This window comes from Candidatus Kapaibacterium sp. (assembly GCA_025059875.1).
Classification (GTDB): domain Bacteria; phylum Bacteroidota; class Ignavibacteria; order Kapaibacteriales; family HRBIN21; genus HRBIN21.
This window is the reverse complement of sequence record JANXCT010000004.1, coordinates 115,344-171,136: the sequence shown is the minus strand read 5'-3', so window position 1 is coordinate 171,136 and position 55,793 is coordinate 115,344. Positions and strand designations below refer to the sequence as shown.

55 protein-coding genes and 1 tRNA gene (2 of these 56 cut by a window edge) are annotated in these 55,793 nt (G+C 61.1%); 15 read left to right on the top strand and 41 right to left on the bottom strand.

Annotation, left to right across the window (positions count from 1 at the left end):
- Nucleotides 1-904, bottom strand: the 5' portion of a protein-coding gene (locus tag NZ960_06435; protein MCS7177238.1) for a phosphoribosylaminoimidazolesuccinocarboxamide synthase. 32 nt of this gene lie to the left of the window's left edge; only the first 904 of its 936 coding nucleotides appear in the window; the start codon lies at nt 902-904; the stop codon falls past the left edge of the window.
- A gap of 113 nt (nt 905-1,017) precedes the next feature.
- On the opposite strand from NZ960_06435, the gene NZ960_06430 reads away from it, so the two are divergent.
- Nucleotides 1,018-2,022 carry an ATP-binding cassette domain-containing protein gene (locus NZ960_06430; GenBank protein ID MCS7177237.1) on the top strand — a complete coding sequence of 335 codons (1,005 nt, stop codon included), beginning with the start codon at nt 1,018-1,020 and terminating at the stop codon, nt 2,020-2,022.
- A 54-nt stretch (nt 2,023-2,076) separates the two neighbouring features.
- Nucleotides 2,077-2,150 (top strand) — tRNA-Arg (locus NZ960_06425).
- Nucleotides 2,151-2,668: 518 nt separating this feature from the next.
- Here the strand turns inward: NZ960_06425 and NZ960_06420 are convergent.
- From NZ960_06420 to NZ960_06370, 11 genes are all read right to left on the bottom strand, one after another.
- The gene (locus NZ960_06420; GenBank protein ID MCS7177236.1) at nt 2,669-3,262 is read right to left on the bottom strand and encodes a hybrid sensor histidine kinase/response regulator; all 594 of its coding nucleotides are present in this window, start codon (nt 3,260-3,262) and stop codon (nt 2,669-2,671) included.
- Nucleotides 3,263-3,374: 112 nt separating this feature from the next.
- Nucleotides 3,375-4,430 (bottom strand): hypothetical protein, encoded by a 1,056-nt coding sequence (locus NZ960_06415; protein ID MCS7177235.1) that lies wholly within the window; start codon nt 4,428-4,430, stop codon nt 3,375-3,377.
- The gene (locus NZ960_06410) at nt 4,381-7,107 is read right to left on the bottom strand and encodes a PAS domain S-box protein (protein MCS7177234.1); all 2,727 of its coding nucleotides are present in this window, start codon (nt 7,105-7,107) and stop codon (nt 4,381-4,383) included. The genes NZ960_06415 and NZ960_06410 overlap by 50 nt, the downstream gene beginning before the upstream one ends.
- Before the next feature lie 101 nt (nt 7,108-7,208).
- Entirely contained in the window at nt 7,209-7,433 is a 225-nt protein-coding gene (locus NZ960_06405) for a hypothetical protein (protein MCS7177233.1), read from the bottom strand.
- A gap of 200 nt (nt 7,434-7,633) precedes the next feature.
- Nucleotides 7,634-8,293, bottom strand: a complete 660-nt coding sequence (pdxH, locus tag NZ960_06400; GenBank protein ID MCS7177232.1) for a pyridoxamine 5'-phosphate oxidase — start codon at nt 8,291-8,293, stop codon at nt 7,634-7,636.
- Nucleotides 8,290-8,856, bottom strand: a complete 567-nt coding sequence (gene def, locus NZ960_06395; GenBank protein ID MCS7177231.1) for a peptide deformylase — start codon at nt 8,854-8,856, stop codon at nt 8,290-8,292. The genes pdxH and def overlap by 4 nt, the downstream gene beginning before the upstream one ends.
- Nucleotides 8,853-9,560, bottom strand: a complete 708-nt coding sequence (locus NZ960_06390; GenBank protein MCS7177230.1) for a TIGR02253 family HAD-type hydrolase — start codon at nt 9,558-9,560, stop codon at nt 8,853-8,855. Before NZ960_06390 ends, def begins: the two co-directional genes overlap by 4 nt.
- Before the next feature lie 8 nt (nt 9,561-9,568).
- Entirely contained in the window at nt 9,569-11,875 is a 2,307-nt protein-coding gene (locus NZ960_06385; GenBank protein MCS7177229.1) for a YfhO family protein, read from the bottom strand.
- 51 nt (nt 11,876-11,926) lie between these two features.
- Nucleotides 11,927-12,871, bottom strand: a complete 945-nt coding sequence (gene nadA / locus NZ960_06380) for a quinolinate synthase (GenBank protein ID MCS7177228.1) — start codon at nt 12,869-12,871, stop codon at nt 11,927-11,929.
- A gap of 33 nt (nt 12,872-12,904) precedes the next feature.
- Complete coding sequence (locus NZ960_06375; GenBank protein MCS7177227.1) at nt 12,905-13,465, bottom strand: cob(I)yrinic acid a,c-diamide adenosyltransferase; 561 nt, start codon at nt 13,463-13,465, stop codon at nt 12,905-12,907.
- Nucleotides 13,466-13,471: 6 nt separating this feature from the next.
- Nucleotides 13,472-14,143 (bottom strand): metal-dependent hydrolase, encoded by a 672-nt coding sequence (locus NZ960_06370; protein ID MCS7177226.1) that lies wholly within the window; start codon nt 14,141-14,143, stop codon nt 13,472-13,474.
- Nucleotides 14,144-14,295: 152 nt separating this feature from the next.
- Here NZ960_06370 and NZ960_06365 point away from each other — a divergent pair, with 152 nt between their 5' ends.
- Genes NZ960_06365 through NZ960_06355 form a run of 3 tightly spaced genes read left to right on the top strand, consistent with a single transcriptional unit; the run spans nt 14,296 to nt 14,891 of the window.
- On the top strand, nt 14,296-14,469 hold the full coding sequence (locus NZ960_06365; protein ID MCS7177225.1) for a hypothetical protein: 174 nt from the start codon (nt 14,296-14,298) through the stop codon (nt 14,467-14,469).
- Nucleotides 14,466-14,651, top strand: a complete 186-nt coding sequence (locus NZ960_06360; protein MCS7177224.1) for a hypothetical protein — start codon at nt 14,466-14,468, stop codon at nt 14,649-14,651. The genes NZ960_06365 and NZ960_06360 overlap by 4 nt, the downstream gene beginning before the upstream one ends.
- A 30-nt stretch (nt 14,652-14,681) precedes the next feature.
- Complete coding sequence (locus tag NZ960_06355) at nt 14,682-14,891, top strand: hypothetical protein (GenBank protein ID MCS7177223.1); 210 nt, start codon at nt 14,682-14,684, stop codon at nt 14,889-14,891.
- Between the two features lie 18 nt (nt 14,892-14,909).
- Here NZ960_06355 and NZ960_06350 read toward each other — a convergent pair whose 3' ends face one another.
- The 5 genes from NZ960_06350 to NZ960_06330 form a co-directional block, all read right to left on the bottom strand.
- Complete coding sequence (locus NZ960_06350) at nt 14,910-15,542, bottom strand: glycerol-3-phosphate acyltransferase (GenBank protein ID MCS7177222.1); 633 nt, start codon at nt 15,540-15,542, stop codon at nt 14,910-14,912.
- Nucleotides 15,512-16,411, bottom strand: a complete 900-nt coding sequence (locus tag NZ960_06345; GenBank protein ID MCS7177221.1) for a sugar ABC transporter permease — start codon at nt 16,409-16,411, stop codon at nt 15,512-15,514. Before NZ960_06345 ends, NZ960_06350 begins: the two co-directional genes overlap by 31 nt.
- A complete protein-coding gene (locus NZ960_06340; protein ID MCS7177220.1) occupies nt 16,398-17,021 on the bottom strand; it encodes a Maf family protein in 624 nt (207 codons plus the stop codon). Before NZ960_06340 ends, NZ960_06345 begins: the two co-directional genes overlap by 14 nt.
- Nucleotides 17,006-17,746 (bottom strand): hypothetical protein, encoded by a 741-nt coding sequence (locus NZ960_06335; protein ID MCS7177219.1) that lies wholly within the window; start codon nt 17,744-17,746, stop codon nt 17,006-17,008. The genes NZ960_06340 and NZ960_06335 overlap by 16 nt, the downstream gene beginning before the upstream one ends.
- Before the next feature lie 167 nt (nt 17,747-17,913).
- Nucleotides 17,914-18,492, bottom strand: a complete 579-nt coding sequence (locus tag NZ960_06330; GenBank protein ID MCS7177218.1) for an XRE family transcriptional regulator — start codon at nt 18,490-18,492, stop codon at nt 17,914-17,916.
- A gap of 69 nt (nt 18,493-18,561) precedes the next feature.
- On the opposite strand from NZ960_06330, the gene NZ960_06325 reads away from it, so the two are divergent.
- Genes NZ960_06325 through NZ960_06315 form a run of 3 tightly spaced genes read left to right on the top strand, consistent with a single transcriptional unit; the run spans nt 18,562 to nt 20,130 of the window.
- A complete protein-coding gene (locus tag NZ960_06325; GenBank protein ID MCS7177217.1) occupies nt 18,562-19,272 on the top strand; it encodes an SDR family NAD(P)-dependent oxidoreductase in 711 nt (236 codons plus the stop codon).
- A gap of 7 nt (nt 19,273-19,279) precedes the next feature.
- Nucleotides 19,280-19,897: a DedA family protein gene (locus tag NZ960_06320; protein ID MCS7177216.1), complete on the top strand. Its 618-nt coding sequence runs from the start codon at nt 19,280-19,282 to the stop codon at nt 19,895-19,897.
- A gap of 26 nt (nt 19,898-19,923) precedes the next feature.
- Nucleotides 19,924-20,130 (top strand): hypothetical protein, encoded by a 207-nt coding sequence (locus NZ960_06315; GenBank protein ID MCS7177215.1) that lies wholly within the window; start codon nt 19,924-19,926, stop codon nt 20,128-20,130.
- Here NZ960_06315 and NZ960_06310 read toward each other — a convergent pair.
- Both NZ960_06310 and pth read right to left on the bottom strand, forming a co-directional pair.
- Nucleotides 20,127-21,170 carry a hypothetical protein gene (locus NZ960_06310; GenBank protein ID MCS7177214.1) on the bottom strand — a complete coding sequence of 348 codons (1,044 nt, stop codon included), beginning with the start codon at nt 21,168-21,170 and terminating at the stop codon, nt 20,127-20,129. The genes NZ960_06315 and NZ960_06310 overlap by 4 nt on opposite strands.
- Before the next feature lie 61 nt (nt 21,171-21,231).
- Entirely contained in the window at nt 21,232-21,849 is a 618-nt protein-coding gene (pth, locus tag NZ960_06305; protein ID MCS7177213.1) for an aminoacyl-tRNA hydrolase, read from the bottom strand.
- A gap of 124 nt (nt 21,850-21,973) precedes the next feature.
- Here pth and NZ960_06300 point away from each other — a divergent pair, with 124 nt between their 5' ends.
- Entirely contained in the window at nt 21,974-22,558 is a 585-nt protein-coding gene (locus tag NZ960_06300; GenBank protein ID MCS7177212.1) for a hypothetical protein, read from the top strand.
- Nucleotides 22,559-22,621: 63 nt separating this feature from the next.
- A complete protein-coding gene (gene alaS, locus NZ960_06295) occupies nt 22,622-25,198 on the top strand; it encodes an alanine--tRNA ligase (GenBank protein ID MCS7177211.1) in 2,577 nt (858 codons plus the stop codon).
- Here the strand turns inward: alaS and pta are convergent.
- The 10 genes from pta to NZ960_06245 all read right to left on the bottom strand — a co-directional run bounded on the left by pta (nt 25,195) and on the right by NZ960_06245 (nt 36,587).
- Entirely contained in the window at nt 25,195-26,181 is a 987-nt protein-coding gene (gene pta / locus NZ960_06290; GenBank protein ID MCS7177210.1) for a phosphate acetyltransferase, read from the bottom strand. The two genes, alaS and pta, sit on opposite strands and share 4 nt — an antisense overlap.
- On the bottom strand, nt 26,178-27,182 hold the full coding sequence (locus tag NZ960_06285) for a hypothetical protein (protein MCS7177209.1): 1,005 nt from the start codon (nt 27,180-27,182) through the stop codon (nt 26,178-26,180). Before NZ960_06285 ends, pta begins: the two co-directional genes overlap by 4 nt.
- Nucleotides 27,179-28,027 carry a purine-nucleoside phosphorylase gene (locus NZ960_06280; protein MCS7177208.1) on the bottom strand — a complete coding sequence of 283 codons (849 nt, stop codon included), beginning with the start codon at nt 28,025-28,027 and terminating at the stop codon, nt 27,179-27,181. The genes NZ960_06285 and NZ960_06280 overlap by 4 nt, the downstream gene beginning before the upstream one ends.
- Nucleotides 28,024-28,785: a YggS family pyridoxal phosphate-dependent enzyme gene (locus tag NZ960_06275; protein MCS7177207.1), complete on the bottom strand. Its 762-nt coding sequence runs from the start codon at nt 28,783-28,785 to the stop codon at nt 28,024-28,026. Before NZ960_06275 ends, NZ960_06280 begins: the two co-directional genes overlap by 4 nt.
- Before the next feature lie 19 nt (nt 28,786-28,804).
- Nucleotides 28,805-30,070: a dicarboxylate/amino acid:cation symporter gene (locus tag NZ960_06270; protein ID MCS7177206.1), complete on the bottom strand. Its 1,266-nt coding sequence runs from the start codon at nt 30,068-30,070 to the stop codon at nt 28,805-28,807.
- 1 nt (nt 30,071) lies between these two features.
- Complete coding sequence (locus NZ960_06265) at nt 30,072-31,670, bottom strand: DUF6029 family protein (protein MCS7177205.1); 1,599 nt, start codon at nt 31,668-31,670, stop codon at nt 30,072-30,074.
- On the bottom strand, nt 31,667-32,218 hold the full coding sequence (locus NZ960_06260) for a TlpA family protein disulfide reductase (GenBank protein MCS7177204.1): 552 nt from the start codon (nt 32,216-32,218) through the stop codon (nt 31,667-31,669). Before NZ960_06260 ends, NZ960_06265 begins: the two co-directional genes overlap by 4 nt.
- Nucleotides 32,219-32,667: 449 nt before the next feature.
- Complete coding sequence (locus NZ960_06255) at nt 32,668-33,171, bottom strand: hypothetical protein (protein ID MCS7177203.1); 504 nt, start codon at nt 33,169-33,171, stop codon at nt 32,668-32,670.
- A 341-nt stretch (nt 33,172-33,512) separates the two neighbouring features.
- Complete coding sequence (locus tag NZ960_06250; GenBank protein MCS7177202.1) at nt 33,513-34,499, bottom strand: hypothetical protein; 987 nt, start codon at nt 34,497-34,499, stop codon at nt 33,513-33,515.
- Nucleotides 34,500-35,087: 588 nt separating this feature from the next.
- A complete protein-coding gene (locus tag NZ960_06245) occupies nt 35,088-36,587 on the bottom strand; it encodes a tail fiber domain-containing protein (GenBank protein ID MCS7177201.1) in 1,500 nt (499 codons plus the stop codon).
- 373 nt (nt 36,588-36,960) lie between these two features.
- Between NZ960_06245 and NZ960_06240 the strand changes: the two genes are divergently transcribed.
- The 5 genes from NZ960_06240 to NZ960_06220 are packed head-to-tail and all read left to right on the top strand — an operon-like array spanning nt 36,961 to nt 41,326.
- Nucleotides 36,961-37,269 (top strand): hypothetical protein, encoded by a 309-nt coding sequence (locus tag NZ960_06240; protein MCS7177200.1) that lies wholly within the window; start codon nt 36,961-36,963, stop codon nt 37,267-37,269.
- Nucleotides 37,269-39,497, top strand: coding sequence for a phosphoribosylformylglycinamidine synthase subunit PurL (gene purL, locus NZ960_06235; GenBank protein MCS7177199.1), 2,229 nt, complete (start codon nt 37,269-37,271; stop codon nt 39,495-39,497). The genes NZ960_06240 and purL overlap by 1 nt, the downstream gene beginning before the upstream one ends.
- Nucleotides 39,494-40,186 carry a dephospho-CoA kinase gene (coaE, locus tag NZ960_06230; protein MCS7177198.1) on the top strand — a complete coding sequence of 231 codons (693 nt, stop codon included), beginning with the start codon at nt 39,494-39,496 and terminating at the stop codon, nt 40,184-40,186. Before purL ends, coaE begins: the two co-directional genes overlap by 4 nt.
- A complete protein-coding gene (locus NZ960_06225) occupies nt 40,176-40,637 on the top strand; it encodes a hypothetical protein (protein MCS7177197.1) in 462 nt (153 codons plus the stop codon). Before coaE ends, NZ960_06225 begins: the two co-directional genes overlap by 11 nt.
- Nucleotides 40,628-41,326 (top strand): ATP-binding cassette domain-containing protein, encoded by a 699-nt coding sequence (locus NZ960_06220; GenBank protein ID MCS7177196.1) that lies wholly within the window; start codon nt 40,628-40,630, stop codon nt 41,324-41,326. The genes NZ960_06225 and NZ960_06220 overlap by 10 nt, the downstream gene beginning before the upstream one ends.
- Here NZ960_06220 and NZ960_06215 read toward each other — a convergent pair.
- From NZ960_06215 to NZ960_06160, 12 genes are all read right to left on the bottom strand, one after another.
- Nucleotides 41,292-42,599 carry an OmpA family protein gene (locus tag NZ960_06215; GenBank protein ID MCS7177195.1) on the bottom strand — a complete coding sequence of 436 codons (1,308 nt, stop codon included), beginning with the start codon at nt 42,597-42,599 and terminating at the stop codon, nt 41,292-41,294. The genes NZ960_06220 and NZ960_06215 overlap by 35 nt on opposite strands.
- Nucleotides 42,589-43,236, bottom strand: a complete 648-nt coding sequence (locus NZ960_06210; GenBank protein ID MCS7177194.1) for a recombination regulator RecX — start codon at nt 43,234-43,236, stop codon at nt 42,589-42,591. Before NZ960_06210 ends, NZ960_06215 begins: the two co-directional genes overlap by 11 nt.
- 74 nt (nt 43,237-43,310) lie before the next feature.
- Nucleotides 43,311-45,497, bottom strand: coding sequence for a glutamine synthetase III (locus tag NZ960_06205; protein MCS7177193.1), 2,187 nt, complete (start codon nt 45,495-45,497; stop codon nt 43,311-43,313).
- A 27-nt stretch (nt 45,498-45,524) separates the two neighbouring features.
- Nucleotides 45,525-45,989 (bottom strand): Lrp/AsnC family transcriptional regulator, encoded by a 465-nt coding sequence (locus tag NZ960_06200; GenBank protein ID MCS7177192.1) that lies wholly within the window; start codon nt 45,987-45,989, stop codon nt 45,525-45,527.
- A gap of 764 nt (nt 45,990-46,753) precedes the next feature.
- Nucleotides 46,754-49,501, bottom strand: a complete 2,748-nt coding sequence (polA, locus tag NZ960_06195; GenBank protein MCS7177191.1) for a DNA polymerase I — start codon at nt 49,499-49,501, stop codon at nt 46,754-46,756.
- 54 nt (nt 49,502-49,555) lie between these two features.
- The gene (locus NZ960_06190; GenBank protein ID MCS7177190.1) at nt 49,556-50,476 is read right to left on the bottom strand and encodes a squalene/phytoene synthase family protein; all 921 of its coding nucleotides are present in this window, start codon (nt 50,474-50,476) and stop codon (nt 49,556-49,558) included.
- Nucleotides 50,430-51,257 (bottom strand): squalene/phytoene synthase family protein, encoded by an 828-nt coding sequence (locus NZ960_06185; protein MCS7177189.1) that lies wholly within the window; start codon nt 51,255-51,257, stop codon nt 50,430-50,432. The genes NZ960_06190 and NZ960_06185 overlap by 47 nt, the downstream gene beginning before the upstream one ends.
- Nucleotides 51,258-51,376: 119 nt before the next feature.
- Nucleotides 51,377-51,685, bottom strand: a complete 309-nt coding sequence (gene nuoK, locus NZ960_06180; GenBank protein MCS7177188.1) for an NADH-quinone oxidoreductase subunit NuoK — start codon at nt 51,683-51,685, stop codon at nt 51,377-51,379.
- Between the two features lie 12 nt (nt 51,686-51,697).
- Complete coding sequence (locus NZ960_06175) at nt 51,698-52,210, bottom strand: NADH-quinone oxidoreductase subunit J (protein ID MCS7177187.1); 513 nt, start codon at nt 52,208-52,210, stop codon at nt 51,698-51,700.
- Nucleotides 52,211-52,280: 70 nt separating this feature from the next.
- Nucleotides 52,281-54,413 carry an elongation factor G gene (locus NZ960_06170; protein MCS7177186.1) on the bottom strand — a complete coding sequence of 711 codons (2,133 nt, stop codon included), beginning with the start codon at nt 54,411-54,413 and terminating at the stop codon, nt 52,281-52,283.
- Nucleotides 54,414-54,497: 84 nt separating this feature from the next.
- On the bottom strand, nt 54,498-55,124 hold the full coding sequence (gene purN, locus NZ960_06165) for a phosphoribosylglycinamide formyltransferase (GenBank protein ID MCS7177185.1): 627 nt from the start codon (nt 55,122-55,124) through the stop codon (nt 54,498-54,500).
- A protein-coding gene (locus NZ960_06160; protein ID MCS7177184.1) for a short-chain dehydrogenase crosses the window boundary here: on the bottom strand, nt 55,102-55,793 show its 3' portion. Its footprint extends 982 nt past the window's final position; only the last 692 of its 1,674 coding nucleotides appear in the window; its start codon lies off the right edge, out of view — the gene reads right to left on this strand; its stop codon occupies nt 55,102-55,104. Before NZ960_06160 ends, purN begins: the two co-directional genes overlap by 23 nt.

Sequence of the window (55,793 nt, the reverse complement as noted above, 5' to 3'; positions counted from 1 at the left end):
CGGGATGTGGGACTAAGCGCCGAAAAGCTTCACAGTAACGCTGCTGTGTCTGCAGCAGAATCTCCTCCGGCAGCTCCGGAGGTGGGGGCTGCTTGTTCCAGCCGAGTCGTTCTAAGTAGTCGCGCACGAACTGCTTGTCCATATCTACCAGTGCTCCGCCACGCTCGTAGTCCTCTGCCAGCCAGAAGCGAGAGGAGTCTGGGGTAAGCAGCTCGTCGATGAGCAGTAGGCTTCCATCAGCGGCGATGCCGAACTCGAGCTTGGTGTCAGCCAAGATCAATCCTCGCTGGCGGCAGTAATGCGCTGCATAGGTGTACACTCGGATAGAGAGTGTGCGTAGGCGCTCCGCCAGCTCGTAGCCCAGCAGATCCGCCATCGCTGCAAACGAAATTGGCTCGTCGTGCCCATTGTGGGCTTTCGTTGTTGGGGTAAAGAGCGGTTCTGGCAATGGGCTGCCGTGCTGGAGTCCTTCTGGGAGAGGAGTATCACCGACGCGTTGGGATTGCTGGTACTGCCGCCATGCTGAACCGGCCAGGTATCCGCGAACAATACACTCTACAGGGATTGGCTCCGTGCGACGCACTAAGAGGACACGCCCCTGGAGGAGCTCGCAGAAGTCGGAGAGTTCTGCTCGCTCCGGGGGAAGCTCCGTAGAGAGCAGATGGTTGGGGACGAGAGCTGAGGTCTGTTCAAACCAGAAGGCAGAGAGCTGTGTCAGAAGGATACCTTTGCACGGCACAGGCTGAGGTAGGACAACATCAAAGGCGGAGATACGGTCTGTGGCAACAATCAGGAGCCGTTCGTTGTCTACCTCGTAGACATCTCGGACCTTACCCCGTCGCAGCAGCGGCAGGGGGAGCTGCGTTTCAGTAATGGCCGGTATCGGAAAGCTCTGGAGCTGCATGGGGGATGTTCGAACGCACAAAACTACGCAGCTTGTTATGTCAGACTCTCGGTTGTAGTTGAGTTCTGGAGGGGCTCTTTCGTCTTTAAAAGCTCGAGCTGGGAAGGAGTGACATGGGGGCTATAGTGACAGAGGGGTTGACGCGGGTTTTCCGTACCCCAGTGAAACAGGAAGGGCTTCGAGGAGCGATTCGTTCATTCTTCCGCCGGGAATACCGAGAGCACGTAGCGGTCCGGAACATCACCTTTGAGGTTGCAGAAGGAGAGATCGTCGGGCTACTGGGTGCGAATGGTGCAGGGAAGACGACATTGTTGAAGCTGTTGACAGGACTGCTCTATCCTACAGCAGGGATGGCCCGAGTGCTAGGCTACATCCCGTGGGAGCGTTCTGATGCCTTCCGGCGACAGATTGCTCTCGTCATGGGGCAACGGAGCCAGCTTTGGTGGGATCTACCGGCTGCGGACTCCTTCCTCCTTCACCGAGCAATGTATCGAATCCCGATGGCTGAGTTTCAGCAGCGTCGCGATAGGCTTGCCGACATGTTGGGTGTTGCCGATAAGCTTCACGTACAAGTCCGACGCCTCTCTTTGGGGGAGCGAGTGAAGTGTGAGATTTTGGCAGCTCTCCTCCATGCCCCGCGCGTGCTCTTCCTCGACGAGCCAACCTTGGGGTTGGACGTCGTTGCACAGCAGACTGTGCGTGAGTTCTTAACAGCCTATAACCGCGAGACGGCAACAACGATTATCCTAACGAGCCACTACATGGCCGACATTGAACATCTGTGCCAGCGGGTGCTGATTCTGGAACGCGGCCAACTCCTCTACGACGGGGACTTACGGGAATTGGTCCGACGATACGCTGACGAAAAGTTTGTGCGGGCAGAGCTGATGGCCCCTGTAAGCTTGGATGCACTCGGCCGTGTAGGACGAGTCCACGCAAGTTACGACCGGACTGTTATCCTGCGGGTCCCACGCGCAGAGGCATCCCAGCGAGTAGCGTTGCTATTGGAATCGTTCCCAGTGGCTGATGTTGCGATAGAGGAGCCTCCACTGGAAGAGGTCGTGCGCTCTTTGTTCCGCCAGAGCTACTCAAGCTGTTGTAGGGAAGGGGGGTGTTAGAGCGCCGTCCGTAGCCGGCGGATTTTTTAAGTTTGCTTGTCAACCGCTGTTGATGGACCCGTAGTTCAGCTGGATAGAACACAGGTTTCCTAAACCTGGTGTCAGAGGTTCGAGTCCTCTCGGGTCCACTGAGGGCGGTCCTCCGGCAGAGGGAGGGCGAAAGGTAACCCATGTTCCACCATTCGGTGGGCTTTCCAGTTCTAGGCTGCCTCCGTAGAGTTCGACGATGCGGCGGGAGAGTGCTAGACCTAGACCTATCCCTTGTTGCTCGTGGAAGAGCCGTCCAGGCTGGTGGTAAGCGCGGATTCGCTGAGGGAGGTCAGGAGGAATACCCTTACCCCAGTCGCGAATCTCTGCCCAGAAGTATCCGTCGGCCTCCCATGTGCGGATAGCTACGGGAGAGCCCTGAGGAGAGAACTTGAAAGCGTTGTCGATGAGCTCCTCGACGACCTTGGCGAAATGTTCCGTCGGCATTGCAAGGCGCAAACCAAAAGCTCTTAGGGAGAAGCGGAGATCTGCTGTGCGGCCATGTTCTTCCCCCTTCATCAGCACGATATCTTGAAGCACGACAGAAGGTTCTTCCGTCGAGAACTGCCGCAGCTGCTGTACAAGCTCCGGGGCGTTGGCTAAAGAAATCCCACGCGGGCTAGAGCAGGAAGTTTTCCGTCAGCCGTAAGAGGCGGCGTGCCGAAGAGAGGATATCCTCGCTGAGCTCTCGCAGCTCTTGGGGAGTGAGCCGATCTGCGAAGACCTGGAGATGGGTAGCAGCCCCCAAGATACCATTGAGCGCTGTCCGAAGTTCGTGTGGAAGAGCGTACGTCAAGCTCTGCTCTAGCTCTGAAAGGCGCTGCTTGTACTCGGCTTGAAAGGAAGCTGAGCGGGCTAGGTGATGGCGGATGGTCTTCAGCAGAGCCTGAGCTGTAACGGGCTTGGTCAAGAAGTCGTCGGCTCCAGCCTGCAGTCCTAACCGGACCTCGGTATGTCCGGAGCGAGCGGTCAAGAGGATGAAAGGAGTAGAGGCCAGCCCCTCGTTGTGCCGAATGGCTTTTAGGACCCCGATACCGTCGACTTCCGGTAGGGCTAGGTCACAGAGGATGAGATCGGGCTTCTGTTCTAGTGCTGCTTCTATCCCTTGACGCCCAGTAGTTGCTACGGTGACTTCGTAGCCCTCTAGCTCAAGGATTCGGGCAATCCCTTGGGCCAAGTATTTAGCATCCTCAATGACCAGGATCTTCGGCATCGCGGCTCACCCTCAGAGAGACTCTACAATTGGAAAGCGAAGGGTGACAAGCGTACCACTACCGAGACGGCTCCGAATGTGGATGCTCCCTCGGTGTAGCTCCGTAAACTCTTTAACGAGCGTCAGTCCCAAACCGACGCCGGGGATGCCGTGCGTGCTGGAACCCCGAAAGAAAGGCTGGAAGAGTTGGGGGAGCTCCTCCTCTGGAATCCCAATTCCATGATCTTCCACTTCGACGACGGCTGTGCCCAGCTCCACCTGTAGCTGCAGATGGATGTTCTGGTTCATCTCGGAGTACTTGGAAGCATTCGTTGGGAGGTTTGAGGTTTAGCAGGATGAACCGTAGGACCTTCGGATCTCCACGCACATAAACGGGCTCTTCTGGAAGTTCCATCAGCAATTGCTGGGCTTTAGCAGTCAACAGTGGCTGGATGCGCTCGTTGGCTTCTTGGCAGACTGTCTGCAGGGGGACGGGCTCAAAGATCAGCGAGCGGCGGAGGGCATCTAAAGAGCTCTGATTTAAGAAGTCGGCAACCAAGGTAGTAAGGTCGTAGACACGAGCAGCAATGTTACGGAGCTCTTGCTGGCGCTCTGCTGCAGAAAGGCGGTCGAAGTAGTTCTGGAGGAGCTCTACCGAGAACTGGATCCCGGCCAGGGGGGTCCGGAACTCATGGGCAATTGTGCTCATGAGCCGTGAGCGAGCCACAGCGAGCTCTTGCTCATGTTCTAATGCCTCTTGGAGCTGGCGCCGGAGGTGGTGCTGGAGGGTGATCTCTGGGGCGTAGATTCGGAGTCGCTGGTAGGTGGGTAGCCAGAAGATGTGCTGGAGCCAAGCGTGCTCCCCGAGAACGACTTCCCGAATCCAGGGCTTCTCTGGTGACTGCCGTATCGCTGGTAGTTGTTCCCAGATGCCTTCCAACCAGGGGTGGATAGGAGAGAGCTCATGAACGGGCAGCAGACGGTTGGCGGCCGGATTGGCGTAGGTGACAGTCCCATCCGGGGTCAGCTCCACAATCGGAATTGGTGAGAGTTCGGAGAAATTCGCCAGGTACTGAATACGCTCTTCGGCTTGCTTCCGTTCGGTAATATCTGTCCCGACTTCTATGATGCGCCATCCGTCATGCTGTCGGGCTTTGACAGCCAAAAGCTCCAGGCCAGTAAGGCTCACCGTTCTTCCGGAAACAGCGATATACCATGCGCAGAGGAGGAGCATCCGGCGTGTTGAGCCACTTTTCCCATGCTTCCTCTACCGCGGCTCTATCTTCTGGATGGACGGTGGCCGTGCCCGAGACTGTCGAAAGCTCTTCCAATGTATAGCCTGCAATGGCGGTGAAGGCAGGGTTGACGTAGACATCCTCTTGGCGACTGAGGTCAGAGCTCACAAAGATTTCCACGACTCCTACTGGGAGTGCTTCCACAAGTGAGCGATACCGATGTTCACTCTCCGCTAGGGAACGCTCCAAGAGACGGCGCTCGGTGATGTCGATACCAGTTCCTACAACCTCTGCTACGGTGCCACCATCTGAGTAGAGGGGTTCCAGCGTATAAAGCAGCCATCGGTCATCATGGGCAACCTCGATCGTTACTCGTTCACCGGCGAAGGCACGCTCTAAGAGCTCTGAGGGGAAGCGCAGTGATTCAGGGAGCTCGTCTATTGGACGCCCATAGATGGTCGCAGTGGTGTAGCTGCTGGCTAGCTTACCCTCACGGAGGGCATAGAAGACCGTGCCATCCGGGCGGTGCTGGAGGCGGAAGACGATTCCATGGAGGTTCTGCACCGTTCGTCGAAAGTCCTCCTGGAGAGCCTGCTGAAAAGCCTCCTCGGCCCGTTTCAGGGGAGTGATGTCAATACATACCTGGACGATGCTTTCCAATTGCCCATCGGAGCGGCGCTCAGCGTAGAGGTAGCTATCTAACCAGACGACCCCACCACTACGGTTGTAGATGCGGTAGTCTATGCACTGTACGTCTGGGAATCCAGCTCTCTGCCATTCTCGCCAGAAGCGGAAGACGCGCTCGCGATCTTCGGGGTGGATCATCTCAATGAGCTCACGATCGGAGAGGGCTTCAAACTCAGCCAGGGTGTAGCCGCTCTGGCGTTCGAACTCGCGGTTAGCAAACAGGTAGCGACCTTCATGGAGGCCATAGCGGGTGATGGCAATCGGGGCATGTTCTGCCAATGTTCGGAAGCGGTGTTCGCTGTCGCGGAGTTGCTGCTCTAAGCGGAGCCGTTCAATTGCTATGCCCAGCGAGGAGGCTAGGATAGTGAAGAATTCACGGGCGCCTTCTCCCAGCTCTAGGGAAATGTGATGTACAAGCTGGAATGTCCCCAAGAGCTGTCCTTGAAGACCGACAATAGGGTAGCTGACTGCGGCGCAGACGCCAAGTTCGCATAGGCGTCGACGGTGTGGCTCTGAGAGGGGGTAGAGCTCAATATCCGGTACGAAAATTGGTTGCCGAGTTCGAGCAACAAAGGCAGCAAGGGTGGTCTCGTCCGTCAGCGGTACCGTAGGAACAGCCTCGGGAGGAAGGCCGATAACCGCGATAGGTACAAGGCTGTTTCCTTCCAATAGCCGGATACTCCCACCCCGGAAGCCTAGCTCTCGGCATGCCTGAGCGAGGAAGTATTTGCAAAGTTCTGAGATGCTCTGGCTGTGGAGTGCTGCTGTTGCAACGATGCGTAGGGCAGCAAGCTCCCATTCTCGCTGGCGCTGGAGACGGCGTTGCTCTGTGATATCTACTCCAACGATCAATACAGCGGGAGCCTCTCCGTGGGTGACAATCCTTGCGGAGATAAGCACTTCCCGATGGAAGCCACCACGATGGAGGAGGCGAGTGTATCGAGGTGGTAGAGCAGGGTACTGAGCACACTGCAAGTCTTGTATCCATTCTCTGAAGGTACTGCGCTCTTCTGGGGCCACGAGCTCTAGTACTGGAAGCCCTACGAGGTCCTGCGGGGAGAGGAGTCCAAGGACATCAGCTGCTACCTGGTTGGCGTAGAGCACCTTCCCTTCACGGTGGAGTATGAGAGGAGCTGGGAGCCATTCCAAGAGCTCTCGGTAGTGTGCTTCGGAGCGCTGAAGGGACTGCCACAGTTCGGCGTTTACCAGCCCGATCTGAACGAAGCGACCGAAGAGTAGGGCAAGCTCTGCCTCCCTTGCTGAGAATGGAGGGTTCGTGAAACGAGCCAACCCTAAGGCTGCTTGTTGGTTGCCAACACGCAGGGGGATACTGATGAGGTGCTCGACGGCAGGAGGCGTCCAGCCTTCTGGATAGTAGCTATGCGGATGTTGGTGAGCATTATTGAAGACGGCTGGGGAACCACGGCATAGAGCGCTTCCAATCAAGCTGCGTTCTACTGGAAGAGTACTTCTCGCAATCGCTGTCAATTCAGGCGAGGAAGTAGTGTGCCATCTGGACAGCAGCAGATCCCCTTCGCGAGTATACGGGATGGCCGAGTCCAATGGGAGTAGGGAGAAGAGCGTTTGGACTGTCGTGGAGAGTAGCTCCTCCATAGGGCGGAGCTCTAGCAGAGACTCTAGGATGAGGAGGAGCTTCTGGTAGTGCAGACTCTGCTGGCTACCGGGCTCCTGTCCTTCCGCAGGCCGCAGGAACCAGAGGAAACCGTTAGGGGCATCGTCCAGGAACCTCAGAGGGATGATGGTTCCATGGATCGTGAGGGACTCCTGCTGTTGCGATCGGAGCTGGAGGTCCAACTCCACGCTGCCCTCTTGTATGACACGCTCCGCAAAGGACAGTGACCGATACTCTGCAGCTGGGGCGAAAAGGTCTTCGATGGAGGACTGATGAAGTTTCGCAGAGCCCCAGCCCGTTAGACGCTCCACTGCCCGGTTGCAGTACTAGATGTGGCCTCTCTGGTCCGTGACGATAACAGCCTCGGGTATGCTGTCGAGAAGGTTCCAAAGAGACCGTAATCCATCAGATGCTATCCGGTGCCGTCGGTTGCGGAGTATCCAGGCAAGAGGGATCGGAGGTGCTGTGCCGTGAACGGTTCTAACAGGAGGCCATCTGGGGAAAGCTTAGGGAAGCTCTGGAGAGCGAGATCAACGGTCTCTGGACTGCCGGCGAGGATCAAGGAAAGCCCGTCGCAGCGCTGCTGTATCGTTGGCAGGAGAGGGAAGTCATCTTCGTGAAGTCCAACTAGAGCCACCCGAGGCTTCGGTAGAGCCCCTCGGGCAGTTCTTGGATGAGGTAAGCGACATATTCGCGAGGCCTGCACGTTGGCAGACATGCCGTAGGCGCCGTAGAAGCCGTAAGCTACCAGCAGTGATTACGATGGAGTTAGGCTGGGCTACCATGGGTGAGAGGCCCAATCAGACACGGATTTTGTCGGTAAAATCTCACCAGGCTTTAAGGCGCCAAGCGTTCCCGAACCCATGCACCCTCATGCCAGCGATACTGGATGCGATCGTGGAGCCGATGTGGACGGCCCTGCCAGAATTCAATGCTGGAGGGCACAAGTCGGTATCCTCCCCAAAACGGCGGGCAAGGGATGTCCTGGGCTTCGTACCTCTGGGCTAGTTCGCGGAAGCGCTCTTCCAGGAATGCCCGGCTGGGAATGACGCGGCTCTGAGGCGAGATCCATGCGCCAATCTGGGCTTCTCGCGGTCGGGTACGAAAGTATGTTGCGGCTGCTTCAGCACTAAGGCGCTCTATGCGGCCCTCTACTCGCACTTGGCGCTCCAGTTCTGCCCAGAAAAGGACTGCAGCCGCTTGAGGGTTGGCCTCCAGTTCCTGTGCCTTTCGACTCTGGTAGTTGGTGAAGAAGACCAATGCTCCATCTTCTATGCCTTTCAGCAGCATCATTCGGACGGATGGGGAACCTTCGGGAGTTGCCGTAGCTAAGGCCATGGCTGTAGGTTCTGGCAACTGAGCGGCAATTGCTTCCTCCAGCCAGCGTTGGAGGAGTTGGAGTGGTTCGGAGGGCAGATCGGCTTCATCTAACACCATCATCCGATACTCGCGGCGTATGCGTTGCAACTGCTCATTGAGCTGGTCTGCGTTCATCATATCTCTGAGCGCTGGGCTACCGTAGCATGTCCTAAAACCACAGGGTACGGTGGCAGGACCTCCCCTCGGGCGATTCGATCTAACTTACGCCGAAGTAGGGTACGGCGAACGAGAGAGAGGCGGTCTACGAAGTAGACGCCGTTGAGGTGGTCCATCTCATGCTGCAGAACACGCGCTAAGAGGCCGTCAGCGGTAATCCGGTGCTCACGCCCCTGGAGGTCTATGTAGCGTACCTGGACGGCAGCTGGCCGAATGACGGCGTCCCGAAGCTCTGGCAAGCTAAGGCAGCCCTCTTCCATCTCTGATGTCTCCTCTGAAGTTGCCTCAATTGTGGGATTGAGGAGGACGAGCGGTTCCTTCATACCCTCATCTTTACCGATGTCCACGACGATCAGCTGCCGAGCGACCCCAACTTGGTTCGCTGCTAGACCAATACCGTGGGCATTGTACATCGTTTCCAACATGTCCTGGGCTAAGCGGCGGACTTCAGGGGTGATGTCAGCGATGGGCTCAGCTACTTGCCGAAGTACTGGGTGATCGTAGAGGTAGATGGGCAGGATCATCGGGTGTGTGGCCCCGGTTGTCCGACGGCGTTATGCTGGCGAATGATGTCTAACAAGTCCTTGATGTCACCTAAGACGTAGTCGGCTTCCACCTGTTGGGTTCCGAAGACGTCACCATATCGGGCGAATGCGGTAAGCATGCCAACTTGTTTTGCACCGACGATATCTCGCTCTGCCCAGTCACCAACCATGATGGCTTCCGAGGGCTGGACGCCGAGGCGCTGCAGTGCTAGTAGGAAGGGGCGTGGACTTGGCTTACGTTCACCGGTGTCGTCGTAAGTGACAACGACATCGAAGATGTGGTGGTAGCCGATGTAGCACAACCGAAGCCACGCTTCTCGAGCGGGGGCGTCGGAGACGATACCGAGTCGGATCCGCTGCTTGACCAGCTCCATGAGAGTTGCTGTCACGTGAGGGTAGGGTTTCAGCGCAGCTTCGCGTGCCCGCCGGTAGGCAATGATGCCGGCTGAGAGGATACGGTAGTCTACATACCCGAGCACTTCGCGAAGGAGCTGGTCGAAGACCTGCTGGTACTCGATTCCCATCTCACGGTAGATGCGGTCGATGTGGGAACGAACCGTCTCGGGGCTCAGCTGAAGTCCGGCGTCAATCATGGCGGTAACAGCGGCGTCTATCGCCTGCCGCTTCATTGCCATGAAGTCTACGAGCGTGTTGTCCAGATCGAAGATGACGGCGCGGATCATGTCGTTGGCTAGCGGCGGTCGCACAGAAAGAGGGCAGCGAGTGTCAAAGCTAACGTGAGGGCGCTGATCCAGGCGCCCGTTCGGAAACTGGAAGAGTCGTAGCGCAGCTCCACAGTGTGGGAGCCTGCAGGAATGGGTACAGCACGCAGGCTGTGGTAGGCCCGGAGCAATGGTACTTCAGTGCCATCCACGAAAGCTTTCCAGGCGGGGTACCAAATCTCGCTGAAGCAGAGGAGTCCGGGCTGTGCGGTCTCTACCTCCCAGCGCTGCCAGTTGTGCTCGTAGACACGACAGCGGATTGTATGGTGGACAGAGTCGGGAGCAGTTCCCGGGAGTGGAATGCCAGGGTCAGCTTCTATAAGGGCCTCCAACTGAGGTTGGAGCTCTCCGCGGCGTAGGATCGCTTCTGTGCTGTCGCTGGGGACTACTTTGGCGCGGTAAACCATCCAAGCTCGGGGGAAGGCGCTCGGGCGCTCTCGGAAGTACATCCGTTGGGTTGGGGTGTCCAAGGCTATCTGGTAGCGGATGTTGAGGAGGTCAAAGGTGGCATCCGCAGTCGGCAGTGGAGGATTGCGGCGCTGGAGTCGAAGCGGGTTGTATCCCTCATACAGCATGATGCTGTCCAGCAGCCCTTGGTTGCGGAGCATCGCCATGCCGAAGTCAGCTCGCATGGAGACGCGGAAGAGGGTGTCCGGAGGCTGGGGCTGTAACATTTGCTTCAGAGCCGGCGAGAGGCTGTACAGTTGTTCCGGCCGGGTTGAAGAGCGGGTGAAGGAGGCATTAGCGTGGAGAAGGTCGCTAAAGAGCACTACCCCTACGCTCACTCCTGCAACGAGGGGAGGGAGCCATCCTCGCCAGAGAGCTACGGCGACGAGCCCTGTCAACACGGTCACTACGAAGGCGACCGTGCCTTCACTCTGAAGCATTGGTACGAAACGCTCCGGTGCCCCAACCATTGTTGGGAGCACCCCGATGCTTGCAGCAAAGGCAATGGCAGCTACTGGTAGGCTTGCCCAAAGGAATTGCCGTAGCAGTTGCCGCTGGTGCTGGCGTTGCCACAGCTCATCAAAGCCCCAGGCAGCGAAGATGCAGAGCGCTAGTGTGGCGAAGAACAAGATCCGCGGTGGTACCCGGAAGAGCGAAAATCCTGGCAGTTGGTAGAGCAGCGGGAATAGGAAGCCATACTTGCCAAGGGCGAAGAGCACCGAGAAGAGTGCTGCGAGCAACCAGAAGAGCCCAAACGGGGTCCGCCATCGGCGCATTACTCCGAGCATCGCCAGAAGGAGTATGGGGATGCCAGCGTAGAACGCGGTCTCCCAGTAGTGGTAGTAGCGGGTATCGGGCAAGTAGTATGGCACGTGTTGAACCCCAGCCGGTTCTGTGCTCCCGAAGAGCTTGGGGACGACCAACGTGAGGAGCTGGCTTGGATGCAGAGAGACTTCTGCAGCCCACTCCATGCCCTGACCACTCGCCCGCTCAGAGTACGAAGCCAACTCTTGGCTCGGGAGGAGCTGGACAGCGAAGAGTCCTGCTGCCAAGAGGAGTGGAGTGACAGCCCAAGCTGCCTCAGCCAGCCGTGCGACTTCCCATCCATGTGTCCGAACTCGCATCCCAAGAAGCCATACAGCAAAGCCGCCGAGGAGGAGGTACTCGTAGAGGATAGTCTGCGGATGACCGCCGTGGAGGCTCATTCCTAGGACGAGCCCTGCCAGCAAAGCCCATTTCCACCGTGCCTCTTCTACGGCACGCTTGAGGAGCAGTAGGACCCACGGTAGCCAGGCTAGGTGGTAGACAATCATCGGATGGATCACGTGATGCGTAAGGATGCCAGAGAAGCCATAGCCGATCCCAGCCACGAGAGCTGCAGCAGCACTAGCTCCGAATCCCCGACTGAGCTGGAGCATTCCCCACTGTGCCACGATGAAGTGGAGGATCACCAATGTTTGGGCAGCCCAGAAGGGGAGCGTCCCAATGGTAAGCTGCACTAGGCCTAGCAAGCTGTGGGGCAGGTAGAAGAAGGCTACTTGTGGGTCCGCCAGGAAAGGCATTCCGCAGAAGGCGTACGGGTTCCAGAATGGGACTGTGCCGCGGGCCCAGTGCCGTGCAGCAAAGACCTGGTTGGGGTAGAACTGCTCCACGAAGTCTTCCCAAAAGAAACGCGAGCCCGTCAGATTGGGCCAGAAAAAGACCACTGTAGTGAGCGTGAACAGGACTACCGCTCCCCATGTAGGCAGTGTCGGCAGTTGGGGAGGCCGTGCGTAGGTCTGAAGAGGCTGTTGCAGGCGTCGTCCCGGACGGGGGCGGGAGCTCTTCATGTCTTCACAGCGGACTCGTAGTAGTTCGGCAGACCGTCAAAATACAGCTTCTCAGCAGCTCTGGGGCAGCGTAGCAGCCATCCCCAATAGTCGTTCCAGCGGCTGCCGCGCACGCGACTGGAGCTCTACTGGCACATGGACTTCGAACTCCTGTGGCGAAAGTAGGCAGTGATAGAGCTTCGGCAAGCTGTTGAGCCGCATGTAAGGGCAGTGGGTGCAATGGCAGTTGTCGACTGCTGGCACGAGGAGGAGCTCAGCCTTAGGGAGAATGCGTCGGAGGTGGATGGAGAGGCTATGGTCGGTGGCGAGGATGACTCGGGAGGGTGAGTGCTTGGCCGCATACTGTAGCAGCTGGCTGCTAGAGCCAACGAAGTCGGAGAGCTCTTGGACTTCTGGCGGGCACTGCGGGCTACATAGAATGAGTGCATCCGGGTACTGGAGTCGCCAGCACTTCAGGATTTCTACAGAGAAGCTTGTATGGACAACGCAGGCACCGAACCAGCTAACGATGCGACGTCCTGTCCGCTGCCGGAGGTAGTGGCCGAGCTCATAGTCTGGGACTAGCAGGAGGGTTCGGTCAGCCGGTAGTTGCCGTACGATGTGCTCGGCAGTTCCGGTAGTGATGACGATGTCACCGAGGGCCTTCACTGCTGCGCTGCTCTGGATGTGTACCAGAGCAATCGCCTCGGGGTACATCTGCCGAAAGCGTGCGAAGAGCTCAGGCGGACAGCTCTCTGCTAGTGAGCAGCCTGCGAGGGGATCGGGGATGAGGACCTGCTTTTCAGGGCAGAGGAGTTTGACCGATTCTGCGATGAAAATGGTCGCAGCAACGACGAGTGTTGGGTGGGGCAGACTGAGGGCTGCCTGTAGTAGCTGGAGTGAGTCCCCGACGACGTCCGCGACCTCCTCAATCCCGTTGCCCTGGTACCAGTGGGCGAGGATAGCGGCGTTGTGGCGCTCTTTCAGTTCTTGGAGTGCATGGGCCCAGTCGGTCACGGTCCAGGTTGAAGTAGGCTCGGCCACAGACATTTACGGCCGAGGTGCTGTCCAGACCTCCTCCACGACACCTGCTCGGTGGTTTGCCCAGCGGGCAGCAACGAAGAAGTAGTCGGAGAGCCGATTGAGAAAGCGCACTACAGCGGGGTTGAGGGACTCAGTCTGCGCTGCAGCGACGGTTGCCCGCTCGGCTCGGCGGCAGACGGTGCGAGCCAGGTGGAGATACGCGGCCGCGGGACTCCCTCCCGGAAGGATGAAGTTGCGCAGTGGAGGGAGTTCATCCTCATACGCATCTATCCGCTTCTCCAGCCATGAGACGTGTTCGTCTCCAATCGTGGGGATGTTCTTCCGTGTTAAAGCCTCTTCGGGAGTTGCAAGGTCGGCACCCACGATGAGGAGCCAGGAGCTGATGGTGCGGAGGTCGTCTGCGAGCTCTTCGGGAAGTGCGTAGGTCCGGACGATGCCAAGGACGGCGTTGAGCTCGTCCACGGCCCCGTAGGCTTCCAAGCGTGGGTGGGATTTCGAGACGCGCTCGCCGCCGAAGAGTCCTGTTGTACCATCGTCGCCAGTGCGTGTGTAGATGCGGAGTGCCATAGCGGCTTAGGGCGTATACTCAAACGTTTCGCCGGGTTTCAGGATGACGACGCGTGCCCGTTCACCAACGAGGCGAGCAAACTCGTGCGGATCTTGCTCAATCAGCGGGAAGGTGCCGTAGTGCATGGGAATAGCGACTTTGGGACGCAGGAATTCTACTGCCCGAGCGGCGTCAGCGGGATCCATCGTGAAGTAGCCTCCGATGTGGAGTAGCGCGATGTCCAACGGAAATTTCTCGCCGATGAGGCGCATGTCAGAGAAGAGGCAGGTATCTCCAGCGTGGTAGACGTTGACGCCATCCAAGTGGACAACGAACCCAACGACGGGCACGACGTGGAAGGCTAAGGTGAAGGTAACGCGGATTCCGTCGGTAACGGGCACAGTCCCGCCGACATTGCCACCTATGACGGAGATCCCCCGAGCCTGGGCTTTCTGTGCTAAGTCAAAGAAGCTCACGAAGACTGCACCGGTACGGCGGCAGATCTCCACCGCATCGTCGAAGCCATGATCTGCATGCTCGTGCGAGACACAGACGACATCGGCCCGCTGGACGTCCGCAGGGCTCCGTAAGGGGCTCTTCGGATTGCCTGTGATGAAGGGGTCAATTAGGACAACCTTACCTGCCCCTTCCAACTGGAAGGCTGCGTGACCCAACCAGGTGACTCGCACGCTCGCCATGGTGTGGCTTCAACTCCATGGAACTGGCTACAGTTGGCCACAAAAATAGGGAGGGAGCCCTCATCAGCCGCGGTAGGAAGCGTGGCTTGGAGAGTTTGGGGGTAATATTGGGCCGTTCTAGTTGGCATGTGCCACCAACCAACCTAACTGCCATGGCGTTGTTGAACCGTATTCAGGGCATTTTGCTTCGTCCGCGCGACGAGTGGAACGCGATTGTTCAGGAGGAGCCTATGCCGTCAGCTCCGGTGGCGGGATATGTCCTTCCGCTGGCTCTCTTCTCGGCCGTCTGCAGCGTGATTGGATACGGTGCCGAGGGTGTTCTATGATGGGGGTACACTTCGGAGGCTGGGAGTGGGGGATTTGGACGGGTGTCTTCGGACTCTTGGAGAGCCTCATCGGAGTAGGGATTGTCGCTACGATTGTCAATGTACTAGCGCCGTCGTTCAGGGCGCAATCCGATTGGGGACGGGCACTCCAGCTTGTAGCCTACTCGTGGACCCTGGCGTAGATCGGGGGTATCTTCAGCCTATATCCTGCTTTGGGCTGGCTGGGGGCGATCTTGGGCCTCTACGGGCTGTATGTGCTCTACTTGGGACTGCCCGTGATAACGAAGGTGCCAGCAGAGAAGCATCTGGGGTACTTCGTCGTGAGCCTCATCGTTGCTTTGGTGGTCTACTTCATTATTGGGGCAGTGACGAGCTCGCTCGTTTGGGGAATCGTCGGAGCACCGACGGTGCGGTTCCCGTAGAGAGTCCTGTGCCAGGATTCAGGGTTCCTCCTGCCGGAAGAGCTCTCGGATAGGCTGTAGGTGGCGCAGGAAGATTGGGAAGGCAAGCGCTATGATGAGGAGCGTGTGCTGGAGCATGCTGGGGCAGGGAACCTGGAGGAGAAGTCGCACCAAGGGTTCTGGAGCTGTGGCAATGAGGATTGGCGTGCCGATCGTTCCCGTCATGTTCCCGACGTGCACATTGCGACGGATAGCGAAGTAGCCCGTCAGCCATAGGAGACACCAGAGCAGTAGCGGAAGCCAGCTCATAGCGATGAGCGCTCCAGCGGCGGGAGCCAAACCTCTGCCGCCAGCCCAACCCAGGAAGAGGTTGTAGTTGTGCCCAACGACGGCCATAACAGCTGCCGTTGCCATTACGTGGAATTCGGCTGTCCCACTCGGAAGGGTGGTGAGCCAAACAGCGCTGTAGCCTTTCAGCATGTCCATGAGGGCTACGACGATCCCTACCCAGAGCTTCCCCGTCACTTCGTAAGCGTTCGCTGCTCCAACGTTGCCCGTGCCGCGGCGCCGGATGTCCTGACCTGTGGTCCAGCGGACCAGCCAGTAGGCGCTGGGGATGCAGCCTATAAGGTACCCGCCCACTACGGCGCTGAGGAGTCGGACCACTTCCATTGCTGGCGGCGCATGAGCCGGAGTTGAACAATGGCTAGCAGCCCAATGAGGGCGAATACGACGTATGCTAACGCTGCCGCGTAGCCCATGCGGTCGACATGCTCGAAGGCGTTGACGAAGACCAAGTATACCAGGGTCGTTGTCGCACCCAAAGGGCCGCCGCGGGTCATGATGTAGACCTCCACGAACACCTGGAGCGCTTTGATGGTGTTGAGGACCAGCACGAAGGTCAGCATCGGACGCAAGAGCGGCAAGATGACCCAGCGGAGTCGCTGCCAGAAGTTAGCGCCGGCAAGGAAGGCAACTTCCTCGTATTCCCGAGGGATTGCCTGGAGTCCTGCCAGTAGGAGTAGCGTATAGTATCCCACGGATGCCCAGATGTCCATGAGCATGATGGCCGGTAAGGCAGTGGCGGGTTCTTGGAGCCAGCCACGTTCGGGGTAAGGTAGACCCAGCGATGCAAGGACAGCATTGGCGTATCCGTTGCGGGCGTAGAGGTTGGTGAACACCAATGCCAGCACCACCAGCGACGTCACCGACGGTAGCAGCAGCGTGCTCTGCCACAGCCCTCGCCAGCGCGTGCTACGGCTGTCAATGAGCACTGCCAAGAAGAGGGCTAGGGATACCGTGACCGGGACTGTCCCCAAGGTGAGGACTGCCGTGTTGCGGAGAGCCTTCCAGAAGAGAGGGTCGCTCCACAGAGTGGTGTAGTTCTGCAGCCCGACGAAGCTCTGGGGACCTGTAAGCGCGTTGTACTGCATCAGGCTCATGCCAAAGGCATGGAGCAGCGGGTAGAGCCAAAAGGCGGCGAACGTTACCACCCACGGGGTTAAGCAGAGCAGTATGAAGAAGCGCTCACTCTGGTGCATAGGAAGCCTGCCGTAGAAGCTGGTAGACGAGTCCTAGGGGGAGCCCTACGACGTTGTAGTAGCAGCCACGAATGCTTTCCACGAAGACAGCTCCGAAGGGGTCTTGGATGCCGTAGGCACCTGCTTTGTCCAGTGGGGATCCGGAAGTGACGTAGGCTTCTATTTCCTCGTCGCTCAGGCTCCGGAAGGTTACCTCCGTGCGTGCTACTCCGCTGAGGACCGTCATCTCAGGGACACAGATGACCACGACGCCAGTATAGACCTCGTGGGTGCGGCCGCTGAGCTGGTGGAGCATCCTACGGGCAGCGTCGGCAGAGGTCGGCTTGTTCAGGTAGGTGCCCTCCAGAACGACGGTCGTATCGGCCCCGAGTACGAAAGAAGGTTGGCGAGCGTGGCGAGCAACGGCCTGCGCTTTTCGTTGGGCCAGGCTGAGTACGTACTCCGAAGGCGTCATCCCGGTGCCGTCGTCAGGCTCTGCGAGTTGCGCAGGGTGGATAATGAAGGGAATCCCCAAGAGGCGCAGTAGCTCGGCCCGTCGGGGTGAGCGTGATGCGAGGACTACGAGGCGCCGGAGCTTGAGGAGTCCGGCAGGGGTTATCGGAGGTGCCATTCTATGGAGAGAGCTCGTGCCCATGCTGTCTCTGAGCCTGAGTTCCGCAACACGTCTACGATAGACACTCCAACGGCTGCTGTAGGTGCGATCCCAAGTCGGAGAGCCAAGCTGAGGATGCCCTGCCTACGACCGTTAACGGTGGAACCCAGCAGCACGTATTCCAGTGAGAGCTGTCCGAGGCGTGCGATGGTGTGTTCCCAACCTATGGCCATCCCAGGACGGCGCTGCCGCGGTGGGAGCTCCAACGGGTATCCCAAGGATAGGTGCCAGGCTGTTTCCCCGAGCCACCAACGGTAGCTCTTGCTGAGGGCCGTAAAGAGCCCTGAGGCAGCTATCGTGAACTGGCGGGATTCTCGCCGGTAGGGGCCCCAGCCTTGAGTGTGAACGCCGAACACCAGGGCGGGCCGTGCCGTAGTCTCCTCCAGGGCTCGGAAGCGGAGGGAGATGCCCGGAAAAGGCTGCCACTGCGGTGCACCGCTGCCGATGAGGTTGGAGGCGCTGAATCCAATCCCCACCATGAACCGCGAAAGTGGGGTGGTGAAACACTCCGCAGCAAGGGTGCCTTGGGGGAAGATCCCTGCACGTACCAGCAGCGAGCCACGGGGAAGGAGGCCGGCGGTCGGCACCGTGATGAGGTGCGTAGTCTCCACGGTTGCTCCCTCGCCGACAAGCGACCGGGCGAAGATGGCGGTGGGCAATACCACTGTTAGGACCCATCCCATCCGTTGCACCCTGCTGCTGGGAGTGTGGACGCAGCAGCTCGGAGCTGGATTGCTCAGTACGAGTAGGCGACCGTTGCGTGTTGAGCCTATGTGAGGCAGGGAGCACGGCCTCCGCTGTAGGTGCATGCGTAAGCGTGCATGGGTACTAGTAGCGAGCCTGTCCCCCTCTACAGCAGCGGACGGTGGAGGAGTAGGAGGGCGCGGATGGAGTAGGCCGTGTAGTTGCGGTACCGATGGGGCTGTTCAGCATCTATCCGGAAACTCTCACCCTGTCGGACCAAGAGCTCGTCGTTGGGGACTTCCACCAGCAGATTGCCTTCCACGACGACGCCATCGATCGGAGTAGAGAAGTGCCAGTAGCCCTCTGGAGGTAGCTGCTGTTCGCCAGCCAGGCGCAGCTCCAACCACTCTGAGTCGTCGGGGGCATTGACGGGGCGAAGCAATCGCAGAGCGCTGCCCCGGAGGGCACGGTCGGCGATGATGTTTAGAAGGTTTGTGGGATACCAGCACCGCCCGCCTTGGACGGTTCTCGCAATGGTGCATTCTGGGCTTGCTAGAGCTGCCAATGAAGAGCCGTAGTAAGCTAGAAGCTGACGCAGTACCTTCAGTGGGAGGCGCCGTTTTCCTTGCTCGGCGAGCGTAAGGAATGCCTTGGAGATGCCCAATCGCTGAGCCATTTCGGTGACCGTCCGATCATGCCGCTCCCGAAGGCGGCGAAGCTCTTGCCCCAACCGCTGCAACTCCATGCGGTGGACTCAGCTTTATTGGTCCTGCGTCTGTAGCCCCAAATTACGCATGCGAATGGAGGGTGCGCCATGCGTTTGCAAGGCCGTGTCTGCTTGGTAACGGGAGCCAGTTCTGGAATTGGCCGGGCTATTGCACTCCGCTTTGCGCAGGAAGGAGCCAACTTGGTGTTAACAGCGCGGCGGCAAGAACTCCTCCGCGAGGTGGCTCGTGAGGCTCAGCGCCTCTCGCCGCAGAGTGCGATCGCTGTTGTCCCAGCGGACTTGCGGAAACCGGAAGAGATTGAGCGGCTTGCTGAACAAGCATACCAGCACTTCGGGGATGTGGACGTTGTGGTGAACAACGCCGGTATCGGCTACTTTGCGCCAGCCACCGAACTAGAGTTGGACTGCATAGAAGAGCTCTGGCAGGTGAACGTGCGGGCTCCGATACTACTGACGCGGCTGGTCCTTCCACGGATGCTTCAGCGGCAGCAGGGGACGCTCCTCTACGTTGCCTCGCTTGCGGGGAAGTATGGAGTCAAGGGGGGCAGCGTCTACGCCGCCACGAAGTTCGCTCTCCGTGGGTTTGCAGAATCGCTCTTCCAGGAGGTGCGGCAGGCAAACATCCGGGTTGTCGTGCTCTGTCCAGGGTCAACGGCTACAGCCTTCGGAGGACCAACAGCATCGGCCCAGAAGCGAATACTGCAGCCAGAGGATGTGGCCGAAATCGCTCTCGCAGCTGTCCTCCTGCCTGTAACGGCGACGCTGAGCGAGGTAGAGCTGCGTCCTACGAACCCTTGAGTCGCCAATGGAGCAGTGGATAGCATACCTGCAGGAGTTGCCACCTAGTGGGGTCCTGCTCTTTGCCTTGGCTGTGACCTTCCTGGAGAACGTCTTCCCTCCATCCCCGAGCGACGTGTTGCTGCTTTTCTGCGGAGTCCTGGTGGGACTGGGGGTCGTGGATTTTGCTACCTTAGTGGTCGCGGCTACTGTCGGAAGCGTTGCGGGTTTCAGCGCGATGTTCTGGCTGGGCTACCTCGTGGGAGTTCGGGTCATCGATGTCGGACGGTTACGCTTCGTGCCCCTCGAGGCAGTGCAGAAGGTGGAGCAATGGTTCCAGCGGTACGGCTACTGGGTGATCTTGGTCAATCGCTTTCTGTCGGGGACACGGGCTGTCATCTCGTTTGTGGCCGGGATGTCGAAGCTGAAGTTCCCGCTGACACTGCTGCTGTGCACTATCGGCGCCTTTGCCTGGAATGCGCTCGTGGTGACGCTTGGATGGAGCGTGGGGCAGAACTGGCGGGCCATTGCGGAGGTGTTGCAGCTCTTCGGCACCATTGTGACGTTGCTGGTCGTTGGAGTGGTCGTGGGATGGTTCCTCTGGTGGCGAGTTCGGACGAAGAGGTCACAGCAGGCGATGTCGTAAGCTTAGTAATTGCGCCTTGGCGGGCTATGTGGAGACAGCTTGTCTGGCAGCTCCGACGGCACGGGATTGCGCTGGCTACAGCGATCGCAGTAGCGATGACGGTCGTGGACCGCCGTCCCTCGCTAACTACCCCGCCCGCTAAGGTCTGGGTAGAGCCGAGCGAGCTTGCGATGCAGAGGGCGGGGTATTGGGTCCTGCTCACTGAGCAGTTCCAGCGGGCGTGGCTCAACTAGTCTACTAAGAGGAGGCCTGTGCAGACGGTCCCCTCTGCACGCCGGAGTCGGTAGGCGTAGGGTCTAGGAGGTAGGTTCCGAAGGGCGTCTGCGAGGGAGCTGGGATCAGAGCTTTGGAGGAGGCGCTGGCCACGAAGGGTGAAGATCTCCAGGATTGCCCCCTGTGGAAGTTGCGGTAGTGCCGAGCCGGAGCGTACCCACCTCTGGGACAGTGGTGAGCAATCCAGCGAGGGCCGTTCAGGTAGGACGGCCGTAGGGAGGGCTAAGCCAAGCTGGTACTCCGCTACTGGCTCTGAAGCCACCGCGTCGAAGAAGCGGACGAGGAGGATACGGGATTGCTGGGTCCCTGCAGCTCGCAGCCAGCACTGGAAGCCCGTGTAGAGCTGGCGTGGACGCAGGACGAGAGTGTCCGTTGCCGTAAGCCTTCCGGGTTCGTAGCAGGTGTCGCCGAGGCAGAACCGGATGGCTGAAGGGGGGATATCGGTCGGGACAAGCTGGACGAGGAGTCGTCGCAGTTCCCTGCTGTTGTTGTAGAGTGCAGCACCACCACTGATCTCGCCTTCTGGCGGAGGAATGAGGACCGTCTGTGCCCAGACGAGACCTACCCCTTCTGGAGGCGCAGGCGTTATAGTGACCTCCACGGTGTGGGCGTAGAGGACTGCGCCGGAGTTGGCGTCGCGGAAGCGGAATCGCAGCGTAGCACGTGCTTCGGGCGTCGAGGCCTCTACGTACACGTAGGCTTTGAAGCTCTTCTCCTCTGCGCCGGGGGCGATGGTGACGGTGTCGGGCGAGACGGTGACACCCGGAGCGTAGCAGCTCGGTCCCCAGCAGAAGTAAGGAGCGCAGCCAAAGGTCATGTCAGAGGTGTCCATCTCCACAATGACCTGGAGTGGTTGGGAGCCGCTGTTGACGAGCGTTGCTGGAGCATTAGCCTCCCAACCCGGAGCGACCTGGATGGCTGAAACGCCCGACTTCAGGAGCAGTTGTGCAGCGGATGGGAGAGCGAGGAGCAAGACGCTAACGAGGGCTTTCACGACCATGGTTGGTGCGGCATATGGAATACATGCGGCTTAGTTCCTACGGTACCTGCTCGGCCCCAGACTAATCGGCCCTAGGGACGGCTGACTGTTCGGCATGGGGCGGTGTTGCTACGTTCGTCAGCGACATTGCCCGTTGCAGGCCGTAGCGGACAAGGTATTCCAGAACTGCGACGGCTCGTTCTACCATTCTGTCGCGCTCAGCCCATTCGTGGGATTCGAAGGGCGAGAGGACGTAGTCTGCCATCTGGCCAGGCTGGAAATTCCGGCCAATCCCACAGCGCAGGCGCGGGATCTGTTGGGTGCCGAGGAGGGCAATGACAGAGCGCAGGCCGTTGTGTCCGCCGTCGCTGCCCGAGGGCTTCAGATGGAGGCGTCCCAGCGGGAAGTTGAGCTCGTCCAGTACAACGACGATGCGGTCTGTTGGAACGCCCGTGAGGCGCTGGACCGCGTGGACCGCCTCGCCACTGCGGTTCATGTACGTCAGGGGCAGGATGCAGAGGACGGGCTCTCCAGCAATGGTGACAGATGCCTCCAACCATGGGCCGACCCCCTGCCGCCAGGTGCCACCGTACTTCCGGACCAAGGCCTCCACGACCATCCAACCGATGTTGTGGCGTGTCTCGGCGTACTCCGCTCCAGGATTCCCTAAGCCAGCGATGATCCACGACGGCGCTGTCATCAAATGGAGTCGTTGCGCCTACTCGGACAGAGGCTGTAGACGCCGTCGGCGTGCTGGAATTGCTGCGGTAACAGGGGGTACGGCGTAATATTGCGCCGCGCAGGATAGGTGCCACAGCGCGTTGATGGACATGCGGAGACAGGCGTTGCCATTCGTTGTGGTGGTGCTCACCGGGGCCCTTGGCTGGGCGCAACCTCGGCCACTGCCTCCTGTTCCGCCGACGCTGGAGGCCCCGATGGTTCCCCCACAGGGAGCTGCGGTCGCTATAGACCCGCGGATTGAAGAGCGCCTCCAGCGTGCTCGGGACCTACTACCCATCGAAGGTGTGTGGGTGCTCCGCCTGGAGAGCTTCGATACCACGGGTGGGGATATCCGGATGGTCCGCGACGACTACACTGTCCAGCTCCTCATTGCCCGCATGCAGGAAGGGAGCGAAGAGCCGATTTCGGCAACGATCATCAGCTCGCAGAGCCAGCGGTTGCCGATAGGGTCGGTGGTCGCCACTTTCCAACCGACAGCAGACTCAGCGCTGTATATTGCCGAGTGGCTCTTCCCGGGTTGGCGTGTTGCCCGCAGTGAGCTGAAGCTGGAGGGGAATGCCATAGCCACGGCGGAGATTCGCGATGTGCCACGCTATCCCCTGGTGGCCACAGTCCGGATGGTCAAGCTGCGTCCACGCCCGTGGCAGCGGGCCCCAGCGGGGCGGTGAATATCGGAGCCTTTCTGTTCGTCTTTGCGAGGCGGTGTAATCAGTAGCTGGCAGTAGGCCTCCATGGAGTGGACCTCCCACCGGGTTCGGCAGTCATTTCTGGACTTCTTCGCCGAGCGTGGGCATCGGATTGTGCCGAGTGCACCGGTTATCCCACACGGTGATCCGACGCTGCTGTTCACCAACGCGGGAATGAACCAGTTCAAGGACGTCTTCCTCGGGCTGGGCAAGCGTGACTACACGCGGGCAGCCGATACGCAGAAGTGCATTCGCGTCAGCGGCAAGCACAACGACCTGGAGGAGGTGGGGTACGACACGTACCACCACACCTTCTTTGAGATGCTCGGCAATTGGAGCTTCGGTGACTACTACAAAGCCGAGGCCATCGCTTACGCCTGGGAGCTGCTGACCCAGGTCTGGAAGCTACCCCCGGAGCGGCTCCATGCCACAGTCTTCCGCACCGACGATGAGGCCTATGAACTCTGGCGCCGTTACCTGCCTGCAGAGCGCATCCATCGCTTCGACGAGAGGGACAACTTCTGGGAGATGGGTGACACAGGCCCCTGCGGACCGTGCACGGAGATCCACTACGACCGCACGCCAGACCTGAGTGGCGGACGGCTGGTGAACGCCGGTACCCCGCTGGTCATGGAGGTCTGGAACCTCGTCTTCATCCAGTACAACCGTCGCGCTGATGGCAGCTTGGAGGAGCTGCCGGTCAAGCACGTGGATACGGGCATGGGTCTGGAGCGGATCTGTGCGATTCTGCAAGGGGTGGACTCCAACTACGATACCGACCTCTTCGTGCCGCTCATTCGGCGGATTGAAGAACTCAGCGGGCGGCGGTACCCGCGGGAGGATGTGCGCCATCCCGATGGTATCGCCATGCGGGTTATGGCGGATCACATCCGGGCTCTGTCGTTTGCGATTGCCGATGGTGCACTACCGGGCAACACGGGCCGGGGCTATGTCCTGCGGCGCCTCCTCCGGCGAGCAGAGCGCTTCGCCCGTACTCTGGGCTTCCAGGAGCCCGTGCTCTGGCGCTTGGTGTCGGTACTGGTCTCCATCATGGGCGACCCCTTCCCAGAGCTACGCCAGCACCAGCGGACAATCGAGCAGGTCATCGAGGCTGAAGAGGCAGCCTTCCTCCGCATGCTAGACCGCGGGTTGCAGCTCTTTGAGGAGGTCGTTGGGCAGGTGCAGCAGCAAGGTGAGCGTGTGATCCCCGGGGAGGTCGCCTTCCAGCTCTACGATACGTACGGCTTCCCGCTGGACTTAACCCAGCTCTTGGCTCGTGAGCGTGGGCTGGCGGTTGACACCGAGGGCTTCCAGCACCTCATGGAGGAGCAGCGCCGGCGCTCCCGTCAAGCGCAGAGAGTGCATCACGTGGAGGTTCATCTGGCCCCTGCGGCGCAGCAGCTCCGCACAGAGTTTACGGGCTACGAGGAGCTGGAGACAGAGTCCACCGTGCTCTACGTGGAGGGCAACCACGTCGTGCTGGAGCGGACGCCGTTCTACGTGGAGGCTGGCGGACAGGTCTCGGATACGGGGCAGTTGGTGGTGGGTGGATCCCGCTACGCTGTGGAGGACGTGCGCCGCGTAGGCGAGGCAGTTGTGCACATCTGTGCTAGCGAGGTTGAGCCACTGGTCGGGGAACGGGCCATCGCCCAAGTGGACCGCCGGCGCCGCTGGGCAATCATGCGGAACCATTCGGCGACACACCTCCTACACGAAGCGCTGCGGCGCATCCTTGGCCCTCACGTCCAGCAGGCAGGTTCCCTTGTGGCTCCTGATTACCTCCGCTTCGACTTCTCCCACTTCGGCAGGGTAGAGCCACCCCAGCTCCGGGACATAGAGGCGCTGGTCAACGAGAAGATTCGCGAGTCCATCCCCGTAGAGACCCGGATCATGCCGCTGGAGCAGGCCCGCAAGCTGCCGAACGTCAAGATGTTCTTCGCCGACAAGTACGGCGACATCGTCCGTGTCGTCATCATGGATGAGCGCTTCTCCGTAGAGCTCTGTGGGGGGACGCACGTGCAGAATACCAGCCAGATTGGCGCGTTCGTGTTGACGGCCGAAGACGCTGTTGCGGCGGGCGTCCGCCGTGTGGAGGCCGTCACTGGCGAAGGTGTTGAACGGTACGTGGAGCAGCTCCGGCAGCGGATAGAGGAACAGCAGCGGCATGCTGAACAGTTGGCTGAGCAGCTCCAACGCTTGCAACGAGAGCTGGAGCGGATGCAGTTGGAGCGTGAGCGTGCGCGGATTCCGGAGTTCCTCGCCCGTGCCCGCTCTGCCAATGGCATTCGGGTCGTTGCCGAACGCGTCGCCCTGGAGTCCATGGAGCAGCTCAAAGCGCTGGCGGATCAGGTTCGAGCTGCTCTGGGGACCAGCGGAATTGCTGTGTTGGCTACCGTCAGCGAGGGCAAGGTCCACTTGGTCTGCGTCGTCACGCCGGACTTAACGGAGCAGTATCCTGCAGGGAGGCTGGTGGCCCGGATTGCCCAAGAGCTTGGTGGAGGCGGAGGTGGCCGGCCCCATCTGGCAACTGCTGGCGGACGGCATCCGGAGAGGCTTCCAGACCTCTTCCAGCGCCTTCCAGACCTCATCGCCTCCTTCGGTGCAGAGGCAGTGCAGACCTAAGCCTGCTCTCCCATCAAGGCGCAGATAGCAGCAACGGAAACGATATCCTCCCACCGACAGCCGCGCGAAAGGTCGCAGTACGGCCGCCGGAGGCCCTGCACGATTGGTCCCAGCGCTTGTGCTCCGGCCAGGCGTTCCGTGAGCTTGTATGCGATGTTGCCGGCGTCCAGGTTGGGGAAGATGAGCACGTTGGCACGCCCGGCAACGGGAGAGCCTGGGGCTTTACGAGCTGCGACCTCTGGCACCAGCGCAGCATCGCCCTGTAGCTCCCCATCGGCCAAGTACTGCGGGTAGCGTGTTCGGAAGAGCTGTACGGCCCGCTGCACCTTCTCCACCATCGGATGCTGGGCGCTGCCTTTGGTGGAGAAGGACAGGAAGGCGATGCGCGGCTCGGTGCCCACCACGTGCTCTACGTTCCGCGCAGTACAGTAGGCAATCTCCGCCAGCTCCTCTGAGCTGGGGTCGGGGACCACGCCTGCATCGGCGTACGTCAGCACTCGGTCGGGGAAGAGCATGAGGAAGTAGCTGCTGACGATGCTGATGCCGGGGGCCATCCCAACGGTCCAGAGCGCAGCTCGGAGGACCTCCGCGGTTGCAGAGAGTGAGCCTGCCACACAGCCATCTACTTCGCCAGAGTCCAACAGCATGCCAGCGAAGACCAACGGATGGAGGACCTGCCGATAGGCCTCCTCCAGCTCCATCCCCTTGTGCTGACGGCGTTCCCAGAGTCGGCGAGCGAAGGTGTCCAGGAGTGCCGAACGCTGCGGTTCGATGATTGGGATGTCTCCCAGCGCGATACCATGGTGAGTGGCCACTTGGTGAATGGCCTCAGCATGTCCTACCAACAAGGGCTCCACGATCCCCTGGTCCCGTAAGTAGCGGGCAGCACGGAGCGTACGCTCATCCTCAGCGTCGGGAAAGGCAATGCGGCGGCGCAGCGCTGCCGCACGGGCGTGTAGCTGCTGCAGGAATTCCGGATTCATGGGAGCGGCAGGATGCTGACCGTTCCAGCCGGCAGCGAGGCCTGGAGCTGTGGTTCGGCCCGGGTTCCGGTTGCTACGATGAGCTTGGGGGTGTCGTCTGCGGTGAGCACCCACAGCTCGTCGCGAGCCGGAACGCTCCGGAGCTGCCGGATACTCCACCGCTGGAGGAGGCGGAGACCGCTGCGGGAGCGGACGTCCACCCGTAGGAGCCCTTGCAATGTGCCAATGAAGGCGAAGTCGTCGGCTGTCGTCACCAACCCTGTGATGCGCGTGCGCGCGGAGTCGGCTGCTGAGGGATAGACTGGTAAGCTCCCCAGGAGGCGGAGCGGTGAGAGCCCAACGAAGCTGAGTCGTGGGGCGCGGGGGGCCAGACCGTCTTCGCCACTGCCGGCGCTGAGGACGACGAGTTCCGCACCGTTGGCCCGAATGGCAGCGAAGCGCGGCGAAGGGGGTAGCTCCAGCGAGTCTACCAACCTCCCGGTCCGTGTATCCAGGACGAGAAGCCGAGAGCTCTGCTCCTCCAGCATGTAGAGGAGCGGTCCAACGGCCAGGGCGTACCGAATCGTACCGGGTACCGGCAGCGTCCGAATGAGCCGGAGCTGTAGGAGGTCGAGGATGCTGAGCATCCTGACCCCCTCGTGCCAGACGTAGCCCGTGGTCGCGTTCGGGAACGCCAACCCTGAGGGCGGGGCAGGGAGGGGGATGAGGGCCTGCTGTCGGTAGGATTCGGCGTCCAGCACGGCCACGGCGTTCGCCTGGAGGAGGAGGTAGAGGCTGTTGCGGAAGGCCACGACATCGCGGATTGGAGCCGGCGGGGGCGTGCCATTGGCCTCTCCGTAGGCATCGGCAAGCAGGACCTGTCCCCCTGGCTCTTGCCGTACCTGCAGCGTGGAGGCATCGGTGAGCAGTAGGAAGCGCCACTGCGGTGGGGCACTGTCGTAGAAGGGTTCGTCTCCGCAGCCCCAGAGGAGGGCCCACGCGATGGCGGCCAGCCACCTCATCCAGCCGCGTCCAGCAGGCGTGCCACCAGCTCACTGACCAGTAGGGTCATCTTCGGCTCGGCTTCCCGCGCTGCCTGCAGCACGTCCTCCAACGAAAGCGGCTGTAGCGCGTCGGGGAAGCACTCGTCGGTGAGGATGGAGAGCCCGAAGACCTCCATCCCCATGTGCCGGGCGACGATGACCTCCGGCACGGTGCTCATCCCAACGGCATCGGCGCCGATGAAGCGCAGGAAGCGGTACTCAGCGCGGGTCTCCAAGCTTGGCCCGCTCAGCGCCACGTAGACGCCCTTCTGCACCTTCAGCCGCAGCTCCAGGGCTATTTCCTCCGCTAGCGCAATCAAGCGCTGAGAGTACGGCTCGCTCATGTCGGGGAAGCGTGGGCCAAGCGAGTCGTCGTTGGGGCCAATGAGTGGGTTGTCGCCCATCAGGTTGATGTGGTCCACGATGATCATGAGGTCACCGCGGCGGAACAGGGGGTTGAGCGCCCCTGCAGCGTTCGAGATGATGAGCGTCCGCACCCCCAAGGCATAGAGGACACGCACGGGGAAGGTGACCTGCTGCAGTGTGTAGCCTTCGTACCGGTGGAAGCGCCCCTGCATAGCGACCACTGGGCGTCCCCGGAGGTGACCGAAGATGAGCCGCCCACGGTGCGACTCTACCGTTGCGATGGGGAAGTGCGGGATGTTCTCGTACGGGATGGCGCACTCTTGCTCGATGCGCTCAGCCAGCTCCCCCAAGCCCGTGCCCAGGATGATGCCGATGGAGGGCCTTATGGAGGTCGTCAGTTGGATGACTTCCACGGCATCCTGCATGTGCTGGCGGAGGAGCGAGACGGGTTGGCTCATGGCAGCCTCTCGTGCGAAAGTGTGGCAACGACTTGCTTCGGAGGACGTTCGCCGAAGAGGGCCGTACCGATGCGTAGGAGCGTAGCTCCTTCCTCCACGGCGAGTTCATAGTCGGCACTCATGCCCATGGAGAGGTGCGGGAAATCCTCGGGCGAGCTGCCGTAGCGCTGCCGCAGCTCATCCCGGAGGTGGCGCAGGAGGCGGAACTCCTGCCGCACACGCTGAGCCTCCGCTGGTGCTGGAATCGTCATCAGCCCAAGGAGGCGCACCGAACGTAGCTGGAGCACTGCTTCGGCAAGCTGGAACACTGCCTCTGGCTGGCACCCGTGCTTGCTTGCCTCCCCGGACGTGTTCACCTGCAGCAGAATGGGCACGACGACGCCGTGCTGCTCACCCCAGCGATTGAGTGCTTCTGCAGCCCGCTGAGAGTCAACCCCGTGGATGAGCGCGGCGATGGGCGCGATGAGCTTGACCTTGTTAGTCTGCACGTGCCCGATGAAGTGCCATTCCGCTTCGTACCCCCGCTGCCGGAGGTAGTCCGCCTTCCGATGCATCTCTTGGGCGTAGTTCTCCCCGAAGCAGCGGATGCCAGCTTGGATGGCCAGTTCTACAAGCTCCGGTGGGTGGCCTTTGGAGACAGCGACGATGCGGATGTCGGCGGGATCGCGTCCGACACAGCGTGCAGCCTCCGCGACTCGCTGCAGTAGTTCTTGCCAGCGGCTGCGGAGCAGCTCAACCGATGTCTCCGGTGGTGCCATCGCCTCTGCAAAAATAGGGTCATGCGGCCTCTCCTCTTGGACGCTCCCAGGCGCTGACCAAGACGCAGGCGACGGCGTCGCTAGTGACGTTCACCACCGTGCGGCTCATATCCAGCAGCCGGTCTACGGCTACGATGAGGGCCAGTCCCTCTTGGGGCAGCCCCAGGTTCTGGAGGATGAGCACCAGCATGACGATGCCTGCCCCGGGCACGGGCGCTGCCCCTACAGAAGCGGCCACCGCCATGGCGATGAGCGCCAGCAGTGCCCCGAAGCCAAGCTCGATGCCATAGAGCTGGGCAATGAAGAGTGTTGCCACCGCCTGGTAGAGGCTCGTGCCGTCCATGTTGACGGTGGCGCCCAGAGGGAGCACGAAGCCGGCAATGTCATCCCGTATCCCCAGGCCGTGGCGGCAGACGTGGAGTGTCGTCGGCAACGTAGCCGCACTGGAGCTCGTCGAGAAGGCAACGACCTGCGCCGGGAAGAGCGCTCGGTAGAACGCCCGTACCGACTTGCCCGCCAAGAAACGCAGCGCCAATGGGTAGGCTAGCCCCAGCATAAGTCCGAGGCCCAGCAGGACCGAGAGGCTGTACGCACCGAGCGCTGAGAGCAGCGACCAGTCCATCCGCAGTCCCGCCATAAGTGCGAAGACCCCTACAGGCGCCATCCGCATGACGATGTTCACGAGCGCCAGCAGCCCGGCCAGGAGGGCTTGGAGCAGTTGGCGCAGCGGGGCAATCCGCTCTGCTGGGACCGTCGTCAGCGCTATGCCGAAGAGCAGCGTGGCCAGGATGACCTGCAACATCCGGCGGTTGTCCTGCGCGGAGGCCAAGAAGTTCTCCGGCACGAACTCCACCACCACCTGCAGCGGGCTCTTCTGCTGGAGCTCTTCGGCCACACTCCGGCGCTCAGCGAGGGCCTGTTCGTAGCGCTCTTGGAGCCGCTCCCGCTGTTCGACGGAGGCGAGTGTGCCCGGGCGCACGACGCTCGCCACACCGATGCCGACCAAGATTGCCGCGACCGTAGAGGCCAAGTAGTACGCCACAGTCCGCCCTCCCAAGCGCGACAGCCGCGCAAGGCTCCCAACCCCGGCCACTCCTTCCAGCAAAGAGGCTACTACCAGCGGCAGGGCTAACAGCTTGAGCAAGTTCAGGAACAGCGTCCCGAGCGGAGCAATCCAAGCGGTGGTAAACGCTTCCAGGCCCAGCACCGGCTGAAGCAGACTCCATGCAGTGCCGGCCACGAAGCCGAGCACGATCTGCAATGGGAGCGAGAGTCGGCGGGGCATGCTACAGTGTTGCCGTCACGCTGAGGCTCAGCCCGTTTGCAGCGGGCATGTAGCGGCAGACCCCTCCGACGCAGACGATCCCCGCCCGCTGCCGCCCGTAGCCCAGCGCCAGCTTGAAGCGTTGGAGGAGGAGCGTCACGGCCGCGCCAGGGTAGTGGAAGCGAGCGCTGCGGTCGGGATTGCCGTAGTTGTACTCGTCCCACACGGTCACGGCCAAGCGCGGCGCCAGCGAGTACTCCAGTAGGGCAAAGAGCCAGCGGCCACGGTCTTGGCGGGTCCAGAGGTGCTGCAGCTCCGCACGCACGGTCTGCCGCGGCGCGAATGTGTACGCGACGTCGGCGATGGCAATCCAAGTCCAGATAAGCCCGTAGCCGCGCACGCCTTCGGAGACGTCGCGGTTGTAGATCTGCCGCGTGAGATTGACCGTGCTCCGGAGCCGTGGAGTCCAGCTCACGGTATGCTCAGCAACGAACTCTTCCAAGTAGAGCTGCCTGCCGATTCCGGGGAAGCGGCTCCGATAGCGCAGCTCGCCTGTGTGCACGGTGTCCAGCCCGTGGATGCGGCTGTAGCTGAGCGTCAGCGTGCCCCCGCCTTCGCCGCCGAGCAGGGACTCCTCCGGCAAGCTAATGATGGCCTCCGCTGCAATCCCGATCTCCCCTCCCGGCTGTGTGGCGTAGGGGTAGAGCGTTGCCAAGCGGTACGTCTGCTGCCGGCTTAAGGGCGCCAGGTAGTTCAGCACCGAGACGGTCCCCGAGGCCGTCCGGTCGGAGTAGAATGCCATGTTGTCAATCCGCTTGGCCTGCAAGAGGAAGCTCACGGGTGCCAGCTCTCCGGCCAAGGTCACGTAGAGCCCCGTGCCGGGGTTGTACGAGTAGCCGTTGAGCGCCGAGGGGTCGTTGTACTTGTACGCCCACTCTGCCGTCAGCCGCCAAGACTCCCACTGCCACGAGCCGCGGAGGGCATACGCCAGGACGTTCTCCGGCAGTCGGTAGAGAGGGTCGGTGTCGGGTTGGTACTTACTGACCACCGATGCCCCCAACTGCCAGGAGAGCGGCGTCCCGATGCCCCAAGCCGATGGGTTCAGCTCCACATCCGCCCCGCGGACGAGTCCCGTCCACTCAAAGAAGCGCCGCTGCCGCGCTACAAAGCCCGTCAACCGAATTCCTGGTCCGTTGTAGCGCAGCCGGACCCCTTCCAGCCCGTTGTCAATCCCCAGGAGGCGTTCTTCGTACGCGCGCAGCACCATCCCAGAGCCGAACTGCTCGTAGAAGCCACCGACCGTAAGCTGGAAGAGCTCGTCCTGGTACTCCAGCGAGCGGAAGGCAATCCCAGAGCCGGCATACCGGCGGTCGTAGCCCTGGAGTGGTTGCAAGTAGGCCTCATAGCGTAGGCTCACGCTGAATGCGCCCAGCCGGTAGGAGAGCGGAACGTACGCGTTCAGCCCCAGCCGTTCTGGCACCGCAGGGGCTCCGATGGCGCTGTCGGCTCGGTACGAGCGAAGCTCAAGCTGCACCCCCCCGCTCAAGGACGCACCGGCCTGCCCAAAGGCGACGTAGGAGAGGAGGGTGGAGAGCAGGCCGAGGTGCCGTAAGGGCCTCATTTCGCCTGGATTGGCTGCGAGGTGTCGGAGCGCGTCGGCTGCAAGGTGTCTGAGCGCGTCAGCTCCTTGAGCACGACGTAGAGGCGCTCCTCATCCCCAGGCGAGTACGCCTGGTGCTGCCAGACGATGCGTCCGGAGCCGTCCAGCACGAAGGAGTGCGGGATGTCGGTCACGTTCATCGCCCGCCGCAGCTCGCTGTTGGGGTCCAGGTAGACGTCGAACTGCCACTTCCTGGCCCGCACCAGTGGAGCAACCTTCGCGCTCGTGCGGGCATCGTCGATCGAGATGGCCAGAATCTTCACGCCCGTCTCCGCCTGCCACTGCGGGTACAGCTTGTGCAGCGTGGCAAGCTCAACCAAGCAGGGCTTGCACCAAGTCGCCCAGAAGTTGACCACCATCGGCTTGCCTCCATTGTGGAGGGTATCGGCTCGGACGGAGCGACCGTCCAAAGTCTGGAGCGTCACAGCCGGCAACTGCCCCCAGAGCGGGAGCGCCAGCACGGCGAGAGCAGCGAAGTACAGCATGAGTGCACCCACCGAAGGCCACATCTCTGCTGCAAAATTGCGAATCCCTCCACAGCTCGGAGCGCCAGAGTACTGGCAGAGCGGTCTGCGGCCTGGCACTGGCCTTCCCCGAAAGCACGCTGAGCCACAGGAACAGCTCTCAACGGGTGCGGGCAGCCTCCACAAGCTCTGCTCCGCCCTCACTGCACGAGCGTCATCCGCCGTATAGCCACCACCTGCCCGTCTAGCGCCAGGTCGTACGCGGCTCTCTAACGTTCAACGGCTACAGCCGCAGCGTCGCTTGCCTGTGCTCGTCACGCTCGGACGGCTCTATGCGCTACAGCTCCCGGCTCCGCGGTCCCGCACCACCGGCTCTGCCTGCCCAATGCCTCTCGGGAGGTAACGCAGGCAATCGTGGCGCCCTCGAACGGTTCGGGATGTCCTGCCCTAGCCAGGCTGGTAGATGCTCGCCTGGCCTGCGCGTGCAGGCACTGCTACCTCCGGAAGCTGCCGTCCTGCATGTCGTGGACCTGCAATCCCACGCTGGTGATGGCGGGCGCACGGTGCAGAATCGCTGTCCTCTCGTGCTGTTCGGGCATGTTCCCCCTCAGCCGTGGCCCTTGCACCGCAGCAGTGCGGCCAATCAGCTCCTGCACCAGCCGCTCCAACGCCGCCACACGCTGCTCCAGCAACCGATTCTCCCGCTCCAGGGCCTGGCTCTTCTGCTCTAGCACCTGGCTCCTCTGCTCTAGCTCTCGGCTCTTCTGCTCTAGCGCTTGGTTCTTCTGCTCGAGCACCTGGTTCCTCTGCTCCAGCATAGCGGTCTTCTCCCTCAGCACAGCATTTTCCCGCCGCAGCGCTTCGATGTCCTCCTGCGTGCTCTGCACCACCGCTCCGCTCCTCTCCACTTGCTCCGCCAGCGCCTTGATGCCCAACAGCGCCACCCCCGCTACATCGGAGGCCGCCAGCGACGTCCGCGCGTCGGGACTATCGAGCACCCCCGTTCCAAAGGCATCGTGGAAGTCCTCTGCACATGGCCCAATGTGGTACTCGCTGGTCCCGCGGTAGTACCACCCCCCCCACGGGCAACTGGCGGATCTTGGCTAGCACCTGCTGTGCATCCAGCGGGACGAAGAGGTCCTTCTTGGAGCGGGAGGAAGCATTTGTCCACACGCCCCCTGCCGATAGAAACGCCCCGTTGCCATTGGTTTTGTTGGTGCCCACGTGAATCGGATGGTCCCCATCGAGGCGATTGATGACCAGAAAACCAGACTGCCTTACACCAGCTCCATCCGAACTCCCATCGCCGAAAAGGTACACCCGGTGGGATTCGACGACGCTAGGATCGACATTTTGTCCGAAGACCATCACGAAGTCTGCATTTGCCGTATTGGAGTATCCTATTGGAGTATCCTCCTGCTACAACGCCATACTGACCCCAGGCAGCGTTGCTCTGGCCCCCACTGACGGTGCTCCACGGGCCACCAGCAGTGTTCCCCTCACCTCCGCCAACGGTGCTCCACCGGCTGCTGGCAGTGTTACTCTGGCCCCCGCCGACGGTGCTGTACGGCCCGTTAGCAGTGTTACTGGAGCCTCCGCTGACAGTGCTAAGCTCACCACTAGCGGAGTTCTGCTTACCTCCGCCAACGGTGCTGGATTCGCCGCTAGCGGCGTTGCTGGAGCCCCCACCAACGGTGCTGTACTGGCCGCTGGCAGTATTCTCATAGCCTCCGCTAACGGTGCTGGAGGAGCCGCTGGCGGTGTTACCAGCGCCCCCGCCAACGGTGCTGAATTCGCTGCCGGCGGTGTTCCGCTCGCCTCCGCCAACGGCGCTGGATTCACCGCTGGCGGTGTTCCACTCGCCTCCGCCAACGGTGCTGAATTCACCGCTGGCGGTGTTCCGCTCGCCTCCGCCAACGGTGCTGAACTCACCGCTGGCGGTGTTGAAGTCGCCCCCGCCGATGGTGCTGTAGTCGCCGCTGGCGGTGTTGAAGCCGCCCCCGCCGATGACGGTATAGTCACCGCTGGCAACCTGAGTAGCAGTGTCACGAGCAGCCTGCAAGTCCACCGCATAGTGCCCACGCCGATCTCCTCCCGTATCCCGCTGAATGCTCCAGGCCGGTGCCTTGGTGCCTGCTGGATTGAGCTGCAGCACCTGCTGATTACCCGCCCAAAACTGGACTGGCTGTGGATCGGCCGTGTTCGTCGTGGCGATCACCAGCGGCTGCGCATCGCTGTGTCCCACGTAGTCGCCCGTCACGCCGTCCCACGCCTTCGTCCCACTGTTCCCCTGTAACATCCATGCAGCATTGGTCACGTTGGTCATCTCTGCCCACCCGTGTTTATGGTACTGCCACTAACGTTGTGAAATCGCGCACGGCCGCGATTCCGGCCTGCCGTTGGCGCTGGTCCTAATATAGCACGGCCGGTCAAAGGCCGGTCCCGCCAGCAACGGCCGGGTCATGGTACCTCCTCACGCTTGTTGCTCTGTCTCGCGCTACCTACAAACGGCTAACGCAAGGACCTGCCCGCCAGCGCCGCGCCGCACGTATGCCAGAAAGGGACTGTGGCTTACCCGTGACAGCGTCCATCTCTCCCGCACAGGGCAAGCCCCTGCTGTGGTCCTCTGCGGCTATGGGGCTTTTGTGAACACTGAAGGGCAGCCATCAACGCCACCTCTCAGTCAGCACTTACTCGCCTCAGCTCACCTTCGGCGCACCAGGTGCATCCGCTGGCCTGCCACCGCCCGCCTGTGTTTGCCACACTCGGACAGCTCTGCACACTATAGCCCCCAACCCTGCAACTCCACACCACTGGCTCTGCCTGCCCGATGTCCTCCGAGGGGTGGTATGGGATGGCCATGGGCCCTCGAACGGGTTCGGGATGTCCTGCCGCGGCCAGGCTGGTGGACGGCTCACCTGGTCTGGTTGCCCATCTCCCCGCCGCGGTTCCCGCGCTCCCGCAAGAGCTGCTCCACCAACAGCCGTAGCTGCTCCAGCTCTCGCCGCTGCTGCTCTATCTCGCTCCGCTGCTGCTCCAACTCCCGCTGCTGCTCCTTGATGGCCTCCACCAGCAGCGCCGTCAGCCGACCGTAGTCCATCCCCACCGGCTCCCCCGTCTGCGGGTCGCGGTCCACCACCTGCGGCACCACCGGCGCCACCTCCTCCACGATGAACCCGATGTCCTCCCCTCCACCATACTCCGGCTTCCAGCGGAACTCCACCCCCCGCAGCCGCAGCACCTTCCCCGGTGCCTCCCCGATGGAGCGGACCTCGTCCTTGTAGCGTAGCGAGGAGGGCACCGCCCCTGTGGCCGACGCCCACTCCAGCACGGCCGTGTCCTGCCGCACGGAGGCAATCCTCAGCACATCCCCAGCCTGCCCCAGCGCTGCCGGCAGCGTGTACACGATGTCCCTCTGCTGCCCCTGGGCCCGGAAGGCGGTGTAGTTCGTCCCTGCCCCTGAGGGCTCGTAGAAGCGCAACTGCGAAGCCAGGTCGCACACGTTGTACAGCCACAGGTCCACGTCCACAAAGGCCGCAATGTTGCTGTAAGCGCTCAGGTCCGTCTGCTCATCGCTCGTCTGCCCGCTGAAGCCGAAGCTGCGCTTGCCGACCTTCAGGTTGTACCTGCCCGGGATAGCAGAAAGAGAGTCACTGGCGTGGTTGAGCCAGCCCCCGCCGACGGTGCTGGCATAGCCGCTGGCGGTGTTACTCCTGCCCCCGCCGACGGTGCTGTAGTAGTCGCCGCTGGCGGTGTTACTCCTGCCCCCGCCGACGGTGCTCCAGCCGCCGCTGGCGGTGTTCTCCTCGCCCCTGCCGACGGTGCTGGTATAGCCGCTGGCGGTGTTGTGCCAGCCCCCGCCGACGGTGCTGGTATAGCCGCTGGCGGTGTTGTGCCAGCCCCCGCCGACGGTGCTGTACCACTTGCTGGCGGTGTTGCCGTCGCCCCCGCCGACGGTGCTGTAGTCGCCGCTGGCGGTGTTCCCATAACCTCCACAGACGACGCTGTAGGCTCCCAGTGCCGCGTTTTTGTCATCCCCGCCAGTGTTCTGCCCGCTGCTGACGGCGCTGAAGTACGGGCTGCTACCCGAGGCGTCCAGGGTGGCTGTGGATGCGCCACGCGGACCCTCTGCCAGCAGCCTCCGGCCGTGGGGGCATCGTTCGGAAGCGTCCTCCACAACTGCCCTCAGGGCTGGGGCCTCAGTGCTGCTCGGCAGAGTGCTGTGCTGCTCGGTCCTGCTGGACACATCGGGCTGCTGCGCAGACGTGTCAGGGGTTGCCCTCAAGGGCAGCATGGCTTCGCTGCCGACGCCCGTAGGCCCGTTGGGCACCTGCCCGCCAATGCTCCAGCCCCACCCGAGGAACAGCAGAGCCGCCACCGAGAGCATGCTGCAGAGCTGCGTCTGGCTCGACATGGGTCACCTCCGGAGTCGTTCCACGTATGACCTTGCCTTTGGCCCCTGCGGGCTGAGAGAGCAGTGCGGCTAGGGACGTGCCTGGCTGTGCGCTTCCTTATGGGTCTTGCGGCCCAGTGCTCGGCCCCCCGCCACAACGAGGCAGCCCCGCCGTCCTTGCACCTCCGCGGGAGCAGGGAGCCGCAGCAAGTTACGGGAATTCTGCCTGTCCGAGCCCGACTTCGGACGCTGCACAGTCGGGGATTAGCACGGGAGCCAGTATTGCTGCGGGCTATCCTCGAGGAGTCTGCGGGCGTCTTCGGCGGCACGCCTCTGCAGAAGGAGGAGTCCTCTCTGCCCGGAGGGCTAATTTTGTGACGGCGAGGGTGCAGGCATGACGACCTTCCGGCAGCGGAGTAGCCCGACACTGCGGCGATGCCCGCGGTGCAAGACGGTTGGGCGGATGTACCGTTCGCACAGCCGCAATGCGTTTGAGCGGTTCATGAAGCTCTTCAGCCCGGCGTTAGTGCTCTACCGCTGCCACCACTGTAACTGGCGCGGGTACATGTTTCGGCGCTTCCGGTCGCAGAGCCGCTTCGCCTTTTGGATGACGCTCCTGGGGATTGCGACCGGCGGCGTCGCCGGGGTCGCCGTTGGGTGGTTCCTGCTCGTGCGCTTCGTGGAACTGCTCTTAGGACGCTGATGCTGCAGCGTGAGCTGACGGCAACGGTGGAGACGGCCTTGGCACTGGGGTTGACCGCCGAGGAGTACGAGCGGATTGTGCAGCTCCTGGGTCGGGAGCCCAACCCCACGGAGCTGGGGATGTTCGCGGTGATGTGGAGCGAGCACTGTAGCTACAAGAACTCGCTGAAGCTCCTGCGGACGCTGCCGCGGACGGGCGGGCGGGTGCTCTCCGGCAACGAGAATGCCGGTATGGTGGACATCGGCGGCGGGTATGCGATTGCCTTCAAGATCGAGAGCCACAACCACCCCTCGGCGGTAGAGCCGTACCAAGGGGCAGCAACCGGCGTAGGAGGCATCCTGCGGGACATCTTCACCACGGGCGCGCGGCCAATCGCTGTGCTGGACTCCCTGCGCTTCGGGGAACTCAAGGACGCGCGGACGCGCTACCTGGTCTGCGGCGTCGTGCGTGGGATCGGCGACTACGGCAATGCCTTCGGAGTGCCCACGGTCGGCGGCGAGGTGTACTTCCAGCCCTGCTACGCCGACAATCCTCTGGTCAACGCCATGGCCGTGGGGATTGTGCCCATAGACCGCATCATCCCTTCGGTGGCCCGCGGGGTGGGGAACCCGGTCTACCTCATCGGCAACCGAACGGGGCGGGATGGGATCCACGGGGCGTCGCTCTTGGCCTCGCGGACGTTCGAGGATGGGCAGCAGGACATGCGTCCGTCGGTGCAGGTCGGGGACCCTTTCGCTGAGAAGCTGCTGCTGGAGGCAGTGCTGGAGCTGCGCGATGCCGGCATCGTCGTGGGGATGCAGGACATGGGGGCTGCGGGCATCTGCTGCTCAACCTCCGAGATGAGTGCCCGCGGGCGCGTGGGGATGCGGATAGACTTGGACGCCGTGCCGCTGCGCGACCCAGGGATGAGCGCTTACGAAATCTTGCTCTCCGAGTCGCAGGAGCGGATGCTGGTCGTGCTGCGCCGGGGCACGGAGTCGATTGCGGAGGGGATTTGCCGTAAGTGGGGAATCGGCTGCGCACGGATTGGGGAAGTGACCGAGGACGGTATCCTGCGCTACTACCGGCATGGGGAGCTGGTGGCCGAGGTCCCTGCCTGGACGTTGGTGGCCGGCGAAGGGGCGCCGCAGTACGATCGAGAGGCGCGTGAGCCGGCCTACCTGCAAGAGCTCCGAGCCGTGAAGCCCGAGGACCTTCCGGAGCCTGTTCCGCCGGAGGAGGCCTTCTGGCGGCTGCTGACAAGCCCCACGATTGCCAGCAAGCGCTGGGTCTTCGAGCAGTACGACCATCAGGTGCAGACGAACACCGTGCTCCTGCCCGGCATGGCCGATGCTGCCGTACTGCGGCTGCGCGAGCTCCCCGGCCGCGGCATTGCCGCAAGCGTGGACTGCAACAGCCGCTACGTCTACCTCAACCCCTACCGCGGGGCCCAGATCGCGGTCGCAGAGGCCGCCCGGAATGTGGCCTGCGTTGGGGCCGAGCCGGTTGCTATCACGAACTGCCTCAACTTCGGGGACCCGTACGACCCCGAGGTCTTCTGGCAATTCCGCGAGGCCGTCCGAGGCATGGGGGATGCCTGCCGAACCTTTGGGACCCCGGTGACGGGCGGGAACGTGAGCTTCTACAACGCATCGCCGCGCTCTGTGGTCTACCCCACGCCCGTCATTGGGATGCTGGGGTTGGTGGAGGACGTGACGGCCGTCGTCGGCATGGGCTTTCGGGCGGAAGGGGATGTCGTGCTGCTGATTGGGCCGCAGCGGGCAGAGTTGGGCGGCTCGGAGTACCTGTGGCTCTTCCACGGGATGGTGGCCGGCGACGCGCCGACGCTGGAACTGGAGGAGGAACGCCGTCTTCAGCAACTGCTACTGACGGCCATCCGACGCCGGTGGCTCCGCTCGGCACACGACTGCTCCGAAGGGGGGCTGGCAATCTGCCTGGCCGAGAAGGCGATCGCCTCTGAGGGTGCGCTGGGGGCGGAGCTTGTCCTGCCGTGGGAGCTCACGGCGGCACAGCTCTTCGGGGAGGCGCAGACCCGGGTGGTGGTCTCCGTGCCACCTGAGCATGTGGCCGATGTGGTGCAACTCTGCCGGGAGTGGGGGCTGCCGTGTGTGGAGCTTGGCTGGGTCGTGCGTGACCGGTTCGTGCTGCAAGGGGTTGTGGAGACTACTGTGACCGAGCTCCGGCATCGGTACGAGCAAGCACTCCCGGAGCTCGTAGAGCGCATATGAGCGAGCCTGTGCTGATTGCCCTGACCGGTGCCCCAGGGAGCGGGAAAAGCACTGTCGCTGAACTCCTCCGCCGAAGCGGCATCTCTGTGCTGGACGCCGACCAGATGGCGAAGGAGCTCGTGGAGACCGATCCCGAGCTTCGGGAACGGCTACAGCAGGCCTTCGGCGCGGACATCTTCGGACCCGATGGGCGGCTGCAGACTGCAGCGCTCGCTGCTCGCATCTTCGGGAGGACGCCGCAGCATCGCCGAGCGCGGCAGTTCGTGGAGGAGCTCGTCCACCCGCGAGTACTGGAGGCGCTCGCGGAACACATCCAGCATTTAGCATCGGAAGGGGCACGGTTGGTCGTCGTGGAGGCAGCGCTCGTCTTCGAGACGGGCCTGGACGAGGCCTTCGATTACGTCATCGTCGTGGATGCTCAGGAGTCCAAGCGCCGCGAGCGGCTCCGCCAGCGGGGCTGGAGCGAGGAGCAGATTGCAGCGCGTGAAGCCGCACAGCAATCCCCGTCGTCCAAGCGCCTCCAAGCCGACATCGTGCTCGCCAACGACGGGAGCCTCGAGGAGCTCAGGCAGAGCGTTGACTTCCTCGCGGCACTCCTCCGCACTCTGCCACCACGGGTGCCGCCGTCAGAGCAGACCGAAGTTCTACCGGATGTATCCTCTGCGTCAGAGAGGCACGATGCGGGCTGAGGTCCTTGGTTCGGTAGCGGAGCTCGTCGTGCGCGTCAGCCCGGAGATGGTGGCCATCCTGGATGGTTGCGTGGTGCATCCGGTCTACTCCACCTTCTGGTTGGCGTACCACGCTGAGGTGGCCGCTCGGCGTGCGATTGAGCCGTTTTTCGAGCCTGGGGAGAATGCTGTCGGGGCAGAGCTCCACCTGCGGCACGAAGCCATGGCGCCTGTTGGGGCCGACGTGCGCATTCGGGCGGAGGTTACCGAGCTGCAGGGGAATCGCGTCTGGTGCACGGTGGAGGCCTTCGTTGGGACGCGGCGTATCGCCACTGGGCGCCAGCTCCAGGTCGTGCTCCCACACGAAGTCATCCAGCAGCGGGTGCAACAGGCTTACGTGGAGGCTCAGCTACTGGCGCCGGAGCACCATCCGAACGTGCGCATCTCCACCCCGGAGGCGACATGCGGGTAGAACTGCAGGAGGTTACGGTCTACTACGAGGGCCACTTCGTTCCGGCGCTCTCGGCCGTGAGCTTCACGGTACCGGAGGGGGCCTTTGCAGTCTTGACGGGTCCAACGGGTTCGGGCAAGACGACGACGCTCCGTCTCCTCTACCGCGAGCTCTCCCCTCAATCGGGCTCGGTCTGGGTGGATGGGATGAAGCTGGCGCAGCTCCCTTTCCGCGAACTGCAGCGCCTGCGACGCCAAATGGGGATTGTCTTTCAAGACTGCCGCCTGCTACCTTGCGAGACAGCCTACGAGAACGTGCTGTTGCCCCTGCTGGCCCGTGGGGTCCCCACGCGGCAGGCGCAGGCAATGGTACTGGAGCTCTTCGCCGAGCTGGGCATCAGCTACCTTCGGCACAAGCGCCCGGCGGCTCTCTCCGGCGGCGAGCAGCAGTTGGTGGCGATTGCCCGTGCTCTGCTGCCACGTCCTCGGCTCCTGCTGGCCGACGAGCCTACTGGTAACGTGGAGCCGGCGACAACGGCTCATATCGCCGAGCTCTTCCGCCGAGTCCATGCGCAGGGTACCACCGTCCTGGTAGCAACCCACAGCGCCGATCTCTTGGCTCTCTTGCCGGCGACGCTCCGGATCGAGCTCCAGGACGGCCACGTCGTCCGCATCACTACGGCGGAGCCCCAGAGCGGTAGCGGACCGTGATCTCCACCCGGCGATTCTGCTGCCGCGCCGACGCCGTTGTCCCTGCAACCAGAGGCCGGGAACTCCCGTAACCGGCTACCTGCAGCGCTGAGGAGGGAATCCCCAGTCGGATGAGCTCTTGAGCGACTGTCTCTGCCCGCTTGCGGGAGAGCCATGCATTGTAGGGCTCTGGGCCGACGTCGTCAGTATGCCCCTCGACAAGGACGGCGGCCAGTGAATCCACCTCTATCTGCCGCATGAAGTCGGCAAGCTGCTGCTGCGCCGCTGCTGAGAGCTCCCAGCGGTTGAAGGCGAAGAAGAGCCGAAGTACTGTCGTCGGAGCTGGTGGAGGCTGGGAGGGCTCTACTACGGGGAGGGGCCGGAGGTTCTCGGCCAAGCAGACGGCGTAGATGCCTGGTTGGCGTGTCTGCAGGTCTGCTGAGACGATGTAGGCAGTGTCCCCTCGCGAGGTCAGGCTGATACTGGCCTCGTCGGCAGGGGTGTTGACTTCTGGGCCTAAGTTGACCGGTGTGCTCCAGTGTTTCCAACTCTCATCCAGTCGGCGGCTCATGAAGAGGTCCATGCCGCCGGAGCCACGGTGGCCGGTAGAGAAGAAGTAGAGCGTCTGCCCATCGGGAGCCAGGAAGGGCGAGCCCTCCATTCCGCTGGTGTTGAGAACGGGCCCCATGTTCTCCGGCTCCGTCCACTCGCCGGAGAGCGAGTCGTAGCGGGAGACGTACAGGTCTAACCCGCCGTAGGAGTCCAGCCGCTGGAGACTGAGGATGAGCACGCGCCGGTCCGGTGACCAGGTGGCATAGTAGTGCTGCGAGAGATTGTAGAAGTTGCGGATTCGCAACGGCTGCGGGAAGCCCCAACCGGAGTCGGTCCAGCGGCTGACAGAGAAGCCACTCTGCTTGCTGCCATCGGGCCGGTAGATGCCGAAGACGAGCGCTTCTCGCCCATCAGGGCTGAAGGCGCAGAGGACGTCGCTACCAGGCGTGTTGAGCGGTGGACCGACGTTTCGCAGCTCAGACCAGCTACCATCGGGGAGCCGCTCAGCATACCAAATTTCGTCGGGATCGCGCATCCCGCCGGTGTTTCCTGGATGGTGCTTACGGTCTACGTACAGTCGCTTGCCGTCTGGAGAGAGTAGCGGCAGGATGGTGGGCTGGTGAGTGTTGAACTGTTCGGGCAAACGCACCTTGCAGTGGATGTGCGGAGGCCCTTCTACGGCCTGGAGACACAGTCTTCCCAGTAGGCCGAGGGCAAGCCCAACGACAGTGCTACTCGACATCCTCTACTCCAGCGGTGTCGGGAAAAGACTCTTGCAGGACGCGTCGGATGACAGCTGCTGGGAAGCCCTGTCGTCCTAAGTAGGCAGCGAGCGCCCGCCACCGCTGTTCTGGGGCCTTGCGGTGCAGAGAGCGCAACTTGCGTGCTGCTGCCCGGCGTGCCTGCTCTATGAGCGCAGAGTCCGGGAGGTACCGCTGGACGGTGGATACGGCGAGTTCCGCATCAACCCCTCGCTGGCGGAGCTCAACAACAAGCCGTGCTGGCGAAGCGGCACTCCGCTCCAGTCGCTGGCAGACAAACGCCTCCGCGTATGCGGCGTCGTCCAGATAGCCCTCCTCAGCGAGGGTTTGCAGAACGGATTCCACAAGCTCGGAATCCTCGGGGAACTTGCGTAGGAGCTTGCTCCGGAGTTCTCTGCGAGAGTGTGCCCGCCGCGCCAAGAAGCGGAGGGCTGTATGTCGGATACGCCAGCGCAGACTCTCCCGGCAGAGCTGTGTCAGTACATTGGGTGGGAGCTCCTGCCCCTTACGTAGTCCGAAGTCAGCGAGGACCGACAAGGGACAGACGAGCTCGCTGCCGTCGTCTAGGCATACCACGCCTTCTAGTTGCCCACTCTGGCGAATCTGGACGACTCGCATGTCACGCGTCCTCCTACTCCGCCGCTATTGACGGCAGAGACGTGCCCTCCGTGCCTCCCCGCAGGTGGCTGGGCTCACTTGACGAAGAGCATCTCCCGGTAGCTTGGCAGCATCCAATACTGGTCGGCCACCAGGCGTTCCAGCTCGTCTACAATGGGCCGTAAGGCTTCCAGCCGTGGCAGGATAGCATCGCGGGCGTAGGCAGCACGCTGTGCAGAGCCTTCGCTGGGCATTTGCTGGAGTACCCGCTGGAGATCGGCGATGCGGGCGTCCAGCTCGTCGGCGGCTGCGGCAATCTCACGCAGTAACCTCGAGATGCTACTGCAGGGAACCTTCAGAGCTTTCAGTGCCTGAGCCGACTCCGCTAGCTCCCGGATGTTCGCAGCCGCTGCCGGGAAGACCATCGTCTGGGCAATCCAGGTAGCCGTCTCAGCCTCGATGGCGGTGGTCTTGCTGTACTGGTCGAAGAGCACCTGTTGGCGAGCTTCCAGCTCCCGGTCGTTGAGCACTCCGTAGCGAGCAAAGAGCTCTCGATTCTTGGGTTCTGTTAGCCGTTCGATAGCGTCCACGGCGTTTGTGAGGTTTAGCAATCCGCGCCTCCATGCCTCCTGCGCCCAGGCTGGGGAGTAGTTGTCACCGTTGAACACAATCCGCTGGTGGCGTTGGAAGGTCTGTCGCAGGACGTTCCGCAGTGCTTCCTCTAGCGAAGCCCCACGTTCTAGCCACTGCTCTAGCTCGGTTGCCATCTCGTCAATGGCCCACGCTACGATCGTGTTGAGCACGGTCAGCGGGAATGCGATGTTCTGCGATGCCCCAACAGCACGGAACTCAAACTTGTTACCGGTGAAGGCAAAGGGTGAGGTTCGGTTCCGATCACCCCCGTGCCTCGGCAGAGGCGGTAGCACGGGAATGCCCAACCCTAGCAGCCCACTGCTACTTCGCCGTCGGCGCATCGATTCCTTGCCCAGCAACTCGAAGATTTCGGTCAACTGCTCTCCCAAGAAGACCGAGATGACGGCTGGCGGTGCTTCGTGTCCACCGAGACGGTGGTCGTTGCCTGCCGAAGCGACGCTGATGCGGAGCAGGTCCTGGTGCACGTCAACAGCCTTCAGTACCGCCGCGCAGAAGAAGAGGAAGAGCATGTTCTCGTGTGGCGTCTCGCCTGGATCCAAGAGATTGATGCCAGTGTCCGTCGCAAGGGACCAGTTCGTGTGCTTCCCACTACCGTTGATGCCAGCGAAAGGCTTTTCGTGGAGCAAGCAGACCATGCCGTACTTGCGAGCGGTGTTGCGCAGCACCTGCATGATGAGCTGCTGGTGGTCTGCCGAGATGTTGCAGTGCTCGTATAGCGGCGCAATCTCATACTGCCCGGGGGCAACCTCGTTGTGACGCGTCTTGACGGGGACACCAATCTTGTAGAGCTGGTACTCCACGTCGCTCATGAAGCTGAGCACGCGCTCGGGGATGGAGCCGAAGTAGTGATCTTGAAGCTCCTGCCCTCGGGGTGGGCGGGCGCCGAAGAGCGTGCGCCCGCAGAGGAAGAGATCAGGACGGCGAAAGTAGAACTCCTCGTCCACGAGGAAGTACTCCTGCTCGGCACCCGCAGTGGCGTAGACCTTCATCGTACGTTGGTCTCCGAAGAGGCGCAGTATTCGTAAGGCTTGTCGGTTGAGAGCCTCCACAGAGCGCAGCAAGGGGAGCTTGTAGTCTAAGGCGTCTCCGGTCCAGGAGGCGAAGACGCTGGGGATGCAGAGCGTGGCCCCGTTGGGATGCTCCATAATGAAAGCAGGGGAAGTGGGGTCCCATGCTGTATACCCGCGTGCCTCAAAGGTCTCACGAAGCCCTCCGCTAGGGAACGAAGAGGCGTCAGGCTCTCCCTGGATGAGGTCTTTCCCCGAAAACTCGGCAATTGCCCCACCGCCAGCATTTGGAGTGATGAAACTCTCGTGCTTCTCAGCAGTGCTACCGGTCAGCGGCTGGAACCAGTGGGCGTAGTGTGTTGCACCTCGCTCCAGTGCCCATTCCTTCATCGCCAAAGCGACCGTGTCGGCAATCGAAGGATCCAATTGCCGCCCTTCACGGATAGTTGCTAGCAGCGACCGGAAAACGGGCTTCGAGAGGCGCTGCTGCATGAGCTCGATTGTGAAGACGTTCTGTGCGAAGATCTCCTCCACAGGTACCGCTGGCTGTGTAGGTATCCCATTGAGTCGCCAGTTCTTAGCAGCCGCAATGACATCGTAGCTATGATGTGGCGCTGCCATCGCACAGACCAGGAGAGTGGGACTGACCTACCGTATTGGGAAGGCGAGGGTTTCAACGTGCGTGGAGAGCACCAGACTAGTTAGCGTTCGCCGGACACCTGGCCAGCGCTGGATGTCTGCCAGCAACTGCTCCAACGAGGCTGTGTCGTGCGTCCGAACCTTCAGGAGGTGCGATGCCTCGCCGGTGATGGCATGGCATTCCAAGATTTCCGGACGCCGCTTGCAGCGGGCAAGGAACTCTGGGTAGTGGACGCTGGACTCCACGAACACGGAGATGAACGCTGTGATGTCGTAGCCGAAGACTCTGTGGTTGAGCTTCGTGAAGTACCCCTCAATGATGCCCTGTTCCTCCAATCTCCGGATGTGCTCGCGTACCGTTGGCACGGAGAGCTTAACCTGCCGAGCTAATTCTCGGAGGGTCAAGCGTGCATTGCGTTGTAGCAGAGAGCAAATAAGGCGATCAATGTCTTTGACTTCTGGAAACTTTTTCACGTCAGGATCTTGCAAGAGCAACTTCAGCTGGTTGCAAACTTACAGAAGTTTTGGAGCAAACATTGGCACACGCTTTCCTCTTCTGCACGTCTCTGCCGTTGGGGTGTGGCTGGCTCCTCTACTTATCGCTGCTGGCGGCCCCTTGTAGGAGGCAGGGGTCATAGTTGTGCGTCCCAAGACTCAGAGGGACTCCCAGAATAGCCAGATGGTACGATGTTGCTTGGCCGATACAGATTTAAGGCCGTCCACGTCGTCGCCTTGTGGGAGGCTAGCCAGTAGGAGGTGCTGCAAGATAGGGCCGGAGGATTCCGGGAATCGCAAGAGAAGTTGCTCCTTGACAGATGGAAAGGTTCAGCTCGATTCGTTTTTGGCAGCTACATGAATACAGTCGGACGGGCTGTGTTGGGTCCTTACGGTGCCAATTTCTCCATGCCCATATCTAAGAACCCGCGGTGTAAGGAACAAGTGCAGCCCAGATACCTCCTCCTAAAAAAGCTTGGTGCCCCCGGTAGGGGGCGCCAAGCGCCATCAGGGTGGGGAAAGGTGGGGGAGTCTGCTTCGTAGGGAGTACCCCTCACGTAGGTTAGATCTGCGGACGCAAAACTGCTATGGCTGCGCGGTAAGCCACAAGGGAGGATTCTGTGGACGGCATACTCTGAAAACGATTGGTAGGATATCGCGAATGAACGGTCGCAAGTAGACCCTATGATATGGATGGGATTGGGAGCTGAAAAGGTGCCTTGGCTCTTGGAGGGCAACAGCACTTACGCATGAGCCTCTTCCCAAGTGCGGCCAACTCCAAGCTCTACCACGATCGGGATATCACCGAGCGGGAGTGCAGCCTGCATCTCCGTCCGTACGAGCTCGCGGACGATTGGGAGTTCTTCTTCAGGGACCTCAAAGAGCAGTTCGTCATGGACCTGGAGGATCATCATTGTGCGGAGGCGTTCAGAGCGGAGGCGGTGGTGGATGGCTAGCATCGCTCGCTTCATCATGTCAGCGGCGGAACCCTGAATCGGAGCATTGATGGCTGCCCGTTCTGCAGCAGCGCGGACGGTTGCATTCCGGCTTCTAATGGTCGGGAAGTACCGGCGGCGTCCGCACAGAGTCTCCACGTATCCAAGCCGGCGGGCTCGTTCGATAGTCTCTTCCATGTACCGACGGATGCCGGGGTAACGGGCGAAGTATTGCTGAATGATGTGGTGAGCCTCGGTCTTCGAAATCCTCAAGCGCTGAGCGAGACCAAAGGGTTGAAGCCCATACATGATGCCGAAGTTAACCACCTTTGCAGCCCGACGCATCTCGAGGGTTACTTGCTCTAGGGGTACTCCGAAGAGCCCAGCAGCGGTAGCGGCATGGATGTCGTGCCCGGCTTTGAAGGCAGCAATGAGGCCTTCATCGCCGCTCATGTATGCCATGATCCGCAGCTCAATTTGAGAGTAGTCGGCTGATAGCAGGACGTAATCCGGACGTTGTGCGATGAAGGCCTTGCGGATTTCACGGCCACGCTCGCCACGGACGGGAATGTTCTGCAGGTTAGGGTTACTGGAGGAGAGGCGTCCAGTGCTCGTTCCAGTTTGGTTGTAGGTGGTGTGGATCCGTCCGGTGCGAGGATTGATCAACTGGGGTAGCGCTTCGATGTAGGTGGAGAGCAACTTTCCCAGTTGGCGATACTCCAGGATTAAGGCTGCGATCGGATAGCTCAGCGCCAGCTCTGAGAGAACAGAGACATCGGTACTGTAGCCGGTCTTTGTCTTCTTCAGGGGCGGCAGGTGCAACTTCTCGAAGAGGACTTCAGCGAGCTGCTTCGGTGAGTCTATGTTGAACTCTACGCCAGCCTCAGCATAGATGCGCTGGCGGAGCTCTTCTTGCTCGCGGCGGTACTGGGTACCTAGCTCGCACAGTATCGCAGGGTCCACAGCCACACCGTTCCACTCCATTTGAGCTAAAACTTCCGCCAGCGGAAACTCAATCTCTTCGGCCAGCCACAACATCTCGTGCTGACGGAGCTCCTCTTCCAAAACTTTGCGCAGATGGAACGTGTGCACGGCATTCTCGCAGAGAGCGGAGGCCTCTGGCGGAATATCCTTCTCGGTTTCGCAGCGAATAGTAGGTAGCTCCGGAAGCCATTTCTGCACCAGGGGCTCTATGTTGTGCTGGTCGTCAGGGTTGAGCACGTAGCTGGCTAGCATTGTGTCGAAACCAATCGGCAGAGCGACGGAGTGGTGCTTGAGAGCCAGCAGGAGGCGTTTTGTGTTATGCCCACATACTCGGATTGAGTGGGATTGGAGGGTCTGGGTTAGCTTTGCTAGAATTTCCGGCGTGCGTGAGCTATCATCGGTCTGCTGGGGAGTGGGGGACTCAAAGAGAGTAGTCTGGGTAAGCTGTAGGGTAGAGGTGGGGGTAGGAGGCGGTAACGGCAGGTAGTAGGCAGTTTCTCCTCCAGGGTAGAGGAGGAGAGCTGTGGGTTGGGCGTCAACGTGAGTACCGCTGGTCTCTGCTTCTATGCATATCCACTCAGCCTGGCGAAGGCGGGTGAGCATGTCCTCAATCGCGGTGGTAGAAGTCACAGCGACGAGGTGCACAGCGGTGACAGAAGTCATCGGTCCCGGAACTGCGCTCTGCTGGAGCTCTGGGAAGAGCGTACTAAGCCGGTCTCGCAGACTCCGCATAGCAAGGTGCTCCAGCAGTTGCCTTAGGGCCGCAACGTCTGGAGAGCGGCGGCGGAGGGCATCTGGAGAGAACTCTACCGGAGCATCTACGTGCAACCGTATTAGCTCGCGCGACAAGAATGCTGCCTCGGAGCTCTCGCGAAGGCGTTGCTGGAGGGAGGGCTTGTCTAGGGCATCTAGATGAGCGAAGATGCCCTCCAGGGAGCCGAAGCGGTGGAGAAGCTGTAGGGCGGTCTTTTCCCCGACCCCTTGGACGCCAGGGACATTGTCCACAGGATCTCCAACGAGGGCCAAGAAGTCAACAATCTGCTCAGGTTGTAGCCCCCACTCCTGCTGTAAGCGTTCGAGGTCCCAGAGCTGGTAGCTCGTTCCTTCCTGTGTTGTGGGGCGGAGCACGCAGATGCGGTCAGAGAGGAGCTGGAAGAAATCTTTGTCGGAGGTGACACAGAAGACGGTATAGCCAGCATCAGCTGCCTGACGGGCAAGCGTCGCAATGACGTCGTCTGCTTCGTAGCCAGGGAGCTCTATGCGAGGGATACCGAGCGCGTCGAGGAGTTCTTTGACATGCTGTAGCTGAATTGCTAAATCCTCCGGCGGGGCTTGGCGGGTGGCCTTATACTCGGCATACTGCTCGTGGCGGAAAGTGGGGGTGGGGGTGTCGAAAACGACGGCCAAAAGTTCGGGCTGCTCAGCTCGGAGCAGCGCTAAGAGCATGTTTGCGAAGCCGAAGGTAGCGAACGTTGGTTCGCCGGTTGGAGCATGAAGGCCCGTGCGCATGAGGGCATGGTATGCTCGGAAGAGCAGAGACATGCCATCTACCAGATAAAGGCGCCGTTCCATAGTCGGGAGGATGCTGTGGTAGAACGAACCTCGGAAAATTCTGGAAGGGGCTGCTCACACCAGGTTTCGAAGGCGACGAATGAGGAGGTAGCTGGAGAGCCATGTCTTGAAGGCAATCCAGAGCTTGTGAGGGAGTGAGACTCGGTAGCGGTGTCGGAAGACTTGGAAGTCTCCCAGCTCCATCTTCTCCAGCAGACGGTAGTAGATGGAGTCCATAGCTTCCGCAGCGAAGAGCGTGGCTCGGTCATCGGGATGGAGATACATTCGGGCGGTATGGTACAAGCTTCGTGCTCGCTGGGCTTCAAACCGCATGAGCTCCACGAAGCGCTCATCGTAACGTTCTTCGAAGAGATCCTCCTCGGTGTAGTCAAAGCGCTCTAGATCTTCCTGGGGGAGGTAGACGTAGCCCCGATCCTTGTCCAGCTTGACATCACGCAAGATGTTCGTCAATTGCAGAGCGTAGCCTAGGTAGATTGCGTACTGGCGGGTCTGGGGATGCTTGTAGCCGAAGATCTCGATGCAGATGAGTCCAATGCTGCTGGCAACGCAGTAGCAGTACTCCTTGAGCTCTTCGAAGGTGCGGTACCGTCGCTGGACGAGATCACGCTCGCAGCCATCCAAGAGAAGGAGTAGGTATTGCTTCGGGATTTGAAAGCGCTCCACAACGTGGGCTAAGGGAAGGAGCGCTGGGTGGAAGCCTCGTCCGGTGTAAATGCTCTCTACTTGGTGCCGCCACCAAGCAAGCCACTGCCGCTTCTTGGCAAGCACTCCTTCCGAATCGTTGGGGGTGTTGTCGACGAGGCTATCAACTGCATTCGCGAAGCGGTACACGGTCTCCAAGGCTTCTCGCTGTGGACGAGGTAGCAGGAAAAAGGAGTAGGCGAAGCTGCTTTGGTATGGAGCGGTGGTGGAGAAACCTGGGGGCAGCTCAGCGGCTCCGGTACCGCCAACTCCGTATGAGAAGGACAATTCCATCTATGCCACTCAACTGTGGGCGGTAGCTGAGCACGCGGTCACCCAGATCCACCAAGCGTTTATAGAGCGTATCTGCAGCAGCCAACGTCAGGGCAATCTGCCACCGTAGCCGAGGGTGGCTAGCGGCTCGCCAGAGAGTCTTTGCCCATTCCAGTCGCTGCTGGACAAAGGCAGCTACCTCTGCAAGGCACAGTCGCAATTTAGTAGAATTCTGCCACAGCGCTGTGGGCTCAGGGAGTCCATGCCGTTCTAAGAGCTGTTGTGGGAAGTAGCAGCGCCCGCGCGGGAGGTCAACCGAGAGGTCTTGCCAGAAGTTCAGCACCTGGAGTGCGGTGCAGAGAGCATTGGAAGCGCAGAGGGCCTGTGGAGTACAGCTCTGATGGAGGAAGAGCAGAGCCTCCCCGATCGGATTAGCTGAATGGTGACAGTACCACTCCACATCTTGCCAAGTGGCAAACGGTTGGAAGCAGGCATCGTAGCGGAATGCCACAAGCAACCGTTTGGGGAGGCTCAGCGGAAGCCTGGTTGAGCGGAGCGTGGAGCGGAAGGCTGCCAAGACGGGGTTGCCCGGAAGGGACTCAGCTCGGAGAGCCTCGAGGAGGTTCTGCTCTAGCATCTCCAGGAGTTGGAGTTTTTCGGTTGGGGAGGCTGTGGGGTGGTCAGCGATATCATCGGCCAGGCGGGCGAACGCGTATAGATGGGCAACGTGAACCCGGGTCTGTGGGGGCAGCAACAGAGAGGCTACAGGGAAATTCTCGTAGTGCTGACGAGCCCAGCGCAGACAGAAGCGTGAAGCATCGCTGAGGGTAGAGACTATGTATTTGCCTCCGTCGGCGCGGCAGAGCTCCTGGAGGTCTTCCCACCGTTCCTTGCGTGGTATCTGGACACCACCTGGCAGGCTTACCAGCGCATGATGTTGACTTCGTCAACGTAGACAGTCTGCCGGTTCCGGAAGAGCGCGATCACGATTGCTAATCCGACGGCAGCCTCCGCCGCTGCCACAGCCATCACGAAGAAGACCAACAGCTGTCCCTCAGGGTTCCCTAAGTACGATGAGAAGCCGACCAGGGAAAGGTTGACGGCGTTGAGCATGATCTCTATCGCCATCAGGATGACGATGGCATTCCGGCGGGTTAGCACACCGACAACCCCAATCGTGAATAGGGTTGCCGACAAGAGCAAGTACGCCTCCAGCGGAAGGCGCGTCATCGGAGTGTTGCTCTATGGTTCTAGTTTCCGCTTCGCCAGGACGACGGCGCCAACGACTGCTGCCAGCAGGAGGAGAGAGACTGCCTCGAACGGGAAGAGGTAGTCTGTGAAGAGCACTCGTCCGAGAGTTTCCGGAGAGCCAATCTCGGCAGCACGCGGAGAGGGCGCAGAGTAGCCCGTTGGACGGCTTACGAAGAGGACTAGGAACTGCAGCACTAGCAAAGCTCCCAGAGCGCTGGCCAAGACGACTCTCGGGTTGAAGTGTTCCCTTAGCTGTTCAGGGTTGCCAAGATTTAGGAGCATGACGACAAAGATCACCAGCACCATGATGGCGCCAGCGTAGATGAGAACCTGCATGACGGCAATCAGCGACGCTTGGAGTGTCAGGTAGAGCCCTGCCAGCATGAGGAAGTAGGCAATCATCCACAGAGCAGAGGCTAGCGGATTGCGGCGCGTGATGACTGCTAAGGCGGAGCCGATTGCAGCAGCTCCAAACAAGAAGAAGAACACGACCTCAGTACTCACGACTCTATCCCTCCGTGTCAGCAGCACTCAGAGCAGCACGCAAAATTACAGCACCATCCCAGGGGGTTGCTTAGACTTCTGCCGTAGCCTGGGCACGGTGTTCTGCAACGAGCTTCTGCTGGATGTGGGGAGGAACGGGGACATACTCGACGAAGCGCTGAGTGTACGTAGCCCGCCCTTGAGTCAGCGAGCGGAGGGCCGCGGCGTACCTATCCAGCTCTGCTAACGGCATGTGGGCACGAATGCGCTGATAGGGTCCGTCGCTTTCCACACCAAGGATCGTTGCCCGGCGGGCGGGGAGATCGCTCATGACGGCGCCGACGAACTCGTCAGGCACGGTGATCGTGACTTCGTAAATGGGCTCCAGCACCCTTGGGTCAGCCTCTAAGAATGCGTTCTTGAAGGCCATCATGCCGGCAATCTTGAATGCTGCTTCGTTGGAGTCCACGGGGTGCATCTTTCCGTCGAAGACGCTGACGCGGATGTCTCGGACATACGAGCCCGTCAGCGGACCGTCTTGCATCTTCTCCATAATCCCCTTCAAGATGGCTGGCATGAAGCGGGCATCTATGACGCCCCCAACGATGCAGTTTAGGAACACGAGCTTGCCGCCCCACGGGAGGTCGTACTCTTCTTTACTGCGGACAGTGAGTCCTGCTGGGTCGGGCATGCCTTCTGCGTATGGCTCAATGAGGAGGTGGACCTCGGCATACTGGCCGGCACCACCAGTCTGCTTTTTGTGCTTGTAGTAGCCTTTAGCAGGCTTTTGGATGGTCTCACGGTAGGGGATGCGTGGCTCGGCGAACTCAACTTCCACACGGAAACGGTTCTGTAGCAACCATCGCGCTACTGCCAAGTGGAGTTCCCCTTGGCCGTGGAGGATAATCTGGCGAAGCTCTTGGGCATGTTCAACCCGGTAGCTCGGGTCTTCTTCGTAGAGCTGATGCAGGGCAGCACCAACCTTCTCCTCATCACCCTTTCGCACGGGAACGACGGCCACGCGGACCCGAGGGGGCGGAAACTCGATTGGTGGGATGACAAAGCCATCAGTACCCCGGTCATGGAGGGTATTGTTTGTGTGAGTGTTGCGGAGTTTGACTGTGGCAGCAAGGTCACCAGCAGCGATTGGAGAGACTTCAGTACGCTTCTTGCCAAGGACGGTGAAGAGCTGTGGTAGGCGCTCTACGCTGCCCGTCTGCGCGTTCACTAACTCCATGCCCGCCCGTAGGGTACCGGAGTAGACTCGGAAGAAGCTCATATCCCCCAAGCTCGGCTCGGAGAGGGTTCGGTAGACGAAGGCAACCGCTGGCCCAGAGGGGTCACTTGTGGGGAACTGGCCCTGAGACCGCACTCTGAGGCACTCTGCGGGCGTAGGGATTGTGTGAGTCAGGAACTGCAGGAACTGTGAGATGCCAATGTCCCGATGCGCGCCAACGCAAAGAATGGGGAAGATAGACCGCTGGAGCGTGGCCTGCCGTAACCCGTGCCGAAGCTCCTCTTGGCTTAGCTCGCCGTTGCTGAAGTAAGCTTCCATGAGCGCTTCGTCAGCAACAGCGACGGCTTCCATAAGTGCTTCCCGGAAGTTTTGGACGCGCTCATTCTCCTCAGGAGGCAGTGGCTGGGGATGGGCTGGTGCTTTCGGGGCATCGGCTCCGAAGAACTGCTGGGAAATGATGTCTACGATGCCCCGAAACTGGGCACCTGTACCTACAGGATAGCTGATGATAGCGATGTTTGAGCTCAGGCGCTGTCGGATTTGCTGTACCGTGCGCTCGAAATCGGCCTGGTCTATATCGGGCTTGCTCAAGACGAGGACAATCGGGAGCCGCTCCCGTTCCGCGAATTTCCAAACCAGCTCGGTGCCAACTTCGACGCCGCTCTGAAGGTTGACAAGGAGGAAGCCAACATCTGCTACCCGGATTGCTGGCAGCACCTGGCCAATGAAGTCGTCGTAGCCTGGGGTGTCGAGGAGGTTGATCTTGAATCCCTCCCATTCGAAGGTAAGGAGGCTTGCGAAGACGGAGGTACCGCGTTCGTGTTCTAGCTCATGGTAGTCTGAAACAGTGTTGCGCTCAGCAACGCTTCCCTTGCGAGTCGTTGCTCCGGCAAAGTAGAGAATGGCCTCTGCAAGACTAGTCTTCCCACAGCCGGCATGACCCAACAGGACGGCATTCCGCACGTGCTGTGCATCGTAGACTCTCATTGCAGATCTCCCGGGCGGGATCCGACATGCTTTATAGAGGCGTAAAAATACAACTTCCGCGGAGAGCCCGTCAGCAGTTAGGGGTTAGCGGTGGCGTAGGATGCGGGCTTGCTGCTGGAGGACCCGAGGGTAGAGCTCGTGCTCGTAGGGAAGGAGCCGCTCTGCTAGGCTCTCCGGAGTGTCGGTTGGCAATACAGGAATGCGGATCTGGGCGAGTACGGGACCAGTGTCGTACTCCTCTTCTACCAGGTGGACGCTGACGCCAGAGTAGGTCTCTCCAGCACGTAAGACGGCTTCGTGGACACGGAGTCCGTACATCCCCGGACCGCCGAAGTGTGGTAGCAGTGCGGGGTGGATGTTCAAGATGCGTCCGGGGTAGGCTTCTACTATGGCTGGTGGTACCTTCTTGAGGTAGCCAGCTAGCGCTATCAGTTCTACCCTATGCTCTCGGAGGATCGCCAGGAGGGCTTCGGTGTATGCTGTGGGATCGGGGTGCGTGTGGCTACTGAGATGGATGAATGGGACTCCGTAGCGTTCGGCAACCTGCCGGACCCCTGCGGTAGAGTTGTTGCTGAGAATGAACACGACGCGGTATAGGGCTTCTGGTCGTTGGGAGAAGCGCAGGAGAGCTTCAGCATTGCTGCCTCGCCCAGAGGCGAAGATAGCGACACGAACGGGGGGGCACTGCTCAGCGCTTGGCGCGGGTGCCATGCTCTTCGTAGGTCAGAATCCAAGCAGCGAGGCTTCCCTCGTTGAGGGCTTGGAGCTGAGACCACTGTAGATACCATTCCCCCACGGCGGAGCTCTTGTCTGTGTTGTCGGCTTGGGCAAGGGCGGCCATCTTCCGAAGGCGTGCTTGCCAGCGTTCCATGTTCCAGGGGCGAAGGTCAATCCAGCCTGATTCGCACCAGCGGTTGATGGCTTCTGGGGTGCAGCGGTGGTCTTCCTCTGGGCTTGGGACTTTCAGCTCAGCGCCGCGCAAGTAGTGGCGTCCATCGGGCAGGAGGATGGCAAGGCCGACGGTCAGGATCTGCGAACGCAAGCGGTCGTCGCGGCAGAGGAGGTTCCAGAGGCTTGCTGCCAAATCTTCTGGGGTGTGTTCGAGCACTGTCTGGAGGGTACCAAAGGCTCGCCGTAGGAGATGGGCTTCGTAGAGTAGTTTCGTGAGTCGCGGCGGGCCGAGCATCTCGAAGGCAACTCCTTCACTACCGTGTTGCTGCTCTAACCGGCGCAGCTCTTCCAGAGCGATGTGGCGTAGGACACCGCCGCGGTAACTGGGACCCAATACGGCGCTGTCGAGCGCAGCAATCGTGTCGTGACCGGTGTTACCACCAAGGATTTCACGGACGACGATATCGGCGATCTCTTCGGGTGTGACAA

What these genes read in the sequence shown, in the direction of transcription:
- purN (MCS7177185.1), bottom strand. Translation starts at nt 55,124, where the DNA reads ATGGCACCCGCGCCAAGCGCTGAGCAGTGCCCCCCCGTTCGTGTCGCT.
- NZ960_06385 (MCS7177229.1), bottom strand. Translation starts at nt 11,875, where the DNA reads ATGAAGAGCTCCCGCCCCCGTCCGGGACGACGCCTGCAACAGCCTCTT.
- NZ960_06210 (MCS7177194.1), bottom strand. Translation starts at nt 43,236, where the DNA reads ATGCGAGTCGTCCAGATTCGCCAGAGTGGGCAACTAGAAGGCGTGGTA.
- pdxH (MCS7177232.1), bottom strand. Translation starts at nt 8,293, where the DNA reads ATGATGAACGCAGACCAGCTCAATGAGCAGTTGCAACGCATACGCCGC.
- pta (MCS7177210.1), bottom strand. Translation starts at nt 26,181, where the DNA reads ATGAATCCGGAATTCCTGCAGCAGCTACACGCCCGTGCGGCAGCGCTG.
- NZ960_06250 (MCS7177202.1), bottom strand. Translation starts at nt 34,499, where the DNA reads ATGACCAACGTGACCAATGCTGCATGGATGTTACAGGGGAACAGTGGG.
- NZ960_06220 (MCS7177196.1), top strand. Translation starts at nt 40,628, where the DNA reads ATGCGGGTAGAACTGCAGGAGGTTACGGTCTACTACGAGGGCCACTTC.
- NZ960_06430 (MCS7177237.1), top strand. Translation starts at nt 1,018, where the DNA reads ATGGGGGCTATAGTGACAGAGGGGTTGACGCGGGTTTTCCGTACCCCA.
- NZ960_06335 (MCS7177219.1), bottom strand. Translation starts at nt 17,746, where the DNA reads ATGGGATGGGTCCTAACAGTGGTATTGCCCACCGCCATCTTCGCCCGG.
- nuoK (MCS7177188.1), bottom strand. Translation starts at nt 51,685, where the DNA reads ATGACGCGCCTTCCGCTGGAGGCGTACTTGCTCTTGTCGGCAACCCTA.
- NZ960_06315 (MCS7177215.1), top strand. Translation starts at nt 19,924, where the DNA reads ATGTGGAGACAGCTTGTCTGGCAGCTCCGACGGCACGGGATTGCGCTG.
- NZ960_06270 (MCS7177206.1), bottom strand. Translation starts at nt 30,070, where the DNA reads ATGCCCCGCCGACTCTCGCTCCCATTGCAGATCGTGCTCGGCTTCGTG.
- NZ960_06215 (MCS7177195.1), bottom strand. Translation starts at nt 42,599, where the DNA reads ATGTCGAGTAGCACTGTCGTTGGGCTTGCCCTCGGCCTACTGGGAAGA.
- NZ960_06320 (MCS7177216.1), top strand. Translation starts at nt 19,280, where the DNA reads ATGGAGCAGTGGATAGCATACCTGCAGGAGTTGCCACCTAGTGGGGTC.
- NZ960_06360 (MCS7177224.1), top strand. Translation starts at nt 14,466, where the DNA reads ATGATGGGGGTACACTTCGGAGGCTGGGAGTGGGGGATTTGGACGGGT.
- NZ960_06280 (MCS7177208.1), bottom strand. Translation starts at nt 28,027, where the DNA reads ATGAGCCAACCCGTCTCGCTCCTCCGCCAGCACATGCAGGATGCCGTG.
- NZ960_06375 (MCS7177227.1), bottom strand. Translation starts at nt 13,465, where the DNA reads ATGGCACTCCGCATCTACACACGCACTGGCGACGATGGTACAACAGGA.
- NZ960_06275 (MCS7177207.1), bottom strand. Translation starts at nt 28,785, where the DNA reads ATGGCACCACCGGAGACATCGGTTGAGCTGCTCCGCAGCCGCTGGCAA.
- NZ960_06260 (MCS7177204.1), bottom strand. Translation starts at nt 32,218, where the DNA reads ATGTGGCCTTCGGTGGGTGCACTCATGCTGTACTTCGCTGCTCTCGCC.
- pth (MCS7177213.1), bottom strand. Translation starts at nt 21,849, where the DNA reads ATGACAGCGCCGTCGTGGATCATCGCTGGCTTAGGGAATCCTGGAGCG.
- NZ960_06340 (MCS7177220.1), bottom strand. Translation starts at nt 17,021, where the DNA reads ATGGCACCTCCGATAACCCCTGCCGGACTCCTCAAGCTCCGGCGCCTC.
- def (MCS7177231.1), bottom strand. Translation starts at nt 8,856, where the DNA reads ATGATCCTGCCCATCTACCTCTACGATCACCCAGTACTTCGGCAAGTA.
- polA (MCS7177191.1), bottom strand. Translation starts at nt 49,501, where the DNA reads ATGGAACGGCGCCTTTATCTGGTAGATGGCATGTCTCTGCTCTTCCGA.
- NZ960_06345 (MCS7177221.1), bottom strand. Translation starts at nt 16,411, where the DNA reads ATGCACCAGAGTGAGCGCTTCTTCATACTGCTCTGCTTAACCCCGTGG.
- NZ960_06170 (MCS7177186.1), bottom strand. Translation starts at nt 54,413, where the DNA reads ATGAGAGTCTACGATGCACAGCACGTGCGGAATGCCGTCCTGTTGGGT.
- NZ960_06420 (MCS7177236.1), bottom strand. Translation starts at nt 3,262, where the DNA reads ATGCCGAAGATCCTGGTCATTGAGGATGCTAAATACTTGGCCCAAGGG.
- NZ960_06190 (MCS7177190.1), bottom strand. Translation starts at nt 50,476, where the DNA reads ATGGAATTGTCCTTCTCATACGGAGTTGGCGGTACCGGAGCCGCTGAG.
- NZ960_06330 (MCS7177218.1), bottom strand. Translation starts at nt 18,492, where the DNA reads ATGGAGTTGCAGCGGTTGGGGCAAGAGCTTCGCCGCCTTCGGGAGCGG.
- NZ960_06325 (MCS7177217.1), top strand. Translation starts at nt 18,562, where the DNA reads ATGCGTTTGCAAGGCCGTGTCTGCTTGGTAACGGGAGCCAGTTCTGGA.
- NZ960_06265 (MCS7177205.1), bottom strand. Translation starts at nt 31,670, where the DNA reads ATGAGGCCCTTACGGCACCTCGGCCTGCTCTCCACCCTCCTCTCCTAC.
- purL (MCS7177199.1), top strand. Translation starts at nt 37,269, where the DNA reads ATGCTGCAGCGTGAGCTGACGGCAACGGTGGAGACGGCCTTGGCACTG.
- NZ960_06310 (MCS7177214.1), bottom strand. Translation starts at nt 21,170, where the DNA reads ATGGTCGTGAAAGCCCTCGTTAGCGTCTTGCTCCTCGCTCTCCCATCC.
- NZ960_06350 (MCS7177222.1), bottom strand. Translation starts at nt 15,542, where the DNA reads ATGGAAGTGGTCCGACTCCTCAGCGCCGTAGTGGGCGGGTACCTTATA.
- NZ960_06225 (MCS7177197.1), top strand. Translation starts at nt 40,176, where the DNA reads ATGCGGGCTGAGGTCCTTGGTTCGGTAGCGGAGCTCGTCGTGCGCGTC.
- NZ960_06285 (MCS7177209.1), bottom strand. Translation starts at nt 27,182, where the DNA reads ATGAGGTGGCTGGCCGCCATCGCGTGGGCCCTCCTCTGGGGCTGCGGA.
- NZ960_06365 (MCS7177225.1), top strand. Translation starts at nt 14,296, where the DNA reads ATGGCGTTGTTGAACCGTATTCAGGGCATTTTGCTTCGTCCGCGCGAC.
- NZ960_06205 (MCS7177193.1), bottom strand. Translation starts at nt 45,497, where the DNA reads ATGGCAGCGCCACATCATAGCTACGATGTCATTGCGGCTGCTAAGAAC.
- alaS (MCS7177211.1), top strand. Translation starts at nt 22,622, where the DNA reads ATGGAGTGGACCTCCCACCGGGTTCGGCAGTCATTTCTGGACTTCTTC.
- coaE (MCS7177198.1), top strand. Translation starts at nt 39,494, where the DNA reads ATGAGCGAGCCTGTGCTGATTGCCCTGACCGGTGCCCCAGGGAGCGGG.
- NZ960_06300 (MCS7177212.1), top strand. Translation starts at nt 21,974, where the DNA reads ATGGACATGCGGAGACAGGCGTTGCCATTCGTTGTGGTGGTGCTCACC.
- NZ960_06370 (MCS7177226.1), bottom strand. Translation starts at nt 14,143, where the DNA reads ATGGCGAGCGTGCGAGTCACCTGGTTGGGTCACGCAGCCTTCCAGTTG.
- NZ960_06240 (MCS7177200.1), top strand. Translation starts at nt 36,961, where the DNA reads ATGACGACCTTCCGGCAGCGGAGTAGCCCGACACTGCGGCGATGCCCG.
- NZ960_06245 (MCS7177201.1), bottom strand. Translation starts at nt 36,587, where the DNA reads ATGTCGAGCCAGACGCAGCTCTGCAGCATGCTCTCGGTGGCGGCTCTG.
- NZ960_06390 (MCS7177230.1), bottom strand. Translation starts at nt 9,560, where the DNA reads ATGATCCGCGCCGTCATCTTCGATCTGGACAACACGCTCGTAGACTTC.